Here is a 47343-nt window from a genome sequence, read left to right on the forward strand (position 1 = left end):
GGTGGTCGCACCGGCGTACTCACCGCCGGTGGAGAAGCCCTGCACGAGTTTGGTGAAGACCAGCAGCGCGGCGGCGAGCATGCCCACCTGGGCGTAGCCGGGCAGCAGGCCCACGCTGAAAGTGGATGCCGCCATCAGGATCAGGGTCATCGACAGCACCTTCTGGCGGCCGATCTTGTCCCCGAGCCAGCCGAAGAACACACCACCCAGCGGGCGGGCGATGAACGTCGCGGCGAAGGTGCCGAGCAGGAACAGGGTCTGCACGGTCGGGTCGGACTCGGGCAGGAACACCGGACCCATGGTCGTGATGAGGTAGCCGAACACGCCGACGTCGTACCATTCCATCGTGTTTCCCACGATGGTTCCGCCGAGGGCTTTCTTTAGCCTTGACTGATCGACCACGTTCACGTGTGACACCTTTAAGCGGCGCTGCAGGAGCGGATTCTTGGTCTTCACCGCCGTGCCGTCGGCACCGGAAAGTGAGCTGGTTCTGGGCATTGGAACTTCTCTCGTAGAGATCATGTTGCTGCGAAAAAAAGGGGCCCGCTTTCGGGCATAACGAATAATTTTAGTCGGAAATGGGCAACAACCAGACATTTTGCCGAGGATACCCTCTCTGGACAGGGGTTTACGTTCGGTCTCCGTCGGCGCTTTCCCAGCCGGGAGACACTTAGGCTGGGCCCCATGGCTGACTCTGTGAAGTTCTGGTTCGACCCCTCCTGCCCCTGGGCCTGGATGACCTCCCGCTGGGTGGAGGAGGTCTCCGCCCTGCGCGGTTTCGACGTCGAGTGGAAGGTGATGAGCCTCGCCGTCCTGAACGAGGACCAGGACGTGTCCGAGGAGTACCGCGCGTTCTTCCCCCGGGCTCTCAAGTACACCCGCCTGGTTGCTGCCGCACAGGAACTGCACGGCCAGAAAACGGTCAAGGCGCTCTACGATGCCCTGGGCGCCCGCATCCACCTCGGTGGCAGCACAAACCCCGACGAGGTCATTCCCGCCGCGCTCGCCGAGGTGGGCCTGCCGGCATCGTTCGCGGAGTGGGCCGACAGCGACCACTACGACGTGCAGATGCGCGCCAGCCACTTCGACGGCATGGAGCGGGTGGGCCAGGATGTCGGCACCCCCGTCATCGCCGTGAACGACGTGGCCTTCTTCGGCCCGGTCATCTCGCCCGCGCCGAGCGGAGATGCGGCGCTCAAGCTTTGGGACGGTGTGGTGGCCGTTGCCGGGTACGACGGTTTCTTCGAGCTGAAGCGCTCCCGCACCCGTGAGCCGATCTTCGCCGCGGCTGCGACGGTACCGGCCGAGTAAGCCGAGTAAATATAATCGGTTGCATGCGCATCCACATCGCCACTGACCACGCCGGCCTCGACTTCAGCCACCAGCTGTTCACGCACCTCACCCTGGCCGGTCACGAAGTCGTGGACCACGGGCCGGAGGTCTACGACGCCCTCGACGACTACCCCGGTTTCTGCATCCGGGCGGCCGAGGCCGTCGTCGCCGACCTGTCCGTCGGCGTCGACGCGCTCGGCGTCGTCTTCGGCGGCTCGGGCAACGGCGAGCAGATGGCCGCGAACAAGGTGAAGGGCGTGCGCGCCGCGCTGGTCTGGAGCCTCAGTACCGCCAGGCTCGCCCGCGAGCACAACGACGCGAACGTCATCTCCATCGGTGCCAGGCAGCACAGCATCGAGGACGCCATCGACTTCATCGACGCCTTTATCTCGGAGCCGTTCCCCGGCGACGAACGCCACTGCCGCCGCATCCTGCAGCTGGCGGAGTACGAGGTGCACTGCACCATCAACGGCACGCGTCTCGCCGACTAGCCGTGCCTGAGGGTCATTCCGTCCACCGCATTGCGCGCCAGTTCGCCCGCAACTTCGTGGGTAAAAGCATCCGACTGTCGTCGCCGCAGGGCCGGTTCGTGGACGGCGCGGCGATGCTCGACGGCCACATCATGACGGATGCCCGTGCCGTCGGCAAGCAGATGTTCCTCGAGTTCGACAACGGGCTCTGGCTGCGCGTGCACCTGGGGCTCTACGGCGCCTGGGACTTTGCCGGGGACATCCAAGCGCACGGTACGGACGCCGCCATCAAGGGTCGCAGGCGCCGGACCGTCAGGCGCGGCGCGGGTGACGTCATGCAGGGCCTGGCGGGGGAGGACTCGCTGCAGAGTATCGGCGCGCCCCGGCTGACCCGGCTGCGGATGGCGGAAGACGAGAAGGTCAGCGTCGAACCCGACGGCTTCCCGCCCGCACCCATCGGTCAGGTGCGGGTGCGTCTGCTGGCCGACGACGTCGTGGCGGACCTGCGCGGGCCCACGGCTTGCGTGGTGCTCGACTCTCAGGAGGTGCACGTGGCGATGGACCGTCTCGGGCCGGACCCGATGCTCGACGACAGCCGCGCCGCCGAGGACCGCTTCGTCACGGTGGTGCGGAAGAAGCCCACCCCGATCGGGCGCCTTTTGATGGACCAGTTGGTGGTCAGCGGCATCGGCAACGTCTACCGGGCCGAGTTGCTCTTCCGTGCGCGCCTGAACCCGTATGCGCCGGGCAAGTCGCTCAGTGACGAGCAGTCCCGTGCGCTCTGGCGAGACTGGGCGCACCTGCTGAAGATCGGCGTGTCGACCGGGCAGATGATGACCATGGACGGCCTCGGCGACGCGGCTTACGGGCGCGCCCTGAGGCGACGGGCCGACCGGCACTGGGTGTACAAGCGCGAGGGGCTGCCCTGCCGGGTCTGCGGCACCCACATCGCCCTCGAGGAGATGGCCGCACGCAAGCTCTACTGGTGCCCGAAATGCCAGGCCTGACCTGCTCGCCCTGATCTGCTTCACCTGATCTGAATCCACGACCAGAACGGGACACCGATGAGACACAACCCCATTTTTGCGCAGGGCGACCCGGCCGAGATCCGCCGCCTCATCCGGGAGAACCCATGGGCCACGCTGATCAGCCACACCGAGTCCGGTCTGGTGGCCTCGCACTACCCGGTACTGCTCGACGAGGAGGCCGACGAGACCGACGGAATCGTGCTGGTCAGCCACGTCGGACGCCCCGACGAGGCCCTGCACGAACTCGGCCGGCACGAGCTGCTGGTGATCATCCAGGGGCCCCACGGCTACATCTCGCCCGGCTGGTACGACGCGGCGCCCGCCGTTCCCACCTGGAACTTCGTCGCCGCGCACCTGAACGGCACACCCGAACTACTCAGCGACGAGGAGAACCTGCGGGTGCTGGAGCGCCTGGTCGACCGCTTCGAGGAGCGGATGCCTGAACCGCGTCGCCTGTCCGGCACCGAGGCCAACGCCGCCTACGCCGCCCGCATTGTGGCCGGTACGGTCGGCTTCCGGCTTCGGGTGAACCGCCTCACCGCCAAGAGCAAGCTCAGCCAGAACAAGCCGGCCGAGACCGTGGCGCGCATTCTGGGTGAACTCGAGGGAGACGGTCCCTATGCGAGCCCGGGCCTGGCAGCCGAAATGCGCCGGGTGCACGGGGTCGACCGGTGAGCGTGTCCACGCCCACTCCGGTAACAGCGGCGGCCCCTCCGCTCGTCTTGCGGAACGGCCGGCTGCCGGGAAGCGACGAGATCGTCGACACGCTGATCGTCGACGGCCGGGTGCGCCGGCTCGGGTATCTGAGTCAGGCGGCTGCGGGCATTCGTTCGGTCGATCTGGAAGAACGCTGGTTGATTCCGGGCCTCTGGGACAACCACGTGCACTTCAGCCAGTGGGCGCAGACGAATCAGCGGCTGGATCTGTCCGGCACCGGCAGTGCCGCCGCCGCGGCCGACCTGGTGGCCGGCCGGGTGCCTGGCGTTTCGAGGGGGGAGACCCTGGTCGGGTTCGGGTTTCGCGACGGTCTGTGGCCGGATGCCCCGAGCCGGCCCCTGTTGGACGCCGCCGCCGGCACCGTTCCGACCGTGTTGATCAGCGGTGACCTACACTCATGCTGGCTGAACTCGGCCGCGCTCGCCCGCCACGGTCACACGGAGCACCCGACCGGGCTGCTCCGTGAGGAGGACTGCTTCGCCGTGGTGCGCACGCTCGCCGAGGTGCCCGATGTCGTGATGGACGGCTGGGCCGACAGCGCGGCCCGGGCCGCGGCGACTCGCGGGGTCGTGGGCATCGTCGACATGGAGATGGACTGGAACCTCGCCACCTGGCTGCGGCGCATCCAGGGCGGCACCGACTCGCTGCGGGTGGAGTTCGGTATCTACACCCAGCACCTGGAGCGCGCCATCGCACTCGGTCTGCGGAGCGGGGCCGGCATCGACGGCACCGGCGGGCTGCTCACGGTGGGATCCTGCAAGGTGATCACCGACGGCTCGCTGAACACCCGCACCGCGTACTGCGTCGACGAGTACCCCGGCCTGGAGGGCCAGCCCGGGTCACGCGGGATGCTCACCGTGCCGCCGGAGGAGCTGCTCGCGCACCTGGGCCGGGCCGTGGCCGCGGGCATCCGCCCCGCCGTGCACGCCATCGGCGACCGGGCCAACGCGCTGGCCCTCGACGCCTTCGAGCAGCTCGGCTGCGCCGGCAGCATCGAGCACGCGCAGCTGCTCACGAGGGAGGACGTCGCCCGTTTCGCCCGGCTCGGCGTGGTAGCGAGCGTGCAGCCCGAGCACGCCCTCGACGACCGGGACGTCGCCGACCGCTACTGGGTGGGACGCACCGACCGGGCCTTCGTGCTGAAGAGCCTGCTGAACGCCGGGGTCACGCTCGCGCTCGGGTCCGACGCCCCGGTCGCTCCGCTGGACCCGTGGGTGAGCATCGCCGCCGCCGTCGGGCGCACCCGCGGCAGCCGCGAACCCTGGCACGCCGAGCAAGCCATCTCCCGGCAGGCCGCACTCGCCGCGTCCGCGCGCGGCCGGCACCGCGTTCTGGCGGGGGACGTCGCCGACCTCGCGGTGTGCGAGATCGACCCGTTCGTCGCCTCAGTGCCCGACCTGCGACGGATGCCCGTGGCCGCCACCCTGCTCGCCGGCCGCTTCACCCACACCACCCTCTGACCTGGGGGTTTACCCCCGGCGAGATCCGGTTGGCAGCGGGATGTCGTCTACCCGGCCCGGCGATCAGGCTGAGTACCGACAGACTTACTGGAGGACACTATGACCGCACCGACCGAAACCCTCGCAGGCGCCGGATATAGCGCGCTCTGGCGGCGCGTGCCGCAGGAGCTGCTCTTTCTACTGCTGACCCTGCCGGTGGTCGTCATCGCCCTCACCGTTCTGAGCACCGTATTCTTCACCGGCATCGGCCTGCTCGCCGCCGTCGTCGGGATCGTCGTCGTCGTGGCGTCCCTCTACCTCGCCCGCGGCATCGGTCTGGTCGAACTCGCCCGCCTGCGCTGGGCCGGCCAGCCTGCCATCACCCCGCCGCGGTGGGCGACGCCGGGGGAGCCGGCCACCACCCTCCGCGCCCTGCTCGGCCCGCTCGTCAACGGGCACTACTGGCTCTACCTGCTGCACGGCATGGTCGTGAACTTCGTGGTCGGGCTTGTCAGCTGGATCGTCACCGTAGTCTGGCTGTCGGTGGGCCTCGGCGGCGTCAGCTACTGGATCTGGGGCCGCTTCCTCCCCGAGGACCGGAACGACGACCTGCACGCGATCATCCTGAACTGGATTCTGCCGGGCACCACGCTCCCGATCGACCCGCTCCTGGCCGAAAGCCTCCTCCAGCTCGTCCTGGGCATCCTCTTTCTGCTGACTCTGCCGTACATCACGCACGCGTTCACCCGGCTGCACCAGTTCGCGGCCCGCGGCATGCTGGGCGCCTGGCGGTCCGAGGCCCTGCAGCGTGAGGTCGCCGACCTCAGCGCGTCGCGCGGGGCGGCCGTCGCCGCGGAAGACCAGTCCCTGCGGCGCCTGGAACGGGACATCCACGACGGTCCGCAGCAGCGCCTGGTGCGCCTGCAGATGGACCTCGCCAGCGCCGAGCGCAAGCTCGATACCGACCCGGATGCCGCGCGCACCCTGATCGTGGAGGCCCGGGAGCAGGCTCACGACACCCTCGAGGAGCTGCGGGCGCTGTCCCGCGGTCTGGTGCCGCCCCTCCTGCAGGACCGCGGCCTCCTCGCCGGCCTCGAGTCCCTGGCCGCCCGTAGCACCATCCCGGTGCGGCTCGAGCTGCAGGTCGACCCGGCGCTGCGGCTGCCCAGCGAAATCGAGCGGAGCGCATATTTCGCCGGCGCGGAGTTGCTCACCAACGCCGCCAAGCACTCGCGGGCCACGGACATCCGTCTGCACCTGGCCCTGCGCGCCGTCCCCGACGACGGGAGCACCGGCAGCCCTGCCAGCATGGGGGCCGCCGGCGCCATCTGGCTCGACCTCTGGGTGATCGACGACGGCATCGGCGGGGCCCGGCTGACCGATGCCCACGGCCTGCAGGGACTCGACGAACGCCTGCACGGCCTTCGCGGGGTGTTGTCGGTGCGGAGCCCCGAGGGTGGCCCGACCGCGATCGGGGCACACATCCCACTGCCCGCGGCCCGGCCGGCGCGAGCCGTCGCCGTATCCTGAACGGATGACCGACCTCGCCTCAGCCATTCCCGCCGCTGCCTCCGCCCCACCCCTGCGGCTCGTGCTGGCCGAGGACTCGGTGCTGCTCAGAGAGGGTCTGATCCGCCTGTTCGACGAGGCCGGGTTTGTGACCGTCGCGTCCTACGGCGACGCGGATTCCCTTCTGGCCGAGGTAGACGCGCTGCGGCCCGACATCGCCGTGCTGGATGTGCGGATGCCGCCCACCTTCCGGGACGAGGGCGTGCGCGCCGCGCTGGAACTGCGCCGCAGGCTGCCGTCGGTGGGCATCCTGCTGCTCAGCCAGTATGTGGAGGGCACCTACGCGCATGAACTTCTCGCCGCCGGCAACGGGGGACTGGGCTACCTGCTCAAGGACCGGGTGGCGTCGCTCGACGAGCTGCGGGACGCCGTGACCCGGATCAGCGCGGGCGGCACCGTGCTCGACCCGCAGGTCGTGCGCGAGTTGCTGGCCCGCCGCACCGACCCGGTCGCGGCCCTCACCCCGCGTGAGCGTGACGTGCTCGGGCTGATGGCGGAGGGGCGCACCAACGCCGGCATCGCCGCGAAGCTCGTGATCGGCGTCGGCGCGGTCGAGAAGAACGTCACCTCGATCTTCCAGAAGCTCGGCCTCGACGACTCGGGCTCCGACCACCGCCGGGTGCTGGCCGTGCTCACCTACCTGCGGCACTGACCCGGCGGCACTGACCCGGCGGCACTAACTCAGCCACGGATATCCGGATGCTCGGATCCGGCCCGGTCAGGGGTGCAGAATTAGCTCATGAGCGAGATCGCGAATTCCAAGCTGGCCATCATCGGAGCCGGGGCCGTCGGGTCGTCCCTGGCCTACGCCGCACTGATCCGGCAGTCCGCGCGGGAAGTCGTGCTCTACGACATCAACGGGCCCAAGGTGGAGGCCGAGGTTCTCGACCTGGCCCACGGCACCCAGTTCACGGGTGCTTCCTGCGTGGCCGGCGGCAGCGACCTCGACGCCATCGCGGGGGCGAACATGGTCGTGATCACGGCCGGGGCCAGACAGCACCCCGGTCAGTCCCGGCTCGAGATGGCCGGCGTCAATGTCGGGATCCTGCGGGAGCTGATGCCCCAGCTGGTCGAGCGAGCCCCGGACGCCGTCTACATGCTCGTCACCAACCCCTGCGACGTGCTTGCCTATGCTGCCCGCCAGTTCAGCGGGCTGCCGGCCACGCGCGTCTTCGGGTCGGGCACGGTGCTCGACTCCTCCCGGCTGCGCTGGATGCTCGCGCACCGGGTCGGCGTCGCGATCGCCAATGTGCACGCCGTGATCGTCGGAGAGCACGGCGACTCGGAGTTCCCGCTCTGGTCCCAGGCCCGGATCGGCCCGATCTCCCTGGCCGAGTGGGTGCAGGACGACATCTCGCCCAAGGGTCTGGTGCCGTTCTCGGAGGCGGAATTCGACGCGATAACCGAGAGCGTGAAGACCGCGGCGTACACAGTCATCGCCGGCAAGGGCGCCACGAACTACGCGATCGGGCTTTCGGGGGCCCGGATCGCCGAGGCCGTGCTGCGCGACGAGGGCGCCGTGCTTCCGGTCAGCTCGGTGCTCACCGACTACCGGGGCGTCAGCGACGTGGCGCTGTCGGTGCCGAGCGTGATCAACGCCGAGGGCGTCTCGCGTGTGATCGAGGTTCCCTTCAGCGAGAAGGAGCAGGAGCTGTTCGAGCACTCCTCGGCGACGTTGCGCACGACGCTGAACGGGCTCGGACTCGACTGAGCCGTGTGAGACGGTCCGTCCAGGGCGTGGTGTGGAGGGGATGACGGGAATCGAACCCGCGCCATCAGTTTGGAAAACGGTCCGGACAGGCCTCACCCGCAAACCGGGGCTCTCCGGAGTGAACCGAGCTGAGCCGCCTTCGCCCGTGATTCCGGGCGACTTGGGGTGATATAGCGGATGGGGGCGGTTCGCCTCGGATCACCCCAGCGAAGCGCGGTCGGACGGGTTTTCCGCCGGGATACGCCGGGAGGAAAGTCGGCTCCATCAGTTTCGACGCCGGGTTTTCTGAGGTCGGTCGCTGCGCATGAGGCTGTTACCCACCGCAGAGCGACGCGAGGATGGCCAGAGCCACATGAACCGGACCGGGGCAGGCGCTCGGGCCATCCTGTCCCGTTCGTGTGGCGGTGACCTTCCTCGCCACGCGCTGGCTCAGTTCTGGCGGAAGCCGGGCGTGAGTTGAATCGAGCAGGGGTCAGGGTTGGTCGCGTCGTCGTAGGCGGTCCGCTGCGACGGACCGAACGGCGAGCCGGGGCGCATCGCTTCTCGACGGAGCAACGCGGCGCGCTCTCCGACTGACAGTCGGCGCGCTGTGCGGCTCGGCGTGATGTGTTGCGGTCCGGCCTCGCCTTGGAACTCGCTGCGGTCGGAGCTGAGGGCTTCGTAGTTGGGCATGGTTTCCTCCTTGTTTGCCTTCAAGCCTCCCTCGCCTCGACCTCTCGCCGCTTGCTGATGTGGAGATCAAAAGTGGATCCCATCAGGCAATTAGTTCTCGAAGCCATTTGCCTTTCAGCCTTCCGCTGGAGTTAAGTTACTCCCGTCACTAACCAGAGAGCAGCGGAGGACCCGATGGCAAGACCATCCCACGGCATCACCCGAGGGGCACGAATCGAGACGATGGTGCCACGCGAAGTCAGCGCGGCGATCGACTCGCTCGTGGCTATGTCGGGCGGCACCAGCAAGGCGACCTTCGTCCGGCAGGCGCTGCTCGCCGGGCTAGAGCCGTACGGCCTTGTGTATCCCGAGGTCGCCGCCGCGCTCGCAACGACCAAACACGCAGGACCCACCAACAGAGAGAGGAAATGAACAATGCCAGGACCACACCGGAGGAGCTGGATCCCCACGCAGAGTTTCGTCGGCAAGCTCGACCCGCGAACCGGTCTACCGGAGTTTCCCCGCGACGGACGGAGCAAGTTCCTCGAAAAGGCACTCGCTGACACGGCAGCGGATTTCCAGTCCGCGACCAACGCTCTCGCGGAGCGGCTCGACGCCGTAGCCGATGAGTTCGCCGAGGCCTTCGAGGCGGAAGACAAGCGCCGGGCGACCCTCGCCCGCATCCAGAACACAGCCAACCCCGACATCGAACGTCAGCACCGCGAGCGCATGCAGCGCCGGGGCTAAGAGAGGAAACCATGAAGAAAATTACAGGAGTACGCAAGGTCGACAGCCCCGAGGGCGACGACATCGAGCAGGTTCAACCCGCAGTCGAGCAGGGCGGATACTTCCTCACCTACTGCCCGGAAGACGCCCTCGACGAGCCACGCATGGCAGCTCGCGACGCGTCCTACGCGAACTCGGAAGTCGAGCGCCGCACCATTGCGGCTGTGGACGAGGAGGTGTTCGATCGCGTTCGGCCCATGGAGCAGATGATCACGGCGCAGGCAGAGAGCCACGTGGCCCGAGGCAAGTCCAGCGTCGAAGGAGCGTTCGCGCTGCGGCAGGAGCTGGAGGCCGTCCGGGACGATCTGGTGCGCGGCAAGGACGTTGTCGAACTCACGCGGCGCTACACCAGGCTGCGAGGCGAAGTCGAGAAGATGCGGCGCTTGCAGCAGAGCTACGGCAAGAGCACCGACTCCTTGGCGGCGAAGGTTGCCGACCCCATCGCGGCCACTCAGCGGACGCTCTCGCTGATGCCCCGGTCGAACTTTCAACCCATCAACACGACGCCGCGCTGGCAGTAACAGAAAGACCCCGGCAGCCGCGCCCGAGTCTGGAGCGCGCCTGCCGAGGTCGACCACTCGGAACAGTACAACCATCAGGAGGAAACCAAATGTCTGTATCAACAATTGTACCGCCTGCGGTGTTTGCGCCGCTTGTGAGCCCGTTCGAGACCTACCACGACGTCTTCTGGGACGTGGAGGACGAGCCCGAACCCCGTCTCACCGCGAAGACCAGCATGCTCACGCTTCCGGCGGTGGCGCTGGCGACGCTGACCTATCTCGCCGCTCCAGCCGAGTGCATGCACCCGAAGACGCGGGGCACGGTCACCGAGGCGAGCATGCGCCTCGCGAAGTGGAAAGACAACGACGCCCGGCTGTCCGCGTGGGAGGTGGCGCACAACTTCCAGATGCTCTACTTCCGAGGCGCGCTGAGCCGAAGCGCCCGCGTCCCGTTGCTCGGTCTCGACCTCATCCGCGCAACGGACGAGCTGGGCTGCGAGGGGCTGGAGTGGTTCTGCGATGTTCCCACCGAGAACGACCCGTTCCGCTTCCAGACCGTGCGCCTGAAGCGCGCTCTGGAACGCTTCGCACCAACTGTCGAACGTTGAAGTTGAGGCCGTCCGCCGCCCACCAGCGGAGACCGAGCCTAATCAGGTAAAATCGGAACCAGACCGGCGTAGACCGGGGATACGCAACTAAGACAGAGCCCAGCAGGGCACAATATCGAGCATTACCTCTATGCATGATCGCGCTTGCGAGGCGCGTCGTCTTCCGCACTTTGGAGAAAGCGGATAACCGGACGGCGGAGCCTCTTGAGAGGCGAAAACGCAGAACGGCATTCACCCAGTCCTCGGGACTTCGGGCGTACGAGACGAGAGGCTTCCAACTCATCACCGATGGGTTGCAGCCCCGCACGTGCGCCTTTTCGCATTTAAGGCGCGAACTCCCTGGAGGAATTCGCAATGACCGTTCAGAACCCCAGTGCTCGCCGCTGGTTCGACACCACAGAAGCTGCACAGTACCTCGGCCTTTCCGAGCGGCAGGTGATCCGTGCCCGCCAGACCGGCAAGCTCGGTTACACGCGGCTCGGAGGCCTCCACGCGCGCCACTCGCAGGAACAGCTCGATGCCTACATCGTCGCCTGCACCGTCGCGCCCACGACCGACTCGAAGTAGACCACCGTGGTACAAACGATTCGTCTCAGCGGGGTGAGAGCTCGCGAGACTCCACCCAATAAACCGACCAAACAATCACTCAGCACGACCCACCTTGATTACCTTGCCGGGCGAGCAGTCTCGTCCGAATGCGCCCAGCGATTTGGCTTGCGCGCCGATAGAGATCGAATTGGCTTTCCGGTCTTGGATCTGGACGGCGACGAGGTCAACCTGCGCCGTCACCTGCCGAACCCGCCGCAAGGGGCTTCGAAAATGCGCAATGACGGTCGGGGCAGTCCAACCAGGCTCTACCCCGTCGAAGTGTTGAGGGACGCCAGCGCGGACGCATGGGTCATTGTCGGCGGCGGTGAGCTGGATGTGCTCGCCGCCATCGATGCGGGGCTCGTCGCGGTGTGCGGCACCAACGGCGAGAAGAGCGTTCCGCCCGAGGAACAGCGCGAGGCTCTCCGTGGTCGCCGTGTAGCGATAGCTATGGATGCAGACGACGCCGGACGGAAGGCCGCGAAGGGGTGGGCGCAGAAACTGACTTCGCTTGTTCGAGAACTTCGCATAGTGACGCTTCCAGAGGGCACCGACCTGAACGACTGGTTCACCTCCGGTCGCACCGCCGGAGAGCTGCATAACCTCATCCTGTCGTCGCCGGTCCAAGGCGCTCGCCGCGATGCACACGAACTCCTCCAGAAGGCACTGACCAAGGTTGACGACGGCGAAGGACGCGACAACTCCGGGCTGTGGCTGGCCTGTCAGCTCCGCGACGAGCGCTACGCCCAGGAGACCGAGGCCTGGCCCATCCTTCAGGCGTTCCAGGAGGCGGTTGAAGAGCATGGTGATCATCCGTACACGGAGGCCGCAGCTCGCGTCAATCTGGATTCCGCGTGGACCCGCGACGCACGAGAGCCAAGCAAGCGCGCGGCGGCTGATGCGGCAGGTCCGAGCTTCGAGGATGGTCCACTCGCTGAGTACGTTGCCGAACAGCTACGCGGCAAATATGCGTACGTCTCCCAGCTGAAGGACTGGCTGCACAACACCGGCAAGTTTTGGAAGTCGTCTTCGAATACGTCTATCGTCGAGGCCGTTCGAGCGGAACTGAAAGCTGTCGTCGAAGCGGAGCTGAGGCGGGAGTCCAACCTCGGTCAGGTCGCCCAGCTTCTTCGCCGAGGGAAAATCGAAAACGTCGCGGCCTTGCTCAGGGGCATCCTCGAAACGCCCTATAGCGAATTCGACAACCACCCGGACCACCTGAACACGCCCAATGGTGTGGTCGATCTGCGGTCGGGCAGCGTCCAGGCGCACTCCCTGGACTTCAAGTTCACGAGCATCACGCGTGTGTCGTACAACCCCAAAGCGAGTTCGGCAATGTGGACCAAGGCGCTCCGAGCGCTGCCGCCCGAGCTGCACGAGCATGTGCAGTTGCTGTTTGGGCAGGCCATCACCGGTTATCCGCCCGACCACGACAAGGTGACCTTCCTTCAGGGTGGCGGCGAGAACGGCAAGTCGTCCATCCTCGACGGGATCAAGGAGGCTCTCGGATCTTTCGCGGGACCAGTGCCCGAGAAGGTCATGCTCGCCAAGCCCGGTGAGAGTGTGCCGGAGATGATGGAGCTTCGCGGTAAGCGGCTCGTGGTCCTTGAGGAGATGCCGCAGGGTGGTCGACTCTCGACCAAGCGCCTCAAGGATCTGGCCGGCACGGCAACTCTGGACGGTCGCCCTCTCTACGGCAAGACCGTGGTGTGGCAGGCAACGCACACGATGTTCGTAACCTCGAACCACCGCCCTCTCGTCACTGAGACTGACCACGGAACATGGCGGCGCTTGCAGATGGTGGTGTTCCCGTATCGGTTCGTTCGGAACAAGGCGCTCAGGCCCGGCGAGAAGCGCGGAGACCCCGCTCTGCGACACCACTTCCGCACAGTGCCCGAGGAGGCCGTGCTCTCGTGGCTCGTGGCCGGGGCGATGCGCTGGTACGCACTCGGGATGCGCACGCCCGACGCTCCCGAGCGCATACAGGTGGCTACGGCCGAATGGCAGCTTCTTGCAGACGACGTGATGCAGTTCGTCAACGATCGGCTCGTTTTCGAGAAGGGTGCTGTCGTCCTCGCCTCCGAGGTGTGGATGGAGTTCGACGCCTGGGCCAAGCAGCACAACAAGCAGGGTTGGTCGCTCAACACCTACGCGGAGCGCTTCGCAGAGCATCCGCAGTTCAAGGACCGGGGCGTGCACCAGCGCCGTGCCAGCGTCACCAACCTCCTGGTATCCCGCCCGGCGCACCTGTCCGGACCCGGTCCGTACCTCAAGCGGCCTGCGGAAGAGAGCGCCGTGACCGGAAAACAGCGCATTTGGGAAGGCATGCGTTGGCGCGACTCCTCATGATTTACGCACCCCGGACCGGCCGGACCGGCTCCCGTAGAACTTCTCCTTATACGCCTCCCGAGAAGAAGTTCTAAAAAGGGCGGTCCGGCCGGTCCGGCGGATGAAAACCAACACAACAAGCACGAAAAAGAGAACTGGAGAGTTGACATGAGTAACAAGGAATTGAACCCCTTACAGGGCGTGACCCTATGCAAGGCTCGGCGGCGCAACGGTCAGCCATGTGGGAACCGACCGAGCAACGGTGCAGCGGTGTGTCGGATGCATGGCGGGGCAGCTCCTCAGGTGCGCGCTGCGGCACAGGTGCGGCTGCTGATGCGGGCGGATGACCTCATGTCCGCACTGCTGAGGATCGCCCTGGACGACAAGCAGCCCGTGCAAGCACGCCTCGTCGCCATCCGCGACGGCCTCGACCGGGCAGGCCTCGCGAGCAAGCAGGAGATCGAGATCGCGATGACTCCCAAGCGCACATACGAGGACGTGCTCGACGGTGTGCTCGTGGACGTTGCGGAGGACACCGACGAAGACCCCAACGTGATCGACGCGGACGTTGTGGAGGATGCCGAGGCGTACGAGAGGGATCGGGACCGCCGCGTGGCTGAGGTCGCAGAGCGTGAGGGAGTGGCACCCAAGCGCAAGCGGCCTCTCGTCAGCAACGAGGAGCGCGCAGTCCAGGAGCGGGACCTGTTCGAGCAGGCTCCGCCCGAACCCGAGACCCGCGCCTCCAGACTGTCCCGCGAGCAGTACATCTTGGCTCGGGAGCGCGGGGACAACTTCTCCAGCCGGGGTCTCGGCATGACTGCGGACCAAGCCCGAGTCGCCGCGAGCCGACGTGGCAAGGCGCGGTCGAGCCAGGCGGACATGAGCTGACGCAGCGGTAGAAGGCCCGGAGCCACATGAGGATGGTCCGGGCCACACGAGCTAGGCGTTCCGTGAGGCCGGTATGAGCCGACCGATTATCTGCCACCAAATGGCCAGCAAATGCTTTGTTGCCATATGCAACAAAAGCAGGTTTAACTTCCCTCCGAGCGATGACGAGGATCACCGCTCCGAAACCACCAAGGAGAAACCATCATGTCGAACACCAAGCAGACCCCGGCTCTCGCCAACTACGCAGCCAAGGAAGTAACCCCGGTCATCGCCGCCTACGCCGCGTGGCTGGAGGAGCAGACCGGCTACAAGGTAGACCCGCTGTCCGTCTACCTCAGCTCGGCTCTGCGCGGTGCGTTCCAGAAGAGCGAGGGCAACCAGGCACGCATCGCCACCCGAGCCGCCGAGCTTGAAGCAGAGACCAAGGCCAAGGCTGCACGTGGGCTCGCCGCCGCCGAGGCTGCCTACGCCAAGGCCACAGCTCCCAAGCCGGAACCCAAGGCGAAGGCCGTTCCCAAGGAAGCTCCCGTTCGTGCCACAGCCGCCAAGCCTGCCACGCGCAAGGCCGCTCCGACCAAGACAACGACCACCAAGGCGGCTCAGGCATGAGCAAACGGATGCTCGGCTATCTGCGCATCAGCCGCGCCGACAGGAGCCGCGACACCTCCCTCGGCATCGAGGCGCAGCGTGAAGCGATCCTGTCGACGGCGACCGTCAAGGGGTGGGAGATCGTCGGGTGGTACGTGGACGACGGTGTATCCGGCAAGGACACTGACCGTCCCGGCTTGCAGGCCGCGCTCGCCGTGTTGCGTAACCGGAAGCGTCGCACCGCAGACGGCCTCGTCGCAGCCAAGCTCGACCGCCTGTCTCGGTCGGTCATCGACTTCAGCGACCTCCTCGCCACCTCACACCGGCAGCGTTGGGCCATCGCCGTGCTGGACTTCGACTTGGACACAGGCAACGCAACGGGCCGATTCATCGCCGGGGTACTGATGCAGGTGGCGCAGTTCGAGCGCGAACTGATCGGCGAGCGCACGTCAGCAGCCTTGGCAGCGCTGAAGGCTGAGGGTGTCCAACTCGGCAAGCCCTCCCAAGTCACGCCCGAGGTGCAAGCTGCGATCCTGCTGCACCACGCGGCAGGGCTGAGCCTTTCCGCCATCGCCCGACGACTCAACATTGAAGGTGTGCCCACGCAGAGCGGTGCCGGCCAGTGGTCACACACCGTTGTCGGCGGTGTCGTCCGTCGTTCTGCGGAGAAGGTCGCAGCATGAGCGCCGAGCTGCACCGGCACACGGCACGTCAGACCCTCGGCACTGCATACAACCTGCGACCTGCCACGGTGAGCGTCCGCGCTGGTGACCTTCAGCCCGGCCAAGTGGTTATGGAGTCCGACGACCACCCGGCCGTGATTGTCAGCATCACGCGGCTCTACACCGGCATCCGAATCCACGCCCGGTATATCTGGTCCGGAGCCACCGAGCGCGACTGGGAACTCGGCTTCTTCCACCCTGACACCCGAATTTCTCCAGCCGAGGACGGCGAATACTGATGGCACACGTACGCGAAGTGCAACGCAAGAAGGCACCAAACGGAATCGCATTCGAGGTGCACTGGCGCGAGGGCGACAGGAAGATGCAGCGCACCTTCACCGTGAAGCGTGAGGCCGAGCGCTTCGCCCTGAAGGTGGAGGACACCAAGGCCTCGGGCGACATCACGGCTCCGCTCGCCAAGAACTTCAAGACGTTCCGCGAAGTGGCAGCAGCTTCCTTCGAGGCGAGCCGTTCGAGTCTGAAAGCGGGAACGCTTGTGCAGTACGAGAACCTGTTCGACAAGAAGATCCTCCCGCGCTTCGGCTCACGGCGTATCTCGACCATCACCGGGCAGGATGTGGAACGTTGGGTCGCAGACCTCACGCGGGACGGCCTCGCACCGAACACGGTGCACAACCACTACGTCCTGCTGAATAAGGTGTTCCGCTACGCCATGCGCCACCGGCTCATCTCGTTCAACCCCTGCGACGGGGTCGAGTTGCCCAAGAACGTCCCGAGTGCGGACTTCGCTCCGGTGTTCCTGACCGCGAAGCAGGCCGACGCGCTCGCTGCCCAGTTGAAGGACTACGCGCCGCTCGAAACATTGACTCGTTTCGCCGCGTACACAGGGCTGCGCGCCGCAGAGATTACTGGGCTGCGCGTGCGAGACGTGAACTTTACGGCTGGACACATCGAGGTTCGTCAGACCGTGAAGCGCTTGGGAGGGGAGTGGACCGTCGGCACTCCGAAGTCCAAGCGTTCAACGCGCAACGTTCCCCTGCTGAACCGCGACCTCATCGCAGCCTTGAAGTTGCACCTGCTCCGGCACCCGCACTCCGGCGACCCCGACGCGCTGTTCTGGCCGGGCCGCTCCAACGGCTCGCGACGCCTGGACTGGACGCGACCCGTCGACCTCGGGGGAGTGCTGAAGTACTACATGCGCCCCGCAGCTGAACGGGCAGGCATCCCGACGACCATCCGCTTCCACGACCTGCGCCACACGTGCGCGTCCCTGATGTTCGCAGCCGGGTTCAAGCCCTACGAGGTCAGCCGATGGATGGGTCACGCGTCTGTCGCTACGACAGACGGCATCTACGCGCACCTGTATCCCAGCGACTACAACGAACAGATAGCCCGCTTCGAGGCGTTCGTCGCTGAGGCGTAGTGGTATCCCCACCCCTGTAAGGGAGGCAGCCACCGGTCGAGCTCAGGGTTGGAACTCTGGGAGTATCGACAACATGAGCTCAAACCTGGAACCTGTATCGACGCAGAAGCTAATTCCAAACTTTGAAAACCCGCGTCATTTGGTCGTCGAGACGACAGAAGAGGCCATCGCGGCACTCATGTCCAAAATGCCCAGGAAGATCCTCAGCCTTGCCACCGACATCGTGACCTATGGTTTGGACCCGAGCTCGCTACCTATTGTCGTAGCCGATGGCGATTCCTACATTGCACTTGAGGGGAACCGCCGAGTCGTTGCGTTGCGTTTGATTCACAATCCGTGGCTGATTGAGCTCGAATCCCCATATCTCGAAGCATTCGAAGCGCTGCACCTGAAAGAGGCGGTTCCTGACGAGGTGCTCTGCATCGTGGTTGACGAGCGGGCAGAGGCCGATCACTGGATCGAACTCCGGCACACTGGAGAAAATGGTGGTGCGGGAACTGTCCCCTGGGGGTCACCGGAGCAGAATCGATTTCGAAAGCAGCGAGGATCGCAAACCGACGCGGCGATGCGATTTGCTGAGGCGATGAGAACTCTCTTCCCCGACGAAACGCAGTTCCTGCGCGACGTTGACAAGGTCGAAGCCGAAGTGTCTACGACTCTGGGGCGGGTGATACAGAATCCGGAACGGAGAGCACACTTCGGGTTCGAGCAGCTCGATGGCGTGTTGTACGTCCGCCATAACGTCGAAGAGTTGCTGCCGCTTTTGGAGCGCTTATTCCGTGATCTCGCCTCAGGAACTGAGAACGCGACAAATCTTCGAGACAAGTCTTATCTCGAAAATTACATGGATCGAATGCTGAACGAGGTCCCTCACGAGCGTTCGCGGCTTGAAAAACCAATTGCCGTTGGCGAATGGGCCGCCGCTCAGGTAGCCATCGGTACCCAGACAGACGAAGAGGCGACCAGAGGCGACGGCGACGGCAACGGAGAAGGCCAACCCGACGGCGGGGAGGTCGAGAGTGAAGACACTATCGGAGGGCTTTCAGCGAGCCGACGAAAGAGGAATCGAGAGGAACTGCACATATTCCAGGGCATTTCTCTGAAACACATGGACCTCCGAACCGCTGACGTGCTGAAGGAGGCGCAGAAGCTCTACATCGACACATCTCCAAACCTTTGCGCTGTGATGCTGCGTGTCGTCTTGGATCTCGTTAGCGCCAGCTTCTATAGTTTTAGAGGGCGTACAAACGCAGATAACACTGAGTTCAAGGCCAAGATCCTCTCCTGCGCTAACACGATCGATCCGACGTGCAAAGAACCATCGTTAGCGAGGGCCCGCGTGTTGATCCAGAGCGACGGAGCATTGTCTCCGAAGACTATGAACGGTTACGTCCACGCTTGGAATAAGTCTCCGTTGTCCAAAGACATTCGAGAGTTGAGTGCGGCGTACGGCCCTCTCCTAGTCAAGATCGATGAGTACATTAGGGACAATCCGCGCGAATGAGGTTCATCAGCCCGCTTCGATACCCAGGCGGGAAGGGCCGATTGGCTCCTTACATTTCCACCCTCATGTCTTGGCAGGACCCTCTTCCAGAGATCTATGCCGAGCCGTTTGCTGGTGGTGCTGGCGTCGCCTTGAAGCTTTTGGTTGATGGTGACGTCGACCGGATCCATATCAACGACTTGAACCCCGGCATAGCGGCTTTCTGGCGAGCGGTGTTTGACGCGCCGGAAGAGTTCGCCGACATGATCGATTCCGAGGACGTGAGTCTGGACGCCTGGCACCGTTGGCGTGACGTGTATCTAAATCCAGAAGGCGTCGATGACCTCAGTCTCGGATTCGCTACCTTCTTCCTCAACCGCACGAACCGGTCCGGCATACTCACCGCGCGTCCAATTGGTGGTCTAGACCAAGCGGGGACGTGGAAGATTGATGCACGATTCAATCGCCCGAATCTCTCGGGACGCGTTCGATTCTTGGGTGACTTCGCCGCGCGCGTCACCGTAACTGAACTCGATGCCAGAGTCATGATTCGGTCGCTTGGGGCCGAAGCCAGTCAATACTTCGTGTACGTGGACCCGCCATATCTGGTGCAGGGGGATCAGTTGTATATGAGCGGGTTATCTGCGGATGACCACCAAGGTGTAGCCGATGCCCTCGCCGAAACTGACGCGCGGTGGCTTCTAACCTACGACGCGGACGCACGCGTGACCGCGACGCTCTACTCCACACATCGTTGCCTTGAGTTCGACATTCGGCACAACGCCCACCGGAACCACCTGGGTCAGGAGTATGCCGTTTTCGCGCCGAACCTCGTGGTTCCCGACGACACGGTTGTTGTCTCAGGTCTCGGACGATGGATCCGTGCGTCCTAGAGTTGGACGGGTTTTGGACGGGATTTAGGCTTCGGACGGCTGGGAGGTGACCTCACGGGCCTTGCGATTCACTGGGAGGGGATGACGGGAATCGAACCCGCGCCATCAGTTTGGAAAACTGAGGCTCTACCATTGAGCTACATCCCCCGGGCGCAGTTCCCTGCGCACTCACTCAGCGTAGTACACGTCGACGGTCGCCAGCTGCACGTCTCGACCCGCGGCATCCGGACCGTGCAGTAGACTTATTGAGGTCATTCCGCGAATTGCGCGAACTCTGCGCGCCAAGCGGATGCCATCACCGGGTTGAGAAATTGTCCGGGGCGTAGCTCAGCTTGGTAGAGCGCTCGGTTTGGGGCCGAGAGGTCGCAGGTTCGAATCCTGTCGCCCCGACCAACACCCCCTAAATACATCGGTCGAACACAGGAGATTGCCACGTGAAGTCCACGGTAGAACAACTGAGCCCCACTCGCGCGAAGGTCACCATCTCGGTGGCTCCCGAGGAGCTGAAGCCCAGCATCACCCACGCCTACGGCCACATCGCCGAGGACATCAACATTCCCGGCTTCCGCAAGGGCAAGGTCCCGCCGGCCATCATCGACCAGCGTGTCGGCAAGTCCGCCGTGCTCGAGCATGCGGTCAACGAGAGCCTCGACGGTTTCTACCGCTCGGCCGTGACCGAGCACAAGCTGCGCCCACTGGGCCGCCCCGAGGCAGACATCGTCGCCTGGCCCAGCGACAAGGACTTCTCCGGAGACCTGGAACTGGCCATCGAGGTCGACGTGCGCCCCGAGATCGACCTGCCGAACTACTCCGGGCTGAAGCTCACCGTCGACGCCGTCGAGGTGTCCGATGAAGAGGTCACCGAGGAACTCGACAACCTGCGCAGCCGCTTCGGCACGCTCGTCACCGTCGATCGCCCCGCCACCACGGGCGACTTCGTGCAGATCGACCTGATCGCCGCCATCAACAGCGTCGAGGTCGACAACGCCACCGGCATCTCCTACGAGGTCGGCTCCGGCGACCTCATCGACGGCATCGACGAGGCGCTCGACTCCCTCAGCGCCGGCGAGACCACCACCTTCAACTCCAACCTCATGGGTGGGGACCACGAGGGCGAGACCGCCGAGATCACCGTCACCGTCGGCGCCGTCAAGGAGCGCGAGCTTCCCACCGCCGACGACGACTTCGCGCAGATCGCCAGCGAGTTCGACACCATCGCCGAACTGACCGAGAGCCTCAAGGGCCAGGTCGAGCGCTCCAAGGTCTTCGGCCAGGGCACCCAGGCCCGCGAGAAGCTCGTCGAGCAGCTGCTCGAGTCGGTCGAGGTGCCGATTCCGACCGCGATCATCGAGGACGAGGTTCGTCGCCACCTCGAGGGCGAGAACCGCCTCGAAGACGCCGAGCACCGCGCCGAGGTCACCGAAGCCAGCGAGAAGACCTTCCGTCAGCAGATCCTGCTCGACACCATCGCCGAGGCCGAGAAGGTCCAGGTCAGCCAGGACGAGCTCACCCAGTACCTGATCCAGGGCGCAGCCCAGTACGGCATGGACCCGAGCGAATTCGTCCAGGCGCTGAGCGGCAACGGTCAGATCCCGTCGATGGTGGCCGAGGTTGCGCGCAACAAGGCCCTCGCCATCGCACTGGGCAAGGCCGAGGTCGTTGACTCCAACGGCAACGCCGTCGACCTGTCCGAGTTCGTCGCGGTCGCCGACGAGGCGTCCGGCGAGGACGAGGACGAGGAGATCGAAGAGGACGACTCCGACGCCGCCGAGGTCGACGCCGAGGTCGAGGCCATCAAGGCCTCCGCGGCGAAGAAGAAGGCCGCCGCCAAGAAGTAGCACGACGACCGCTCACGCGAGCGTACGGGTCGGATGTCACAGACATCCGGCCCGTTCCTCGTTTCTGCCCTGCCGCCCCCGCCCCCACCACGCCCATGTCCCTGATCCCGTCCCTGTCCCTCAGGCATCCCGCCCTGGACCAATTCGACGGAGATTTTCGGGTTTAGGGCCGTTATTCACGGTTTTCGGGGCCAGGAGAGCAAAATCTCCGTCGAATTGGTTCGGAGCGACGGATGCGTGGGCGGCGCGTTATCTGCCGAGGGCGAACACAGCCGTTCCGGAGCGTCGGCTCCTATAGATTCAATTTGAAGCGACAAGTGAAACGGAGCGCGACATGGCCGATATGACACCTACACCGGGCATTTTTGACCGACTGCTGAAAGACCGCATCATCTGGCTGGGTTCAGAGGTCCGGGATGAGAACGCCAACGAGATTTGTGCCAAAATCCTGCTGCTGGCCGCAGAGGACTCGGAGCGGGATATCTTCCTGTACATCAACTCGCCCGGCGGCTCAATCACGGCGGGCATGGCCATTTACGACACGATGAGGTTCGTTCCGAACGACATCGTCACCGTCGGCATCGGACTCGCTGCCTCGATGGGGCAGTTCCTGTTGTCCTCTGGAACCAAGGGCAAGCGGTACATCACACCCAACGCCCGGGTCCTGTTGCACCAGCCGTCCGGCGGATTCGGTGGCACGGCCGCCGACATCCAGACGCAGGCGAAGGTCATCCTGGATATGAAGAAGCGGATGGCCGAACTCACGGCAGAGCAGACCGGCAAGTCGGTCGAGCAGATCCTCATCGACAACGACCGCGACAACTGGTTTACCGCTCACGAGGCCGTGGCCTATGGTTTTGTCGACCACCTGCGCGGTTCCGCGTCGGAAGTGGTCGGCGGCGGCGGCACCAACGACTCAGTGAACAAGAAGTAGGACGGGCGAGACGACATGGAATTCACGAATTTTGGTCACCAGGCCGGGGGCCGCGTTTCGCAGGCTCCCGAGGCCCGATACATCCTTCCCACGTTTGAAGAGCGCACGGCCTACGGCTACAAGCGCCAGGACCCCTACGCGAAGCTCTTCGAGGACCGCATCATCTTTCTCGGCGTGCAGGTGGACGACGCGTCCGCCGATGACGTCATGGCCCAGCTCCTGGTGCTCGAGAGCCAGGACCCGGACCGGGACATCGTGATGTACATCAACTCGCCGGGTGGCTCCTTCACCGCGATGACGGCGATCTACGACACGATGCAGTACATTCGTCCGCACATCCAGACGGTCTGCCTCGGCCAGGCGGCATCCGCTGCGGCCGTGCTGCTTGCCGGCGGCACACCCGGGAAGCGCCTCGCCCTTCCCAACGCCCGCATCCTCATCCACCAGCCCTCGGCCGGCGGACAGGGCGGAGGTCAGGCCTCCGACATCGAGATCCAGGCAGCTGAGATTCAGCGGATGCGGGAGTGGCTCGAATTCACCATTGCTCACCACTCCAACCGCAGCGCGGAGCAGGTTCACAAGGATATCGACCGCGACAAGATCCTCGGCTCGGCCGAGGCCCTCGAGTACGGCCTGATCGACCAGATCCTGACCAGCCGCAAAAACGTGCCCACGCTCGTCAAGTAGTAGAGAGAAACCGTGAACGCGACGGATGTCCGGGCTCAACGGAGCCGGGCATCCGTCGCGTTTCGCATATCGGAGAGTTCGGGCACAACGGTGCCTGAACGTTATTCGCCAGATGCGGTCAGCCTGCACCCGTGCCGCACAGGCACAGGCTAGGCTCGATGCAGTTATCAATGGAGGAGGCTGACGGATGGCCCGAATAGGCGAAAGCGCTGACCTGTTGAAGTGCTCTTTCTGCGGAAAGAGCCAGAAGCAGGTGCAGCAGCTCATTGCGGGCCCCGGTGTCTACATCTGTGACGAGTGCGTCGAGTTGTGCAACGAGATCATCGAGGAGCGTTTGGCCGAAGCCACCGCTGAAGACGGTGCCGGCGAATTCGAATTGCCCAAGCCGAAGGAGATCTTCGGCTTCCTCGAGGAATACGTCATCGGGCAGGAAGCCGCCAAGCGCGCCCTCGCCGTTGCCGTCTACAACCATTACAAGCGCGTACGCTCCCGCTCCACCCTCACCGCCGCCGACGCCATCCACGACGACGTGGAGATCGCCAAGTCCAACATTCTGTTGATTGGCCCTACCGGCTGCGGCAAGACCTACCTCGCCCAGACGCTGGCAAAACGCCTCAACGTTCCCTTCGCCGTGGCGGATGCGACGGCCCTCACCGAGGCCGGCTATGTCGGTGAAGACGTGGAGAACATCCTCCTCAAGCTGATCCAGGCCGCCGACTACGACGTCAAGCGCGCCGAGACCGGCATCATCTACATCGACGAGATCGACAAGATCGCGCGCAAGGCCGAGAATCCCTCGATCACCCGCGACGTGTCCGGCGAGGGTGTGCAGCAGGCCCTGTTGAAGATTCTCGAGGGCACTGTGGCCTCGGTTCCGCCGCAGGGTGGGCGCAAGCATCCGCACCAGGAATTCATTCAGATCGACACCACGAATGTGCTGTTCATCGTGGCCGGCGCGTTCGCGGGCCTGGATGACATCATTTCGACGCGGGCCGGCAAGAAGGGCATCGGGTTCGGCGCTCCGCTTCACAGCAAGGGCGACGACGTCAACCTGTTCAGTGAGGTGCTCCCCGAAGACCTGCACAAATTCGGCCTGATCCCCGAGTTCATCGGCCGTCTGCCCGTGGTCACCACCGTCACCCAGCTCGACCAGGTGGCCCTGATGCAGATTTTAACTGTCCCGAAGAACGCCCTCGTGCGGCAGTACCAGCGCATGTTCCAGCTCGACGGCGTCGAGCTCGAATTCGAACAGCCGGCGCTGGAGGCCATCGCCGACCTCGCGGTCCTGCGCAAGACCGGTGCGCGCGGCCTGCGAGCGATCATGGAAGAGGTGCTCGGACCGATCATGTTCGAGGTGCCGTCGAGCTCCGAGGTGGCGCGCGTCGTGGTCACCCGGGCCGCCGTGCTCGATAACGCCGAGCCCACGATCGTGCTGCACAAGGCCCGTCGCGTCGACAAGTCCGCCTAGGTTCAGCGTCCGGCCTCACCCCGCTTCGGCACCCGAACGAACTGAGCCCGGGGGCCGCCGTGTACCAGCCCGCCTTCGTCGGCGTTGTTGCGGCGGTCACCGGATTCGCCGGTTTATTCGTGCTCGTCATCGCCGGGCTGCAGGCCGTGGGCGCCACCGATTCGCAGGCGGCATCCGGCCTGTTGGCGCTCTGCCTGCTGGTCGGCATCGACGGCGTGCTGTATCCCGAAGCCGATCGCCAGTGCGATGCTTGTCGGCATCCTGTTCCCGATCTGCCCGGCCCCGGTGACGGCAGCCGTGCAGCAGCCGCTGCTCGCGGTGCTGGTTGTTCTGGTCTGGCTCGCCGTGTTCAAGCTGGCGCGCGCGTGGATGGTGCCGGCGACCATGGTCGTGGCCGCGATCATCGACGTTCGGCTACCAGCCTCTGCCCTGCGCGATCCTGGTCGGCTCCGGTCTGGCGACCGCGGTCGGATCGGTCGTCGGCGCGCACGGCATCAACCTGACGGCAACTCGAAGTAGGGGCGCATGGCCGCGGTGTCCACGTCGTAGCGGACTCGCCGCACCCTCTCCGTGTAGAAGGCCCAGTCCCAGGCGGCGAGCTCGAAGTCCCCGCCGTCTGCATCGATCTGCACCTGCAGGTCGGCCTGCTCGACGCGCGCATTCCGGGCTGCCGCCGGCGCGAGGCGCCCGAGCATGTCGGTGACCGCCTCCGGGGTCTTCGCCGTCTGGTCCGCGGTCACGCCGGCCGCGTGGCTGTCGAATCCGAGCAGCCGGGCCCCCTCGGCGCGCAGCCGCGAGATCTCCAGCACGAGGGCGCGGTTGTCGAAAAGCCCGCCACGGATGCCCCGGGACCGTGAGGCGGCCAGCAGCCGCTCCCGCACACCCCGGTTCGTCAGCTGTGCCAAGTAGGGGTGCGAGGTAGGCAGCACCAGAGTGATCACGTAACGGCCGGTCAGGCCGCGCTCGTGGGCGGCCTCGGCCGCGGCGGAGATCTGACCTGGGGTGAGGCCATCCAGCTCGCTCACGTCGTCGAGCACGAGTGCCAGATCGATGGTGTCGGCGAGCAGGTTCTTCTCGAACCGGGTGGTGACCGTGGAGAGCCGCTTATTGTAGTCACGCAGCCGGGCCTTGTCGTCGTCGCCGAGGCCCGCGCCCGCGAGCGTGAACTCGGTGAAGTACCGCTCGATCAGGTAGCGCTCCTCCGGCTCCAGGTCCAACCGGTCCCGCTGCTCCTGCAGAGCGGCGATCCGGGTGAACAGGCCAGGGTCCAGACGGATGGCGTCCGCGTGCGCCGCGAGGAGCGGGGCCAATTCCTCCTCGAGGGCGTTGGTGAAGTCGCTGGAGTCCGACGAACTCCGGTTGAAGAACACCTCGGCCACCCGGGTCAGCAATGGTCCGCTGCGCTTGAGCGGAACCATCGTGTTGTCGAAGGTGGGGGCATCCGCGCTCGCGCAGATCGCCGCAATCTCGGCCAACTGCTCGGACATACCGTCCAGGAACGCCGGCCGATAGTGCTCCTCCGCAATCAGCGCGAACGGGGGCAGCTCGAACGGAAGCGTGCTGATGCTGGCGAAGGGGTTCATTCCTTCACCCTGTCTCATCCACATTTCGTCTGTCGGAGTATTCCCCCGCACGCCTAGGATCGATTCATGATCGACGAGCCGGCACGCCCCGAGACCGCGCCCCGGGAGCAGTACACGCACGGGCATCACGAGAGCGTGCTGCGCTCGCATACCTGGCGCACGGTGGCCAACTCGGCGGCCTACCTGATTCCGCACCTGGATGCCGGGCTGACCCTGCTCGACGTGGGCTGCGGTCCGGGCACAGTCACGGTCGACCTGGCACGCCGGCTGTATCCCGGTCAGGTCACCGGCATCGATGCGTCGGAGCAGATTGTGCGGCGCGCAGCCGGGCTGGCCTTCGATGAGGGGGTGCGGAACGTGTCGTTCCGGGTGGGTGACGCCTACGCGCTCGGCTTCGCCGACGCGAGCTTCGACATCGTGCACGCGCACCAGGTGCTCCAGCACCTCGCCAACCCCGTCGCCGCGCTGCGGGAGTTCCGGCGCGTGCTGAGACCGGGCGGGATCCTCGCCGCCCGCGACGTCGATTCCGGGGGAGTGATGTACTACCCGAAGCTTCAGGGCCTGCAGCTGTGGGAGAGCGCCTTCCGCGACGTGCAGTACTGGAACGGCGGCGACCCCGACGCCGGGCGCGCTCTCAAAGCCTGGGCGCGCAAGGCCGGGTTCACCGACGTGGCGAGTTCGGCATCCCTTTGGTGCTTCGCCTCGGATGTCGAACGCGAGTGGTGGGGGCGATCCTGGGCCGAGCGGGTGATCGAGTCCGACTTCGCGGCACACGCCATCGAGGTTGGCGCGGCCGACCTCGCCGACCTTCGGATGATGCAGGCCGCGTGGCTGCAGTGGGCCGGCGACCCCGATGGCTGGTGCGGTATCCCACACGGCGAGATCGTCGCCAGGAAGTAGCCCGTGCCGTTCCTCGACCGACTCCAACACTGGGCCCAGGTTCAGCCCGACGCCACCGCCGTCGCGGTCGGCGCCGACCGAATCAGCTTCGCCGAGCTCCGCGATGCGGCGGCGGCGATCCTGCCCGCGACGCCCCGGATCTCCAGCGTCTGCCTGCCCCACGGCACCGCGTTCGCCGTTGCCTTCGCCGCGGGCGTCTCCGACGGCCGCTGCTCTGCGATTCTCAACCCTGACTGGCCGGAGGCGCAGCGCAGGGTGGTCGAGGAACGCCTGGCGAGGATCGCCGGGTTGGACGGACGGGTCGCCGCCGGCGCGCCCCTGCTCGGCACGGAGCTGCGCGACGGTCCACCCGACAGGGACTTCCTCTACGGGTTCACCTCCGGCACGACCTCCGTGCCCAAGGCATTCACGCGCAGCCGAGCCTCCTGGCAGCGCTCGTTCGCGCTGGGCACCGAGTTCTTCGGCCTGACTCGGCACGACCGCACACTGGCGCCCGGTCCGCTCTCTGCCAGCCTCAGCCTCTACGCTTTCGCCGAATCGCTGCACACCGGCTCCGCCTTCTTCGCTCTGCCCCGCTTCTCCGCCGCCGACGCTGTCGCCTGTGTCACTGTCGAGCAGATCACCCGGATCGTGGCGGCGCCGACCGTGCTCCGTGTGATCGCCGCGCACGCGCTGTCCGTCGGCACGGACGGCAGGCCACCCACCGGCAGGGGGCTCACCGGCATCGTGAGTGCGGGGGCCAAACTCGACCCGGGAACCCTGTCGATGCTGCGCCTCTGGGCGCCGGACGCCAGCGTGTTCGAGTACTACGGGGCGGCCGAACTGAGCTTCGTGACGGCATCCGTGCTGCGTCCCGGCGAGGTGTCGCCGATCTCGGCGACCGCCGTCGGGCGGGCTCTGCCCGGCGTGGAGGTGCGCATCCAGGACGACGCGGGACGCGCCCTGCCGACCGGCACCCCGGGCACCATATTCGTGCGCAGCCTTCTGGTGGGCGGCGGGTACGCCTGGGGCGACGACGGCGAGGCGTTCCGCCGCGAGGTCGACTGGTGCACGGTCGGCGACATCGGCTTCCTCGACCCGGCTGCCGTGCTGCACCACCTCGGCCGCCGCGCCGACCTCATCGTCACGTCCGGGCACAACGTCTACCCGCAGCAGGTCGAAGCGGCTCTGCGCGGCCTTCCCGGCGTGGAGGCGGCCGTCGTCACCGGTCTGCCGGACCCCGTTCGCGGAACCCGCGTGGTGGCCGCCGTGATCGCGGGCTCCGAGACGGATGCCGTGCGCATCCGGTCGCACGTCGCGGCTCTGCTCGCCGCGCCCCACCGGCCCCGCGCCTACTACGCCCTGGCGGAACTGCCGCTCACCTCGGCCGGTAAAATCAGCCGGGTGATGCTGCGCCGCTGGATCGAGGAGGGTGACCGTCGTGTGCGCCCGCTCCGCTGACCCAGTCCGGCCGGATGCGGTCGGTGCCGACGGCTCAGCTGCTCCCAGCGCCGACACCGTCGATTCGCCCGCCGGCCCGCCAACCGACGCTGCCCGGGAACCCGTGATCGTTCTTGCCCGCCGCACCGCCTTCGGCCGCCGCAACGGGGTGTTCGCGCACACCCGTGCCGAAGACCTGCTGGCCCCCGTGCTGAACGCCGTGGTGTCCGGCGGCGGGGTGTCCCCGGCTGCCATCGACGACGTCATCATCGGCAACGCGGCGGGCGGCGGCGGCAATGTTGCCCGCCTCGCCGCGCTGACGGCCGGTCTGCCGGATTCCGTCCCCGGCCTCACGATCGACCGGCAATGCGGCTCCGGCCTTGAGGCCATCGTGCTGGCCTGCCGGTTGGTTGCCGCCGGCGCCGGCGACCTCTACCTTGCCGGGGGAGTCGAGAGTTGCAGCACGGCCCCGCTGCGCGCGCACCGGCTCACCTCGAGCGCCGGGCAGCCGGACTTCTTCGATCGCGTGCGTTTCGCCCCCGACTCGGTCGGCGACCCCGACATGGGCGTCGCCGCCGAGAACGTGGCCGACCGCTACGGCATCTCCCGGCAGCGGCAGGACGCCTTCGCCCTCCGCAGTCACCGGCTGGCCGCCACGGCTGCCGCCGTGCCGGCCCCCGAGATCGTGCCGCTGCAGACAGAGGCCGGCCCGGTCTTCGTCGACGAGGGTCCCCGCCCGGGTCTGACTAAGGCCCTGCTGGCCCGGTTCGCGCCGGTCTTCCGGCCGGGAGGAACGGTCACCGCCGGCAACTCCTGCGCGGATGCCGATGGCGCCGTCGTGGTCCTGGTCACCAGCCGCCGGCGGGCACGCGAACTCGGACTGACCGGCTGGTTATCCTTCGTCGACGCCGCGGTCACCGGCACGGACCCGAACTTCCTCGGCATCGCCGGCGCCGAGGCCGCGCGCCTCGTGCTGCTCCGGCAGGGCCTGACCGGGGCCGACCTGGCTCGGATCGAGTTCAACGAGGCGTTCGCGGCGCAGGTGCTTGCATCCCTCGATCTGCTCGGCGTTGCGGAGGAGCACGCCAACCGCGAGGGCGGAGCGCTCGCCCTCGGGCATCCGTTCGGCGCCAGCGGAGCCCTGCTGGTGCTGAGGCTGCTGCAGCAGTGTCGCGCCGCGGCAACGCCGGGGGACGCCGCCCTCGCGGCGGTCAGCATCGCCGGCGGCCTGGGGGTCGCCGCATTGTTCCGCTGGGAGCAGTCCCTGTCATCGGAGGCAGCGTGCGTCGACCGACTCTCACGCTGACGCACGACCACGGGGTGCGGAGTGGCCCCGCGGAAACAGCAGCGCCGCCGGCTAGACGAATTCGACGGAGATTCTGCCCAAATCGGCCCCAGACTCGCCGAAACCTTCGTTTCCGCCACAATCTCCGTCGAATTGGTTCACCCAGGAGCCGTCGTGGAGGTCACTCAGCCCCGCGGAGTACCGGGATGCCGGTCAGCAGAGGTTAGATCCAGTCGTCCTCGTCGTCGAGCACGATCGACGGCTGCGTGATCGTGGCACTGTCCTCGCCCGGGTCATAGCGGATGATCGTGCCGTCGTCGAGCTCGAGCACGGGGTTGCCCTCGAGCCAGGTCAGTGTCCAGAGCCAGGCGCTGGAGTCCCCCGCCGGCGCGGTGAGGTCCTCTTCGACCGCACGGATGGCGATCTCCACCACATGGGGCAGCCCGGCCGGCGCCGGGTGACCCAGAGGCCAGCGGGTTCCCATTTTCACTTACAGCTCGATCTCGTAGGTGACCCAGTCCATGCGGGTGGCCACATCGTCGTACAGGCGCTGCGCGGTCTCGTTGTCGGCGGCGGTCAGCCACTGCACGGTCGTGAGACGGTCCGCCGCGGCGTACTCCTTGGCGAACTCGATCAGGGCCCGGCCGACGCCCGTGCTGCGGGAGTCCGGCGTCACGAACAGGTCGTCCAGGAACAGTCCGCGAGTGGCGGTCAGGGTGCTCGGGACCTCGCGGTAATGGGCGAAGCCGACGAACTCGCCGTCCTCGTCGACAGCCACGGCACCGGCGAGAGACTCGTTCTTGTCGATGATCCAGCTCCAGACCTGGAGCGCTTTCTGATCAGTCAGTTCGCTCTTGTAGAACTCGCTGTAGCCCTCGAAGAGTCCCAGCCATGAGAAGAAGTCCTTGTCGCCGAGCGCGCGTACCTTGATTGACATTCGGTTCTCCTAGTTCTCCAGCACCGTGGCGAGCACGATGTCAGTGACAGCCAATTCGCTGCCCTCAATAAAAACCAACTCCGAGATGCGGCCAACGGCCCTCAGATCGGCTGCAGCCTGCCTGAGCAGGGCAATCTCTGCAGCCGTACCGCTAATTACAGCAGAAACAACGGCGGATTTCTGGGATGCCTTGGCATCCGTTTTCGCGCGGCGGATGCCGGTGAGCGCCCGGCTGGACAGGTCCAGCAGGGCCACGTTGCCGCCCTGCCCTCCGCCGAGCTCGGTCTGAACGGGCCAGGGGGTACGGTGAATGGACCCCTCGTTGGACCAGGACCAGGCTTCCTCGGTCGCGAACGGCACGAACGGGGCGAAGAGGCGCAGCTGGGTGGCCAGGGCGGTGCGCAGGGCGGCGACGGCCGAAGCCTGGCCGGCTCCCGCTTCGCCGTACGCGCGCTCTTTGACCAGTTCGAGGTAGTCGTCGCAGAACGTCCAGAAGAAGCTCTCGGTGAGTTCCAGCGCACGCGCGTGGTCGTAGCCCTCGATCGCGGCGGTGGCGTGGCCGACGACGACGCTGAGCCGAGCGAGCATGCTCTGGTCGAGCGGCTCGGTCACGGGGGCGTCGGCGGCGCCGTCGAAGGCAAGGATGAACTTTGACGCGTTCAGGATCTTGATCGCCAGGCGACGGCCGATTTTGATCTGGGTCGGGTTCTTGGGGTCGAAGGCGGCGTCGGTGCCGAGGCGCGACGACGCGGCCCAGTAGCGCACGGCATCCGAACCGTGCTGCTCGAGCATGTCTGCCGGGGTGACCACATTGCCCTTGGACTTGGACATCTTCTTACGGTCGGGGTCGACGATGAAGCCGGACAGGGCTGCGTGCTGCCACGGCGAGACGCCGTGTTCCAGCTCGGAGCGCAGCAGGGTGGAGAACAGCCAGGTGCGGATGATGTCCTGGCCCTGCGGGCGCAGCGAGTACGGGTAGACGAGATCGAACAGTGCGGGGTCGCGCTCCCAGCCGCCCGCAAGCTGCGGGGTCAGGGAGGAGGTCGCCCAGGTGTCCATCACGTCGACCTCGCCGACGAAGCCGTTCGCCTGGCCTCGCTGCTCGGCGGCAAAGCCCGGGGCGGTGTCGGAGGACGGGTCGACCGGGAGCATCTCGCGGGTGGCGACGATGGGCTGGTCGAAGAGCGGGTTCGCGTCGGCATCCAGCGGGTACCAGATCGGCAGCGGAACGCCGAAGAAGCGCTGGCGGGAGACGAGCCAGTCGCCGGTGAGGCCGTTGACCCAGTTCTCGTAGCGCACGCGCATGAACTCCGGGTGCCACTGCAGGTCGGTACCGTGCGTGAACAGGCGGGCGCGCAGCTTCTCGTCCCGAGCGCCGTTGCGGATATACCACTGACGGGTCGACACGATCTCGAGCGGTTTGTCGCCCTTCTCGAAGAACTTGACCGGGTGCACGATCGCGCGGGGCTCGCCGATCAGGTCGCCGCCGATGCGGAGCAAGTCGACCACGGCTGCCTTGGCGGAGAAGACGGTCTTGCCGGCCAGCTGCGCGTACGCGGCCTGTCCGGCCTCGCTTGTGATCGCCTCAGGCGCCTCGGCGATGATGCGGCCGTCAAAGCCCATGATGGCGCGGTTCGGCAGGTCGAGTTCACGCCACCAGATCACATCGGTGACGTCGCCGAACGTGCAGATCATGGCGATGCCACTGCCCTTGTCCTTCTGCGCGAGGTGGTGGGCCAGGATCGGCACTTCCACGTCGAAGAGGGGGGTGCGCACGGTCGTGCCGAACAGCGCCTGGTAGCGCTCGTCGTCCGGATGCGCCACAAGCGCCACACAGGCCGGCAGCAGTTCCGGGCGGGTGGTCTCGATCTCGATGGCGCCGCCATCGGGCTTGGCGAAGGCGACCCGGTGGTAGAACGCCGGCATCTCCTTGTCTTCGAGCTCGGCCTGGGCGACCGCGGTGCGGAAGGTGACGTCCCAGAGGGTGGGGGCCATGGCCTGGTAGGCCTCACCGCGCTCGACGTTGCCGATGAAGGCGGACTGGGAGGTGACCAGGGAGTCATTGCCGATCGTGCGGTAGGTCTGGGTCCAGTCGACGCTCAGGCCCAGCATGCGCCAAACGGCCTCGAACTGCTTCTCGTCCTCGATGGTGAGGCGCTCGCACAGCTCGATGAAGTTGCGGCGGCTGATCGGCAGCTGGTCGGCGGCTTTGGTGCTTTTGCCGTCTCCGCCCTCGAACGGGGCGGTGAATTCGGTGGCGTAGGGCAGCGACGGATCGCAGCGCACGCCGTAGTAGTTTTGCACGCGCCGCTCGGTGGGCAGGCCGTTGTCGTCCCAGCCCATCGGGTAGAAGACGCTCTTGCCGCGCATCCGCTGGAAGCGGGCGATGACATCCGTATGGGTGTAAGAGAAGACGTGGCCGATGTGCAGGGAGCCGGAAGCGGTCGGCGGCGGGGTATCGATGGAGAAGATACTCTCCCGCGTGGCCGAGTCACGGTCGAAACGGTAGGTGCCGGCCTCTTCCCACGAGCCGCCCCACTTGGTTTCGAGGCCTTCAAGGGCCGGTTTTTCCGGAACGTTGGCGGCGGTCATGTTTCTCCGATTCGATCTGTGCGGCACCGTGTCGTTGGTGAAGTGCCTGAGTATTGGGCCTTACCCAACTTACCGGATGCCCCGTCGTCCGCCGACTCCGGCCGTCACCAGGCTGCCGGAGCGCCGACAGCGCCCGGCCGGGCCTCGCCGTGAGTGGCAGGATTGGAGCGGGAAGGGGTGCCATGGATGACCCGGGAACACTGTCCGAGGCCCGTCGCACGGTGCTGCGCCGCACGGTGCGCTGGATCGTGGGTTTCACGATCGGCTACAACGTGCTCGAGGCCGTCGCCTCGATCGTGGCGGGCGCCGCGGCATCCTCGACCGCCCTGATCGCCTTCGGCCTGGACTCCGTCATCGAGGTGCTCTCCGCCGCGGTCATCGCGTGGCAGTTCTCCCGTCGCGATCCTGAGCGCTGGCAGAAACCGGCCCTCCGCGCCATCGCGATCGCGTTCTTCACCCTCGCCGGGTACGTGATCCTGGCCGCCGGCCTGAGCTTCGCCGGCGTCGTCGAGGCCGCGCCCAGCCCGCTGGGCATCGTCATCGCGTGCCTCAGTCTCGTGATCATGCCCGGGGTGGCAGGCGTGGAGCGCCGGACCGGCGCGGAGCTCGGCAGTGCCAGCGTGATCGCAGACGCCCGGCAGCTGCTGCTCTGCGCGTGGCTGTCCGGGTCGATGCTGCTCGGGCTGGCGGCCAACGCGCTCCTCGGCTGGGCCTGGGCGGACTCGCTCGCCGCCCTCGTGATCGCCGGGTTCGCGATCAAGGAGGGCATCGGGGCATGGCGCGGCGAGGCCGAGCCGCCGGTGGTGCTGCACGTCAACTAGGAGGGTGAGCCCCCCGTATCAGGCGGTGGTCTAACCAATTCGACGGAGATTTTGCTCTGGGAGCCGGTTTTCGGGCCCAACAAGGCGTTTCGGGCAAAATCTCCGTCGAATTCGTTCGGTACGGAGTTGCTCCAGGGTCAGAACCCGATCCGGGGGACCGCGCCGAGCAGGGCCTGCGTGTACGGATGCTCCGGCACGGCGAAGACCCGGGCCGTTGCGCCGGTTTCGACGATACGGCCGTCCAGCATTACGGCGACCTGGTCGCTGACGTGCTGGATCACCCCGAGGTCGTGTGAGATGAACAGCAGGCTGAGGCCCAGGTCCCGCTGCAGCTCGTCGAGGAGGTCGAGCACCTGGGCCTGCACGGTCACGTCGAGGGACGACACGGGCTCGTCGCAGATCAGGATCTGCGGCCCCGACGCCAGCGCCCGGGCGATGCTCACCCGCTGCCGCTGCCCGCCGGAGAGGGACAGCGGCCGCCGGCCAAGCAGCCCCTGCGGCAGACCCACCGCGTCGAGCAGCGCCAGCACGCGCAGCCGGTCGGCAGCCGAGGCAGCCGAGGCAGTGGCCGCAGTGGCAGCCGAGGCGGATGCCGCGCCGCGCCCGGTGCGCCCACCGCCGACCGCGTCCCGGAGCACCTGCTCGACGCTCAGCCGCGGGTCGAAGGAGCTGAGCGCATCCTGATAGACCGCACCAAGCCGGGGCCGCAGGAGCCGCCGTTCCTTCTCCGAGGCGGCGCTGAACGGCTGCCCGAGCACCCGCACCTCGCCGGCGTCCGGCCGGGTCAGCGCCAGCGCGAGGCGGGCCGTCGTGGTTTTGCCGGAGCCGGACTCGCCGACGATGCCGAGCGTCGTGCCGTGTTCGAGCCGGAACGAGACCCCGTCGACCGCGAGCTGCTCGGTGCCGTCGGGCCGGGTGAAGCGCTTGACCAGGCCGGTGGCCTCCAGCACCGTGTTGCGGGGAGCGACAGGGTCGGCACGATCTGAGAGAGCGAGAAAGGGCGCGGCGGCGGGCGACACCGGGGCCGCGGCCCGCGGGCTGAGGCGCAGCCCGCGCGGCTTGTCGACCGGGATCGCGGCGAGCATCTGCCGGGTGACCGGATGCTCCGGCCGGGTCAGAATCGCGTGCGCCGGTCCCTGTTCCACGATCCGTCCCTCGCTCAGCACAGCGATCCGGTCGGCGATGCGGCCGACGACGGCCAGGTCGTGGCTGATCAGCAGGATGCTGGTGCCGGCGCGTTTCAGACCCGCCAGCAGCTCCAGGATTTGTGCCTGCACCGTGACGTCGAGCGCCGTCGTGGGCTCGTCGGCGATCAGCAGTGGCGGGTCCAGGGCGATCGCGGCCGCGATCAGGGCGCGCTGGCGCTGGCCGCCGGAGAGTTCGCCCGAGCGCTTCCGCACAGAGTTGCCGGCGTCGGACAGGCCCACCCGGGCCAGCACCTCGAGCACCCGGGCGTGGCGCGCCGCGGCACCGAGGCGGGTGTGCAGTCGCAGCGAGTCGGCGATCTCCCGGCCCACCGGGCGCAGCGGGTCCAGCGACACCAGGGCATCCTGCAGCACCAGGCCCACGTCGCGGCCGCGCCGCCGGCGCCAGCTCTGCTCGGAGAGTCCGCGCACGTCGGAGCCTGCGAGGCTCAGCTCGTCGGCGCGCACCCAGGCGTTGTCGCCGGCCAGGCCGAGCAGGCTGCGCGCGGTGACGCTCTTGCCCGAGCCTGACTCTCCCACCAGGGCCAGGCATTCCCCGGGGGCCACCTCGAACGAGACGCCGTTCAGCACCGGGTCGGTATCATTTTGCGGTCCGAAGCCCACGACGAGGTTCTGCACCCGCACGGCCGGGGCAACCCCGCCGTCACCCTCGCCTGGCGCGCCCACCGAGGCGCCCACGCCGCTCTCGTCACTCACGCGCGCCTCACCCGTCGCTCGATGCCGCGACCGAGCGCCGTGGCCGACACCGCCGTCAGCACGATGAACAGCCCGGGGAAGAAGCTCATCCACCAGGCCGAGCCGATGTAGGTGCGCCCGGCGGAGAGCATCGCGCCCCACTCCGCGGCGGGCGGCGCCGCGCCCAGGCCGAGGTAGCTCAGCGCCGACGCCCAGACGATGGCCTGACCGATGCCGAGTGTGCCGAGCACGAACAGCGGCGCGAGCGTGTTCGGCAGGATGTGGCGCATCAGGATCTGGACGGGGCTGCGCCCGAGCACGGTCGCCGCCTCGACGAAGGCCGATGACCGCACCGACAAGAGCTGGCCGCGGATGATGCGGGCGTAGCCGGGAGCGGTCGCCAGGCCCACGGCGATGGTCGCCGTGGCAACGCCCGGCCCGAAGATCAGGATGAAGAGCAGGGCCAGCAGCAGGCCGGGGAACGCGAACAGCACCTCGAGGAACCGGTTCACGGTGAAGTCCACGACCGGGCCGAGCATACCGGCCAGGGTGCCGAGCACGAGGCCCAGGCCGAGGCCGATCACGGTGGCAAGGGTGCCGATCAGCAGGGAGCTGCCGGTGCCGTGGCTGACCCGGGTATAGATGTCCCGGCCGGACTCGTCGGTGCCGAACCAGTGCGCGGGTGAGGGGGTCTGAAACGCGGACAGCGGGTCGATCCCGAGCGGGTCGCCGGGCGCTACGAGCGCGGGGAACAGTGCCGCCGTGACCAGGAACAGCGCGAACAGGCCCGCCAGGACCTCGGCCACGCCGAACCGGCGCGTGCGGGGCGCGCGCGGCGACTGGGGCGCGCCGGTGCGCGGCGACCGGCCCAGCCCGGCCTGGATCTCGAGGTCGCTCATCGTGCCCGCAGCCTCGGGTCGGCGATGCGCTGGGCCAAATCGGTGAACAGGGTCATCAGGATGTACCCGACAGCCACGATCAGCACAGCGCCAACCACGACCGGCACGTCGCGCACGGTCACCGCGTTCAGAAGCGTGCGGCCGAGGCCCGGCCGGGCGAAGATGGTCTCGACCACCACTGCCCCGCTGATCAGGGAGCCGAATGCCCAGCCGGAGAGGCTGATCGCCGGCAGTGACGCGTGCCGGATCACGTGCACCCAGCGCACCCCGCGTTCGCTCTCGCCCCGGGCGCGGGCGGAGAGCACGAATGGGGATTCCAGCGCGGTGAACAGGGACTCCCGCATGATCTGGCCAAGGAACCCGGCCAGCGGCACGGCGAGGGTGAGCACCGGCAGCACCAGCCCGGAAACCCCGGAGGTACTGATCGGCGGCAGCCAGCCCAGCCAGACGCTGAACAGCACGATCAGCGCCGTCGCGAGCCAGAAGTGAGGGAGCGCGGCAGCCACGATCTCCAGACCGGAGCCCAGGTACCAGGCGACGCGCCCGCCGCGGGTCGACCAGGTGGCCAGCCCGAGGGCGAGGAGCCAGGCCACAGCGAGGGCGAGCACGGCCAGCAGCAGGGTGCCGCCGAGCTGGCCGACCAGGAGCGGGGCGACGTCCTGGTTCAGTGAGTAGGAGCGGCCAAGATCCCCGGTGGCCAGGCGAGCCAACTGTGCCAGGTACTGCACGAGCACGGGCTGGTCGAGCCCGTATTCCGCCCGCACCGCGGCGAGCGCCTCCGGGGAGGTCTGCGAGCCGGGGCCACCCAGGATGGCCTCGGCCGGGTCTCCGGGGATCAGACGGATGGCGAAAAAGGTGAGCGTGGCCACCATCCAGAGCACCAGCACCGCCCCTCCCAGGCGGGCCAGGACGACCCGGGCTGCCCGTGCTACTTCAGCCACGCATCGTAGAACGTGGGCGTCGACACGGTCGGCAACGCCCGCGCGCCCACCACATCGGTGCCGAGCAGGTAGTGGTTCTGCTGGTCGAAGAGCGGCAGGATGTAGAAGCCCGCGAGCACCTGGTTCTGCGCGTCGGCGTAGAGGGCGGCGCGTTCATCGGCATCCGTCACCTGGCCGGCCTGGGTGAGTAGGGCGTCGATGGCCGGGTCGTTCACCTGGGCGTGGTTGGCGAAGTAGCCGCTGGGTGCCGGGGTGATCCCGTCGGAGTGGAAGAGGATGCGCAGAACGTCGGGTCCGACCTTCGTGTACGGCGCGCTGACGGCGTCGTAGTCGTTCTCGCCCAGCGCGGTGTACCAACTGGAGAGGTCCATCGGGCTGAGCACAACCTCGAAGCCGGTCTTCTTCGCGGTGGCCTGGATCTGCTCGAACAGGGACTGCTCCGCCGGAATGGACTGGTTCGTACTCACCGGGAAGTCGACCGTGAGGCGCTCGCCGTCTTTCACCCGGTAACCGTTGGAATCACGCTCAGTCCAGCCGGCGGAATCGAGGAGGTCCGAGGCGGCCTCGGGGTCGTACGCGAACAGGTCCGGGCCCGACACGGCGAGGGGTTCGACGCTGGAGAGGGCGGAGTAGGAGCGCTCGGCCGTGCCCCGGAAGAGGCTGGTGACGGCGTCGTCGACATTCGCCGAGCGGATGAACGCCTCCCGCACGAGCGGGTCGTCGAAGGGCGCGCGGCCGGAGTTCAGTTCGATCCGGTTCGAGGCACCCGGGCGCGGGGCGTCGAGGTGCACGATGGTGTCGCTCTTCTCGGCCTGCACGATGGTGTCGGGCTGGGCGTTGTCGATCACGTCGGCGTCGCCGGACTGCAGAGCCGCGTAGCGGGACGCGGAGTCGGGGATGAAGCGCCAGACGATGGAGTCGAGGTAGGCAGGCCCGGTGTGCGCGGCATCCGCGGGCGGTGAGCTGTACTTCTCGTTCCGCACCAGGGTGATCGATTCCTGCTGTACCCACTTCTCGACCTGGAAGGGGCCGGTGCCGACCGGGGAGGCGCAGTTCTCGTCCTGGCTCCGGGCCAGCGCGGTGGGCGATTCGATCGCCAGCCACGGCTGTGACAGGGATTCGAGCAGGGCGCTGTCGGGTTCGCTGAGCGTAAGGCGCACAACGTTGGTGGAGATCACCTCGGTGCCGGTGACCTTCCCCAGAGCGAGGTAGCCGGTCGACGAGGCCGTTTCCGGGTCTTGGATGTGCGCGATATTCGCCTGCACGGCGGCTGCGTCGAGCGGGGTGCCGTCGGTGAAGCTCACGTCGGCGGGGAGCGTGAAGTCCCAGGCCAGCCCGTCGGCGCTCTCGGTCCACGAATCTGCCAGCCAGGGGATGATCTCACCGTCCGCGTCGCGGGAGACAAGCGACTCAAGGTACTGCGTGCTGACCAGGGCCTGCGGGTAGTTGCCGCCCACGTGCGGGTCCAGGCAGGTGGGCTCGGCGTCGCCGGATGCGTAGGTCAACGTGCCGCCGGTGAGAGGCCGGGTGGCTTCGGGGGACTCAGCGGTGGCGCAGCCGGTGAGCAGGATGCCGGTGGCGGCGAGGCCGACCAGCCCGGTCAGGGTGCGCGCTGCGCGATGGGTATACCCCGAAGTGTGCATAATGAGTCTCTTTCCGCGGCGCCCGATGGGCCGAGTGTGCACCTGCTGGACCCGTACGATTGGGGGCCTTGTGCACGTGTTGGACGGGATCCACAAATAAAATGATTGAGGACCATCGTAGAACACCGGTGCTGCATGCCCGATCAGGAACCCTGGCGGGCCGGCCGACCCCGCGGATCCTCGCGGGCGATGCTCGAGGAAGCGTTCGCCGAGCTGTTCCGTGAGCAGACGTGTGCGGGCACCGCGCGCTGTACACCCGGGGGTAGGCGCAGGGTAGACTAGACGAAAATGACTGTGATCCGGCTATCACCGGTGAGTCTTCGGAAGAACGGCAACCACCCTCGCGGCGGTTCTCAGTAGAACCGAACGGGTCGGGCCCGTCACAGCCTCAGAACAAGCGGTTTTCCGAAGCCTCGGCTCCGGGAGACAAGCGAGGTGGTACCGCGGCGAATCCCGTTCGGAGTCGGCGTCCTCGTGGAACAGGGGCAGATCTGTGAATGACAGAACCTGCCCGACTCGTCCAGGAGAGACATGACGTACCCCAAAGGCCAGCAGTCCGCTTCTCCCGCCCAACCCGGCGGAATCGTGCCCTCACCGAACTTTCCCCAGATCGAAACCGACGTGCTCGCGTTCTGGAAAGCCGACGGCACCTTCCAGGCGTCGATCGACAACCGTGCGGATGCCCCCGAGTGGGTCTTCTATGACGGCCCGCCGTTCGCCAACGGGCTGCCGCACTACGGCCACCTGCTGACCGGGTACGCGAAGGACCTCTTCCCGCGCTTCCAGACCATGCGCGGCAAGCAGGTGCACCGCCGGTTCGGCTGGGACACGCACGGCTTGCCGGCCGAGCTCGAAGCCGAACGCGAGCTCGGCATCACCGACAAGAGCGAGATCGAGAAGATGGGCATCGGGGCCTTCAACGCCGTCGCCCGCAGCTCCGTGCTCAAGTACACCAAGGTGTGGGAGGAGTACGTCACCCGCCAGGCGCGCTGGGTCGACTTCGAGAACGACTACAAGACGCTCGACATCACCTTCATGGAGTCCGTGATCTGGGCCTTCAAGCGCCTGCACGACAAGGGCCTGGCCTACGAGGGCTACCGGGTGCTGCCGTACTGTTGGCGCGACCAGACACCGCTGTCCAACCACGAACTGCGCATGGACGATGACGTCTACAAGATGCGCCAGGACCAGACCGTCACGGTCACCTTCCCGCTGGTCGGCGCCAAGGCCGAAGCCCTCGGGCTGACCGCCGTGCGCGCCCTGGCCTGGACGACCACCCCCTGGACCCTCCCGACGAACCTGGCGCTCGCCGTGGGCCCCGAGATCGTCTATGCCGTCGTGCCGGCCGGGCCGAACGGCACCCCGGACGCCACCGTGCTGCGGGAGGCCGCTTCCGGGGCGGATGCCGCGGCATCCGTCGCAACCACCGAGGTTTTCGGCGCCGAATACCTGATCGCGATCGACCTGGTCGGCAACTACGCCAAGGACCTCGGCTACGACTCGGCGGCAGAGGCGACCGCGGCGATCTCCCGCACGGTGCTCGGCAGCGCCCTGGAGGGCGTCAGCTACGACCGCCTCTTCGACTACTACGCCGACACCGCGGTCTGGGGCACCGAGAACGCCTGGACCGTCGTCGTGGCCGACTACGTCACCACCGCCGACGGAACCGGCATCGTGCACCAGGCGCCCGCCTACGGCGAGGAGGACCAGAAGATCTCCGTGGCCGCCGGCATCCCGGTGATCATCTCCCTCGACGCGGGCGGCAAGTTCCTCTCCGACGTGCCCGAGGTCGCCGGCCAGCTCTGGAGCGACGCGAACAAGCCGCTCACCCAGCTGATCAAGAATGAGGGGCGCCTGCTGCGCCAGGCCAGCTACGAGCACTCCTACCCGCACTGCTGGCGCTGCCGCAACCCGCTGATCTACAAGGCCGTGTCGAGCTGGTTCGTGCGCGTCACGGACTTCCGCGACCGTCTGGTGGACCTGAACCAGGAGATCAATTGGGTGCCGGAGAACGTCAAGGACGGCCAGTTCGGCAAGTGGATCGGCAACGCCCGCGACTGGTCGATCAGCCGTAACCGGTACTGGGGTTCGCCCATCCCGGTCTGGAAGAGCGACAACCCCGACTATCCGCGCGTCGACGTCTACGGCTCGCTCGACGAGCTCGAGGCGGACTTCGGCGTGCGCCCCACCGACCTTCACCGCCCCTATATCGACGCGCTCACCCGACCCAACCCCGACGACCCCACCGGGCGGTCCACCATGCGGCGCATCACGGATGTGCTCGACGTCTGGTTCGACTCCGGCTCGATGCCGTTCGCGCAGGTGCACTACCCGTTCGAGAACGCCGACTGGTTCGACAGCCACAACCCGGCCGACTTCATCGTGGAGTACATCGGCCAGACCCGCGGCTGGTTCTACATGCTGCACACGCTCTCCACCGCCCTGTTCGACCGTCCGGCCTTCAAGAACGTGGTCAGCCACGGCATCGTGCTCGGCAACGACGGCCAGAAGATGTCCAAGTCGCTGCGCAACTATCCCGACGTGAACGAGGTGTTCGACCGGGACGGCTCGGATGCCATGCGCTGGTTCCTGATGAGCTCCTCCGTGCTGCGCGGTGGCAACCTGATCGTCACCGAGGAGGGCATCCGCGAGGGTACCCGCCAGGTTATGCTCCCGCTCTGGAGCACCTGGTACTTCTTCTCCCTCTACGCCAACGCGTCCGGCGAGAACGGCTACGACGCCACCTGGCGCACCGACTCGACCGACGTGCTCGACCGCTACCTGCTGGCCAAGACCCGCGATCTGATCGTGGAGGTCACTGCCGACCTCGAGAACCTCGACAGCACCCAGGCGACCGCTCGAATCCGGGACTTCGCCGACGTGCTCACCAACTGGTACGTTCGCCGCTCGCGCGACCGGTTCTGGGCCGGCGCCGGGGCCTCTGTCTCGGTCTCGACGGTCTCATCCACCGCAAACGAGGCCTTCGACACGCTCTACACCGTGCTCGAAACGGTGACGCGGGTGGCCGCCCCGATGCTCCCGCTCGTCACCGAGCGTATCTGGCAGGGTCTCACCGGCGGTCGCAGCGTGCACCTGACCGATTGGCCCGACGCCGAATTGTTCCCGGCCGATGCCGGTCTCGTCACCGCGATGGACCAGGTGCGCACCATCAGCTCCACCGTGCTGTCACTGCGCAAGCAGTCCGGGCTGCGCGTGCGTCTGCCGCTGGCCACCCTGACCGTGGTCACCGCCGACACGGCGGCCCTGGCCCCGTTCGAGGGCATCCTGCGCGACGAGCTGAATGTGAAGAGCGTGCGTTTGGTCGAACTGGCCGACGACAGCGCGAGCGCCTACGGCATCACCTCCCGGCTCACCGTGAACGCCCGGGCAGCCGGCCCGCGACTCGGCAAGCAGGTGCAGCAGGTCATCAAGGCCGCCCGCGCCGGCGACTGGAGCGAAACCGACGGCGTCGTCACCGCCGGCGGTACCCCGCTCGCCGCTGGGGAGTACGAACTCGTGCTGCAGACCGGTCCGGCCGACGGTTCCGCCGTCGCTGACGACACGGCGGCGGATGCCCCGGCTCTGGCGCTCCTGGCGGGCGGCGGTTTCGTGCTGCTGGAGACGCAGACCACCCCGGAACTCGAGGCGGAGGGCTTCGCCCGCGACCTGATCCGCGCCGTGCAGGACACCCGCAAGTCGGCCGGATTCGAAGTGAGCGACCGCATCCGTCTCGACCTCGTCTTCTACTCCGCCGAGGACGCCGCGACCTTCGCCCTTGCGGCCGACGTCGACGTCGACGTCGCCGCGGAGACCCTGACCCTCCGGTTCGCCACCCATGTGGCCACCGAGGTGTCCGATGACAGCCTGGCGCACGGCCTGCCGTCCGAATGGCTGCAGAGCCTGGTCGGCTTCCCCGTCGAGCACTACGTGCTTTACGAGGCTGGTCACTATGCCAACCGGGGGACCGTCCTGGTCGCCGTCGCCCGAGAGAACGGACTCGTCCATGTCTGAACCCAAGAAGCCCGGATCGAAGAAGCCCGGATCGAAGAAGCCCGGATCGAAGAGGCCGCGCCAGTCCTCCGACGCCGGCCGTGAGGCCGGGGACGCCGTCTTCGCCGCCCTCCTCGCCCGCGTGGGCGAGGGTGCGCCGAAGCCGCGTCTGGCCCCGACCCGTCGGGCGCTCGAACTGCTGGGTGACCCTCAGACCGTCTACCCGGTGATCCATATCACCGGCACCAACGGCAAGACCAGCACGAGCCGCATCACCGAGAGCATCGTGCGCGCCTACGGGCTGCGCACCGGACTGATGACGAGCCCGCACCTGGTGCGGCTCAACGAGCGCATCGTGATCGACGGGGAGTTCATCACCGATGAGGCCCTGGCCGCGAACTGGGCCGACATCGAACCCTTCCTGGCCATGGTCGACGCGGAGCTCGAGGCGGCAGGCGACGACGTGCTCACCTTCTTCGAGGCGCTCACAGTGCTGGCCTTCGCCTGCTTCGCCGACGCCCCCGTCGACGTCGCCGTGATCGAGGTCGGCATGGGCGGCGAGTGGGATTCCACCAACGTCGCCGACGGGCAGGTGGCCGTGTTCACGCCCATCGCCCTCGACCACACGCTCCGCCTCGGCAACACGATCGCCGAGATCGCCCGCACCAAGGCCGGCATCATCAAGCCGTCCGCCGCCGTGGTCTCCGCCCGGCAGGGCGAGGCGGCGCAGGCCGAACTCGAGCGGGCCGCCGAGCTGACCGAGTCGACCCTGGCCAGTGAGGGCGAGGATTTCGCCCTGCTCAAAAACCAGGTCGCCGTGGGCGGGCAGCTCATCTCGGTGCGCGGCCTCGCCGGCACCTACTCGGACCTGTTCCTGCCGCTGTACGGCACGCACCAGGCGCAGAACGCGGCCGTCGCGATCGCCGCCGTCGAGTCCTTCCTCGGGGCCGGCACCACGGCGCTCTCGCAGGACCTGGTCGAGGAGGGCCTCGCGCAGGTCACCTCGCCCGGACGCCTGCAACTGATCGGAATCGCACCGACCGTCCTGGTGGATGCCGCGCACAACCCGCACGGAGCGGCCGCCCTCAGCACTGCACTGGCCGACTACTTCGACTTCGACGAGATTGTGGCCGTGGTGGGCATCCTCACCGACAAGGATGCGACCGGCATCATCACCGCGCTGCAGTCCAAGGTGGTGCGGTTTCACGTCACACAGTCGCAGTCCGAGCGCGCGATCGGCGTCGACGACCTCGCCGACCTGATCGCCGACCTCGGCAGCGAGGAGACAACCGTCCGGTTCGACGACCTCGCGCAGGCCCTCGACTCCGCCAGGGACTGGGCTCTCGAGTCGCCCAAGCGGGCTGTGATCGTGACCGGGTCGATCACCCTCGTCGGCGAAGCCATCATTCTGGCCGACGCACGGGAATGGCTGGCGAAATGACGTCCGCTCCCCGCTCGGTGAAGCGCACGCTCGCGACGATCGTGCTCGGCTTCGAGGTCATCGTGGTTGCCCTCGCCGCCCTGGTGATCTTCGGTCTGCAAGCGTTGCCGCCGTGGCTCGCCCTCGGTGGGGGAGCCGTGCTGGGGCTGGCCATGGTCGCCGTGCTCGCGCTGCTCCGTTACGAGTGGGCCTACGTGGTCGGCTGGATCCTCCAGCTGATCATGGTGGCCGCCGGCTTCCTCAACCCGGCCATGTTCTTCGTCGGCGGCATGTTCGCCGCCATGTGGGCGTACTGCATGATCGCCGGCTCCCGGATCGACAACCAGAACCAGAACTTTCCCAACAACGAGAACAACGAGAAGGAGAACTCATGAGCACCCAGGTCCAGGAAACTCTCGTATTGGTCAAACCGGATGGCGTTGCCCGCAACCTCTCCGGCGAGATCCTGCGTCGCATTGAGCAGAAGGGGTACTCCCTCGTCGACGCGAAGCTCGTGCAGGCCGACAGGTCCCTGCTGGCCGAGCATTACGCCGAGCACCAGGGCAAGCCGTTCTTCGAACCTCTCGTGGAGTTCATGGAAAGCGGTCCGATCCTCGTGCTGCGCATCGCCGGCGAACGCGTGATCGAGGGCTTCCGCTCCCTGGCCGGCACAACCGACCCGACCACCGCGGCTCCCGGCACCATCCGCGGCGACTTCGGCCGAGACTGGGGCACCAAGGAGCAGCAGAACCTCGTGCACGGCTCCGACTCGCCCGAGTCGGCCGACCGCGAACTGGCCCTCTGGTTCGACTGATCCGTACCGACCGGGGAACAGCCACTGACGGGATGCTTGGAGGCGGCTGTTCTCGTCGGTACCAGATGTCGTTGCTTTGTGCACCAAGCGCACCGCTGGCGCAGAATGGCCGATGATGGCAGAGCCCCGCTGAGCATGTGCCGACATCCTCTTTGATTCGTCTGACTAGAAAGCCTCACCATGCCGCACGCCCGGAACCTCTGGTTCAATCTGGTCTGGGCAATCCCGCTGGCGATCATCCTGCTGGTCGCCGTCGTGCTCGCCGCCCGGGGCATCCGTTCCCTGCCGATGGCGCAGGAGTTCCTGGTCGACTTCCCGGGGGCCTCGCCGCTGCCGTCGTGGGCCCCCGTCGGCTTCCCCACGTGGCTGGCGTGGCAGCACGGCCTGAATTTTTTCTTCCTGCTCTTCATCGTGCGTTCGGGTTGGCAGATCCGCACGGCCGGGCGCCCGAGCATGTTCTGGACCCGGCGCAACACCGGCCTTTTTCGAACCCGACGTGCCCCCCGCCGGTTGGGTATCAACCTCTGGCTGCACCTCGCGGTGGATGCCCTTTGGGTACTCAACGGGATCGTCTTCTACGTGCTGCTGTTCGTCACCGGTCAGTGGGTGCGCATCGTGCCGGTCAGCTGGGACATCATTCCGAATGCGCTCTCGGCCGCCCTCCAGTACGCCTCGCTGGACTGGCCGATCACCGACGGCTGGGTGAACTACAACGCGCTACAAACTCTGAGCTACTTCAGCATCGTGTTCGTGGCCGCGCCGCTCGCCTTGGCCTCGGGCATCCGTCTGTCACCGCTCTGCACGTCGCGCCGGCTTGGAGAACTGATCCCGCTGCGCCCGACCAGGGCCGTGCACGTGGGCGTGATGGTCTTTTTCCTTGCATTCATCGTGATCCACGTCACGCTGGTGTTCGCCACCGGTGCCCTGCGCAACCTGAACCACATGTACGCGGCGCAGAGCGACGACGGCTGGACCGGATTCTGGATCTTCGCCGCATCCCTGGTCGTGATGCTCGTGGCCTGGGTCGCCGAGGGTCCCCGACTGCTGCGGGCGGTCGCCTCTCTCGGCGGAACCGTGACCACGCGCTGAGCCGCGGTGCTGGCTGAGCCGGCCGATGGCTGAGACGGTCGAAACCCGGTGGTTGTGTAACCCCCCCGGCCGGGGTCCCTCCCTGGCCTTGTCTTTGGTTGCCTGGGCCGCGTCGCGGGCCAGGGCTTCGGCGAACCGGCGGGCCTGATCGACCTGTTCGGGCAGGTGGGCGTCGACCCGGGCGGCGTCCGCCTGGGTCTCCCGGATGGCGTCGAAGTGACGACTTAGGCGTTCTAGCTGCTCACTGTATGAGGACTTCATGAGACAAACGTTACGGGCAGCCACTGACATTCCATGCCCCAGATCGGCACCTGTCAGCGCCCTGTGGATAACCTGATCAAACGCGTATTGTGGTGGAACGGAAGCAGCCGTCGCGGGGCGCGCAGCACGCATCCGTCGTCACGTAAAAGCGGAGATTTTCGGGAAACGCCGGTTGTGGCGCCTGGGGTGACCCGGTGTTTCCGGACAGTCCTCCTGAATTCAGGATTGGATAGACAAATGGAACACGAGAAACACAA

At 66.9% G+C, this 47343-nt stretch carries 46 protein-coding genes, 2 tRNA genes and 1 pseudogene (1 of these 49 running past the window's edge); 37 read left to right on the forward strand and 12 right to left on the reverse strand.

The genetic code is table 11. The annotated features are described in order from the left end of the window. Positions 1-498, reverse strand: partial view of an MFS transporter gene (locus CXY81_RS14135; protein ID WP_233194182.1) — the start only. The gene continues 1089 nt to the left of window position 1, outside the view; 498 of the gene's 1587 nt are visible here — the first part of the coding sequence; it begins with the start codon at positions 496-498; its stop codon lies off the left edge, out of view. Between the two features lie 186 nt (positions 499-684). Between CXY81_RS14135 and CXY81_RS14140 the strand changes: the two genes are divergently transcribed. From CXY81_RS14140 to CXY81_RS14175, 8 genes are all read left to right on the forward strand, one after another. Next, the gene (locus CXY81_RS14140; protein WP_104195209.1) at positions 685-1311 is read left to right on the forward strand and encodes a disulfide bond formation protein DsbA; all 627 of its coding nucleotides are present in this window, start codon (positions 685-687) and stop codon (positions 1309-1311) included. 23 nt (positions 1312-1334) lie between these two features. Further along, on the forward strand, positions 1335-1823 hold the full coding sequence (locus CXY81_RS14145) for a ribose-5-phosphate isomerase (RefSeq protein ID WP_104195210.1): 489 nt from the start codon (positions 1335-1337) through the stop codon (positions 1821-1823). Positions 1824-1825: 2 nt separating this feature from the next. Then, positions 1826-2809 (forward strand): Fpg/Nei family DNA glycosylase, encoded by a 984-nt coding sequence (locus CXY81_RS14150; RefSeq protein ID WP_104195211.1) that lies wholly within the window; start codon positions 1826-1828, stop codon positions 2807-2809. A 57-nt stretch (positions 2810-2866) separates the two neighbouring features. Next, complete coding sequence (locus tag CXY81_RS14155) at positions 2867-3505, forward strand: FMN-binding negative transcriptional regulator (RefSeq protein WP_104195212.1); 639 nt, start codon at positions 2867-2869, stop codon at positions 3503-3505. A gap of 2 nt (positions 3506-3507) precedes the next feature. Then, positions 3508-5007 carry an amidohydrolase gene (locus CXY81_RS14160; protein WP_104195213.1) on the forward strand — a complete coding sequence of 500 codons (1500 nt, stop codon included), beginning with the start codon at positions 3508-3510 and terminating at the stop codon, positions 5005-5007. Positions 5008-5106: 99 nt separating this feature from the next. Then, positions 5107-6516 carry a sensor domain-containing protein gene (locus tag CXY81_RS14165; RefSeq protein WP_104195214.1) on the forward strand — a complete coding sequence of 470 codons (1410 nt, stop codon included), beginning with the start codon at positions 5107-5109 and terminating at the stop codon, positions 6514-6516. Between the two features lie 4 nt (positions 6517-6520). Next, the gene (locus tag CXY81_RS14170) at positions 6521-7207 is read left to right on the forward strand and encodes a response regulator transcription factor (RefSeq protein WP_104195215.1); all 687 of its coding nucleotides are present in this window, start codon (positions 6521-6523) and stop codon (positions 7205-7207) included. An 87-nt stretch (positions 7208-7294) separates the two neighbouring features. Further along, positions 7295-8266: an L-lactate dehydrogenase gene (locus CXY81_RS14175; protein WP_104195216.1), complete on the forward strand. Its 972-nt coding sequence runs from the start codon at positions 7295-7297 to the stop codon at positions 8264-8266. 429 nt (positions 8267-8695) lie between these two features. On the opposite strand, the gene CXY81_RS14180 is transcribed toward CXY81_RS14175, so the two are convergent. After that, complete coding sequence (locus CXY81_RS14180) at positions 8696-8938, reverse strand: hypothetical protein (RefSeq protein ID WP_104195217.1); 243 nt, start codon at positions 8936-8938, stop codon at positions 8696-8698. Positions 8939-9112: 174 nt separating this feature from the next. Here CXY81_RS14180 and CXY81_RS14185 point away from each other — a divergent pair, with 174 nt between their 5' ends. The 14 genes and pseudogenes from CXY81_RS14185 to CXY81_RS14245 all read left to right on the forward strand — a co-directional run bounded on the left by CXY81_RS14185 (position 9113) and on the right by CXY81_RS14245 (position 19685). Beyond that, complete coding sequence (locus CXY81_RS14185; RefSeq protein WP_146067706.1) at positions 9113-9349, forward strand: hypothetical protein; 237 nt, start codon at positions 9113-9115, stop codon at positions 9347-9349. Positions 9350-9352: 3 nt separating this feature from the next. Further along, complete coding sequence (locus CXY81_RS14190) at positions 9353-9664, forward strand: hypothetical protein (RefSeq protein ID WP_104195219.1); 312 nt, start codon at positions 9353-9355, stop codon at positions 9662-9664. Between the two features lie 11 nt (positions 9665-9675). Beyond that, complete coding sequence (locus CXY81_RS14195) at positions 9676-10224, forward strand: hypothetical protein (RefSeq protein ID WP_104195220.1); 549 nt, start codon at positions 9676-9678, stop codon at positions 10222-10224. Positions 10225-10313: 89 nt separating this feature from the next. Next, positions 10314-10811 carry a hypothetical protein gene (locus CXY81_RS14200; RefSeq protein ID WP_146067707.1) on the forward strand — a complete coding sequence of 166 codons (498 nt, stop codon included), beginning with the start codon at positions 10314-10316 and terminating at the stop codon, positions 10809-10811. A 354-nt stretch (positions 10812-11165) separates the two neighbouring features. Beyond that, entirely contained in the window at positions 11166-11378 is a 213-nt protein-coding gene (locus CXY81_RS14205; RefSeq protein ID WP_104195222.1) for a helix-turn-helix domain-containing protein, read from the forward strand. Positions 11379-11561: 183 nt separating this feature from the next. Next, positions 11562-13748 (forward strand): phage/plasmid primase, P4 family, encoded by a 2187-nt coding sequence (locus CXY81_RS14210; protein ID WP_104195223.1) that lies wholly within the window; start codon positions 11562-11564, stop codon positions 13746-13748. A 147-nt stretch (positions 13749-13895) separates the two neighbouring features. Beyond that, a pseudogene (locus CXY81_RS17580) lies at positions 13896-14012 on the forward strand (hypothetical protein); the annotation flags it as partial. A gap of 18 nt (positions 14013-14030) precedes the next feature. After that, entirely contained in the window at positions 14031-14615 is a 585-nt protein-coding gene (locus CXY81_RS14215) for a hypothetical protein (RefSeq protein WP_104195224.1), read from the forward strand. Positions 14616-14819: 204 nt separating this feature from the next. Continuing rightward, positions 14820-15224 (forward strand): hypothetical protein, encoded by a 405-nt coding sequence (locus tag CXY81_RS14220; RefSeq protein WP_104195225.1) that lies wholly within the window; start codon positions 14820-14822, stop codon positions 15222-15224. After that, positions 15221-15886 carry a recombinase family protein gene (locus CXY81_RS14225; RefSeq protein WP_104195226.1) on the forward strand — a complete coding sequence of 222 codons (666 nt, stop codon included), beginning with the start codon at positions 15221-15223 and terminating at the stop codon, positions 15884-15886. Before CXY81_RS14220 ends, CXY81_RS14225 begins: the two co-directional genes overlap by 4 nt. Then, the gene (locus CXY81_RS14230) at positions 15883-16164 is read left to right on the forward strand and encodes a hypothetical protein (protein ID WP_104195227.1); all 282 of its coding nucleotides are present in this window, start codon (positions 15883-15885) and stop codon (positions 16162-16164) included. Before CXY81_RS14225 ends, CXY81_RS14230 begins: the two co-directional genes overlap by 4 nt. Beyond that, entirely contained in the window at positions 16164-17309 is a 1146-nt protein-coding gene (locus CXY81_RS14235) for a tyrosine-type recombinase/integrase (RefSeq protein WP_104195228.1), read from the forward strand. Before CXY81_RS14230 ends, CXY81_RS14235 begins: the two co-directional genes overlap by 1 nt. A 73-nt stretch (positions 17310-17382) precedes the next feature. Next, positions 17383-18813: a hypothetical protein gene (locus tag CXY81_RS14240; protein WP_146067708.1), complete on the forward strand. Its 1431-nt coding sequence runs from the start codon at positions 17383-17385 to the stop codon at positions 18811-18813. Next, on the forward strand, positions 18810-19685 hold the full coding sequence (locus CXY81_RS14245; RefSeq protein ID WP_104195230.1) for a DNA adenine methylase: 876 nt from the start codon (positions 18810-18812) through the stop codon (positions 19683-19685). The genes CXY81_RS14240 and CXY81_RS14245 overlap by 4 nt, the downstream gene beginning before the upstream one ends. A gap of 76 nt (positions 19686-19761) precedes the next feature. Here CXY81_RS14245 and CXY81_RS14250 read toward each other — a convergent pair. Further along, a tRNA-Gly gene (locus tag CXY81_RS14250) sits at positions 19762-19832 on the reverse strand. Positions 19833-20001: 169 nt separating this feature from the next. On the opposite strand from CXY81_RS14250, the gene CXY81_RS14255 reads away from it, so the two are divergent. The 5 genes from CXY81_RS14255 (at position 20002) to clpX (ending at position 24612) form a co-directional block, all read left to right on the forward strand. After that, positions 20002-20078, forward strand: a tRNA-Pro gene (locus CXY81_RS14255). Positions 20079-20119: 41 nt separating this feature from the next. Continuing rightward, a complete protein-coding gene (gene tig, locus CXY81_RS14260) occupies positions 20120-21523 on the forward strand; it encodes a trigger factor (protein WP_104170287.1) in 1404 nt (467 codons plus the stop codon). Positions 21524-21857: 334 nt separating this feature from the next. Next, the gene (locus CXY81_RS14265; protein WP_104170288.1) at positions 21858-22457 is read left to right on the forward strand and encodes an ATP-dependent Clp protease proteolytic subunit; all 600 of its coding nucleotides are present in this window, start codon (positions 21858-21860) and stop codon (positions 22455-22457) included. Between the two features lie 15 nt (positions 22458-22472). Further along, positions 22473-23144, forward strand: a complete 672-nt coding sequence (locus tag CXY81_RS14270; RefSeq protein ID WP_104195231.1) for an ATP-dependent Clp protease proteolytic subunit — start codon at positions 22473-22475, stop codon at positions 23142-23144. 187 nt (positions 23145-23331) lie between these two features. Continuing rightward, the gene (gene clpX / locus CXY81_RS14275; protein WP_104170289.1) at positions 23332-24612 is read left to right on the forward strand and encodes an ATP-dependent Clp protease ATP-binding subunit ClpX; all 1281 of its coding nucleotides are present in this window, start codon (positions 23332-23334) and stop codon (positions 24610-24612) included. 113 nt (positions 24613-24725) lie between these two features. Here clpX and CXY81_RS17585 read toward each other — a convergent pair whose 3' ends face one another. Further along, positions 24726-24872, reverse strand: coding sequence for a hypothetical protein (locus tag CXY81_RS17585; RefSeq protein ID WP_369828394.1), 147 nt, complete (start codon positions 24870-24872; stop codon positions 24726-24728). Between CXY81_RS17585 and CXY81_RS17590 the strand changes: the two genes are divergently transcribed. Further along, a complete protein-coding gene (locus tag CXY81_RS17590; protein WP_369828395.1) occupies positions 24859-25131 on the forward strand; it encodes a hypothetical protein in 273 nt (90 codons plus the stop codon). The two genes, CXY81_RS17585 and CXY81_RS17590, sit on opposite strands and share 14 nt — an antisense overlap. On the opposite strand, the gene CXY81_RS14285 is transcribed toward CXY81_RS17590, so the two are convergent. Further along, positions 25107-26195: a M3 family metallopeptidase gene (locus CXY81_RS14285; RefSeq protein WP_104195233.1), complete on the reverse strand. Its 1089-nt coding sequence runs from the start codon at positions 26193-26195 to the stop codon at positions 25107-25109. The genes CXY81_RS17590 and CXY81_RS14285 overlap by 25 nt on opposite strands. A gap of 66 nt (positions 26196-26261) precedes the next feature. Between CXY81_RS14285 and CXY81_RS14290 the strand changes: the two genes are divergently transcribed. Genes CXY81_RS14290 through CXY81_RS14300 form a run of 3 tightly spaced genes read left to right on the forward strand, consistent with a single transcriptional unit; the run spans position 26262 to position 29820 of the window. Further along, positions 26262-27095, forward strand: a complete 834-nt coding sequence (locus tag CXY81_RS14290) for a class I SAM-dependent methyltransferase (RefSeq protein ID WP_104195234.1) — start codon at positions 26262-26264, stop codon at positions 27093-27095. Positions 27096-27098: 3 nt separating this feature from the next. Continuing rightward, positions 27099-28535: a class I adenylate-forming enzyme family protein gene (locus tag CXY81_RS14295; protein ID WP_104195235.1), complete on the forward strand. Its 1437-nt coding sequence runs from the start codon at positions 27099-27101 to the stop codon at positions 28533-28535. Further along, positions 28507-29820, forward strand: coding sequence for an acetyl-CoA C-acyltransferase (locus CXY81_RS14300; protein WP_369828397.1), 1314 nt, complete (start codon positions 28507-28509; stop codon positions 29818-29820). The genes CXY81_RS14295 and CXY81_RS14300 overlap by 29 nt, the downstream gene beginning before the upstream one ends. Positions 29821-30022: 202 nt before the next feature. Here CXY81_RS14300 and CXY81_RS14305 read toward each other — a convergent pair whose 3' ends face one another. From CXY81_RS14305 to valS, 3 genes are read right to left on the reverse strand one after another with little or no spacing between them, the layout of a single operon-like run. Further along, positions 30023-30283, reverse strand: a complete 261-nt coding sequence (locus CXY81_RS14305) for a hypothetical protein (protein ID WP_233194196.1) — start codon at positions 30281-30283, stop codon at positions 30023-30025. Positions 30284-30289: 6 nt separating this feature from the next. Next, positions 30290-30736: a GNAT family N-acetyltransferase gene (locus CXY81_RS14310; RefSeq protein ID WP_104195236.1), complete on the reverse strand. Its 447-nt coding sequence runs from the start codon at positions 30734-30736 to the stop codon at positions 30290-30292. A gap of 9 nt (positions 30737-30745) precedes the next feature. After that, complete coding sequence (gene valS, locus CXY81_RS14315) at positions 30746-33328, reverse strand: valine--tRNA ligase (RefSeq protein ID WP_104195237.1); 2583 nt, start codon at positions 33326-33328, stop codon at positions 30746-30748. A gap of 182 nt (positions 33329-33510) precedes the next feature. Between valS and CXY81_RS14320 the strand changes: the two genes are divergently transcribed. Further along, positions 33511-34149, forward strand: coding sequence for a cation transporter (locus CXY81_RS14320; protein ID WP_104195238.1), 639 nt, complete (start codon positions 33511-33513; stop codon positions 34147-34149). A 137-nt stretch (positions 34150-34286) separates the two neighbouring features. Here CXY81_RS14320 and CXY81_RS14325 read toward each other — a convergent pair whose 3' ends face one another. Genes CXY81_RS14325 through CXY81_RS14340 form a run of 4 tightly spaced genes read right to left on the reverse strand, consistent with a single transcriptional unit; the run spans position 34287 to position 39512 of the window. Continuing rightward, the gene (locus CXY81_RS14325) at positions 34287-36050 is read right to left on the reverse strand and encodes an ABC transporter ATP-binding protein (RefSeq protein ID WP_233194184.1); all 1764 of its coding nucleotides are present in this window, start codon (positions 36048-36050) and stop codon (positions 34287-34289) included. After that, on the reverse strand, positions 36047-36928 hold the full coding sequence (locus CXY81_RS14330) for an ABC transporter permease (RefSeq protein ID WP_104170300.1): 882 nt from the start codon (positions 36926-36928) through the stop codon (positions 36047-36049). The genes CXY81_RS14325 and CXY81_RS14330 overlap by 4 nt, the downstream gene beginning before the upstream one ends. Beyond that, positions 36925-37869: an ABC transporter permease gene (locus CXY81_RS14335; protein WP_255408576.1), complete on the reverse strand. Its 945-nt coding sequence runs from the start codon at positions 37867-37869 to the stop codon at positions 36925-36927. Before CXY81_RS14335 ends, CXY81_RS14330 begins: the two co-directional genes overlap by 4 nt. Next, complete coding sequence (locus CXY81_RS14340) at positions 37857-39512, reverse strand: ABC transporter substrate-binding protein (protein ID WP_104195239.1); 1656 nt, start codon at positions 39510-39512, stop codon at positions 37857-37859. Before CXY81_RS14340 ends, CXY81_RS14335 begins: the two co-directional genes overlap by 13 nt. A 531-nt stretch (positions 39513-40043) precedes the next feature. On the opposite strand from CXY81_RS14340, the gene ileS reads away from it, so the two are divergent. The 5 genes from ileS to CXY81_RS14365 all read left to right on the forward strand — a co-directional run bounded on the left by ileS (position 40044) and on the right by CXY81_RS14365 (position 46825). After that, positions 40044-43523, forward strand: a complete 3480-nt coding sequence (ileS, locus tag CXY81_RS14345; RefSeq protein ID WP_104195240.1) for an isoleucine--tRNA ligase — start codon at positions 40044-40046, stop codon at positions 43521-43523. Further along, the gene (locus CXY81_RS14350) at positions 43516-44943 is read left to right on the forward strand and encodes a folylpolyglutamate synthase/dihydrofolate synthase family protein (RefSeq protein WP_104195241.1); all 1428 of its coding nucleotides are present in this window, start codon (positions 43516-43518) and stop codon (positions 44941-44943) included. Before ileS ends, CXY81_RS14350 begins: the two co-directional genes overlap by 8 nt. Further along, positions 44940-45317: a DUF4233 domain-containing protein gene (locus CXY81_RS14355; RefSeq protein ID WP_158252073.1), complete on the forward strand. Its 378-nt coding sequence runs from the start codon at positions 44940-44942 to the stop codon at positions 45315-45317. Before CXY81_RS14350 ends, CXY81_RS14355 begins: the two co-directional genes overlap by 4 nt. Then, positions 45314-45736 carry a nucleoside-diphosphate kinase gene (ndk, locus tag CXY81_RS14360; protein ID WP_104103399.1) on the forward strand — a complete coding sequence of 141 codons (423 nt, stop codon included), beginning with the start codon at positions 45314-45316 and terminating at the stop codon, positions 45734-45736. Before CXY81_RS14355 ends, ndk begins: the two co-directional genes overlap by 4 nt. 180 nt (positions 45737-45916) lie before the next feature. Beyond that, on the forward strand, positions 45917-46825 hold the full coding sequence (locus CXY81_RS14365) for a cytochrome b/b6 domain-containing protein (RefSeq protein WP_104195242.1): 909 nt from the start codon (positions 45917-45919) through the stop codon (positions 46823-46825). Positions 46826-47343: the final 518 nt, after the last annotated feature.

It is taken from the genome of Cryobacterium sp. M25 (assembly GCF_002929635.1).
Lineage (GTDB): Bacteria > Actinomycetota > Actinomycetes > Actinomycetales > Microbacteriaceae > Cryobacterium > Cryobacterium sandaracinum.

Bases quoted from the DNA above. Each gene is read 5' to 3' on its own strand.
- CXY81_RS14200 (WP_146067707.1), top strand. From the start codon at position 10,314: ATGTCTGTATCAACAATTGTACCGCCTGCGGTGTTTGCGCCGCTTGTG.
- CXY81_RS14230 (WP_104195227.1), top strand. From the start codon at position 15,883: ATGAGCGCCGAGCTGCACCGGCACACGGCACGTCAGACCCTCGGCACT.
- CXY81_RS14270 (WP_104195231.1), top strand. From the start codon at position 22,473: ATGGAATTCACGAATTTTGGTCACCAGGCCGGGGGCCGCGTTTCGCAG.
- CXY81_RS14310 (WP_104195236.1), bottom strand. From the start codon at position 30,736: ATGTCAATCAAGGTACGCGCGCTCGGCGACAAGGACTTCTTCTCATGG.
- CXY81_RS14220 (WP_104195225.1), top strand. From the start codon at position 14,820: ATGTCGAACACCAAGCAGACCCCGGCTCTCGCCAACTACGCAGCCAAG.
- ndk (WP_104103399.1), top strand. From the start codon at position 45,314: ATGAGCACCCAGGTCCAGGAAACTCTCGTATTGGTCAAACCGGATGGC.
- CXY81_RS14355 (WP_158252073.1), top strand. From the start codon at position 44,940: ATGACGTCCGCTCCCCGCTCGGTGAAGCGCACGCTCGCGACGATCGTG.
- CXY81_RS14185 (WP_146067706.1), top strand. From the start codon at position 9,113: ATGGCAAGACCATCCCACGGCATCACCCGAGGGGCACGAATCGAGACG.
- CXY81_RS14170 (WP_104195215.1), top strand. From the start codon at position 6,521: ATGACCGACCTCGCCTCAGCCATTCCCGCCGCTGCCTCCGCCCCACCC.
- CXY81_RS14205 (WP_104195222.1), top strand. From the start codon at position 11,166: ATGACCGTTCAGAACCCCAGTGCTCGCCGCTGGTTCGACACCACAGAA.
- CXY81_RS14290 (WP_104195234.1), top strand. From the start codon at position 26,262: ATGATCGACGAGCCGGCACGCCCCGAGACCGCGCCCCGGGAGCAGTAC.
- CXY81_RS14240 (WP_146067708.1), top strand. From the start codon at position 17,383: ATGAGCTCAAACCTGGAACCTGTATCGACGCAGAAGCTAATTCCAAAC.
- CXY81_RS14350 (WP_104195241.1), top strand. From the start codon at position 43,516: ATGTCTGAACCCAAGAAGCCCGGATCGAAGAAGCCCGGATCGAAGAAG.
- CXY81_RS14165 (WP_104195214.1), top strand. From the start codon at position 5,107: ATGACCGCACCGACCGAAACCCTCGCAGGCGCCGGATATAGCGCGCTC.
- CXY81_RS14155 (WP_104195212.1), top strand. From the start codon at position 2,867: ATGAGACACAACCCCATTTTTGCGCAGGGCGACCCGGCCGAGATCCGC.
- valS (WP_104195237.1), bottom strand. From the start codon at position 33,328: ATGACCGCCGCCAACGTTCCGGAAAAACCGGCCCTTGAAGGCCTCGAA.
- CXY81_RS14285 (WP_104195233.1), bottom strand. From the start codon at position 26,195: ATGAACCCCTTCGCCAGCATCAGCACGCTTCCGTTCGAGCTGCCCCCG.
- CXY81_RS14330 (WP_104170300.1), bottom strand. From the start codon at position 36,928: ATGAGCGACCTCGAGATCCAGGCCGGGCTGGGCCGGTCGCCGCGCACC.
- CXY81_RS14190 (WP_104195219.1), top strand. From the start codon at position 9,353: ATGCCAGGACCACACCGGAGGAGCTGGATCCCCACGCAGAGTTTCGTC.
- CXY81_RS14365 (WP_104195242.1), top strand. From the start codon at position 45,917: ATGCCGCACGCCCGGAACCTCTGGTTCAATCTGGTCTGGGCAATCCCG.
- CXY81_RS14195 (WP_104195220.1), top strand. From the start codon at position 9,676: ATGAAGAAAATTACAGGAGTACGCAAGGTCGACAGCCCCGAGGGCGAC.
- ileS (WP_104195240.1), top strand. From the start codon at position 40,044: ATGACGTACCCCAAAGGCCAGCAGTCCGCTTCTCCCGCCCAACCCGGC.
- CXY81_RS14225 (WP_104195226.1), top strand. From the start codon at position 15,221: ATGAGCAAACGGATGCTCGGCTATCTGCGCATCAGCCGCGCCGACAGG.
- CXY81_RS14305 (WP_233194196.1), bottom strand. From the start codon at position 30,283: ATGGGAACCCGCTGGCCTCTGGGTCACCCGGCGCCGGCCGGGCTGCCC.
- CXY81_RS17590 (WP_369828395.1), top strand. From the start codon at position 24,859: ATGCTTGTCGGCATCCTGTTCCCGATCTGCCCGGCCCCGGTGACGGCA.
- CXY81_RS14245 (WP_104195230.1), top strand. From the start codon at position 18,810: ATGAGGTTCATCAGCCCGCTTCGATACCCAGGCGGGAAGGGCCGATTG.
- CXY81_RS14235 (WP_104195228.1), top strand. From the start codon at position 16,164: ATGGCACACGTACGCGAAGTGCAACGCAAGAAGGCACCAAACGGAATC.
- CXY81_RS14265 (WP_104170288.1), top strand. From the start codon at position 21,858: ATGGCCGATATGACACCTACACCGGGCATTTTTGACCGACTGCTGAAA.
- CXY81_RS14180 (WP_104195217.1), bottom strand. From the start codon at position 8,938: ATGCCCAACTACGAAGCCCTCAGCTCCGACCGCAGCGAGTTCCAAGGC.
- CXY81_RS14145 (WP_104195210.1), top strand. From the start codon at position 1,335: ATGCGCATCCACATCGCCACTGACCACGCCGGCCTCGACTTCAGCCAC.
- CXY81_RS14320 (WP_104195238.1), top strand. From the start codon at position 33,511: ATGGATGACCCGGGAACACTGTCCGAGGCCCGTCGCACGGTGCTGCGC.
- clpX (WP_104170289.1), top strand. From the start codon at position 23,332: ATGGCCCGAATAGGCGAAAGCGCTGACCTGTTGAAGTGCTCTTTCTGC.
- CXY81_RS14140 (WP_104195209.1), top strand. From the start codon at position 685: ATGGCTGACTCTGTGAAGTTCTGGTTCGACCCCTCCTGCCCCTGGGCC.
- CXY81_RS17585 (WP_369828394.1), bottom strand. From the start codon at position 24,872: ATGCCGACAAGCATCGCACTGGCGATCGGCTTCGGGATACAGCACGCC.
- CXY81_RS14340 (WP_104195239.1), bottom strand. From the start codon at position 39,512: ATGCACACTTCGGGGTATACCCATCGCGCAGCGCGCACCCTGACCGGG.
- CXY81_RS14175 (WP_104195216.1), top strand. From the start codon at position 7,295: ATGAGCGAGATCGCGAATTCCAAGCTGGCCATCATCGGAGCCGGGGCC.